Origin of the sequence: Leucobacter sp. USHLN154 (assembly GCF_037145595.1) — a bacterium.
GTDB classification, from domain to species: Bacteria; Actinomycetota; Actinomycetes; order Actinomycetales; family Microbacteriaceae; genus Leucobacter; species Leucobacter alluvii.
In genome coordinates this window covers 338,642-383,790 of sequence record NZ_JBBCXF010000004.1, presented here as the reverse complement: position 1 = coordinate 383,790, position 45,149 = coordinate 338,642, and the positions used below count along the sequence as shown (strand labels likewise).

At 68.5% G+C, this 45,149-nt stretch carries 39 protein-coding genes (1 of these 39 cut by a window edge); 14 read left to right on the top strand and 25 right to left on the bottom strand.

Annotated features, from left to right (window positions below):
- The first annotated feature begins 310 nt into the window (after positions 1 to 310).
- The gene (locus WFH23_RS09735; RefSeq protein WP_090146070.1) at positions 311 to 1,312 is read left to right on the top strand and encodes a LacI family DNA-binding transcriptional regulator; all 1,002 of its coding nucleotides are present in this window, start codon (positions 311 to 313) and stop codon (positions 1,310 to 1,312) included.
- A 78-nt stretch (positions 1,313 to 1,390) separates the two neighbouring features.
- Here WFH23_RS09735 and WFH23_RS09730 read toward each other — a convergent pair whose 3' ends face one another.
- The 12 genes from WFH23_RS09730 to WFH23_RS09675 all read right to left on the bottom strand — a co-directional run bounded on the left by WFH23_RS09730 (position 1,391) and on the right by WFH23_RS09675 (position 15,864).
- Entirely contained in the window at positions 1,391 to 2,377 is a 987-nt protein-coding gene (locus WFH23_RS09730) for a sugar ABC transporter substrate-binding protein (RefSeq protein WP_090146067.1), read from the bottom strand.
- Complete coding sequence (locus tag WFH23_RS09725; RefSeq protein WP_211649805.1) at positions 2,374 to 3,429, bottom strand: ABC transporter permease; 1,056 nt, start codon at positions 3,427 to 3,429, stop codon at positions 2,374 to 2,376. The genes WFH23_RS09730 and WFH23_RS09725 overlap by 4 nt, the downstream gene beginning before the upstream one ends.
- Positions 3,426 to 4,433: an ABC transporter permease gene (locus tag WFH23_RS09720; RefSeq protein ID WP_090146063.1), complete on the bottom strand. Its 1,008-nt coding sequence runs from the start codon at positions 4,431 to 4,433 to the stop codon at positions 3,426 to 3,428. The genes WFH23_RS09725 and WFH23_RS09720 overlap by 4 nt, the downstream gene beginning before the upstream one ends.
- On the bottom strand, positions 4,430 to 5,923 hold the full coding sequence (locus tag WFH23_RS09715) for a sugar ABC transporter ATP-binding protein (protein ID WP_336662367.1): 1,494 nt from the start codon (positions 5,921 to 5,923) through the stop codon (positions 4,430 to 4,432). The genes WFH23_RS09720 and WFH23_RS09715 overlap by 4 nt, the downstream gene beginning before the upstream one ends.
- On the bottom strand, positions 5,920 to 6,930 hold the full coding sequence (locus WFH23_RS09710) for an aldose 1-epimerase family protein (protein WP_336662366.1): 1,011 nt from the start codon (positions 6,928 to 6,930) through the stop codon (positions 5,920 to 5,922). The genes WFH23_RS09715 and WFH23_RS09710 overlap by 4 nt, the downstream gene beginning before the upstream one ends.
- 44 nt (positions 6,931 to 6,974) lie before the next feature.
- Entirely contained in the window at positions 6,975 to 8,228 is a 1,254-nt protein-coding gene (locus WFH23_RS09705) for a hypothetical protein (RefSeq protein WP_090146056.1), read from the bottom strand.
- Between the two features lie 483 nt (positions 8,229 to 8,711).
- Complete coding sequence (locus WFH23_RS09700; RefSeq protein WP_336662365.1) at positions 8,712 to 10,139, bottom strand: xylulokinase; 1,428 nt, start codon at positions 10,137 to 10,139, stop codon at positions 8,712 to 8,714.
- Between the two features lie 68 nt (positions 10,140 to 10,207).
- Positions 10,208 to 11,314: an NAD(P)-dependent oxidoreductase gene (locus WFH23_RS09695; protein WP_336662364.1), complete on the bottom strand. Its 1,107-nt coding sequence runs from the start codon at positions 11,312 to 11,314 to the stop codon at positions 10,208 to 10,210.
- Between the two features lie 98 nt (positions 11,315 to 11,412).
- Complete coding sequence (locus WFH23_RS09690) at positions 11,413 to 12,387, bottom strand: sugar ABC transporter substrate-binding protein (RefSeq protein WP_200330539.1); 975 nt, start codon at positions 12,385 to 12,387, stop codon at positions 11,413 to 11,415.
- 37 nt (positions 12,388 to 12,424) lie between these two features.
- Positions 12,425 to 13,447: an ABC transporter permease gene (locus tag WFH23_RS09685; protein WP_200330541.1), complete on the bottom strand. Its 1,023-nt coding sequence runs from the start codon at positions 13,445 to 13,447 to the stop codon at positions 12,425 to 12,427.
- The gene (locus WFH23_RS09680; RefSeq protein ID WP_336662363.1) at positions 13,444 to 14,970 is read right to left on the bottom strand and encodes a sugar ABC transporter ATP-binding protein; all 1,527 of its coding nucleotides are present in this window, start codon (positions 14,968 to 14,970) and stop codon (positions 13,444 to 13,446) included. The genes WFH23_RS09685 and WFH23_RS09680 overlap by 4 nt, the downstream gene beginning before the upstream one ends.
- 144 nt (positions 14,971 to 15,114) lie before the next feature.
- On the bottom strand, positions 15,115 to 15,864 hold the full coding sequence (locus tag WFH23_RS09675) for a DeoR/GlpR family DNA-binding transcription regulator (RefSeq protein WP_336662362.1): 750 nt from the start codon (positions 15,862 to 15,864) through the stop codon (positions 15,115 to 15,117).
- 43 nt (positions 15,865 to 15,907) lie between these two features.
- Here WFH23_RS09675 and WFH23_RS09670 point away from each other — a divergent pair, with 43 nt between their 5' ends.
- The 5 genes from WFH23_RS09670 to WFH23_RS09650 all read left to right on the top strand — a co-directional run bounded on the left by WFH23_RS09670 (position 15,908) and on the right by WFH23_RS09650 (position 22,796).
- The gene (locus WFH23_RS09670; protein WP_336662361.1) at positions 15,908 to 16,669 is read left to right on the top strand and encodes a DeoR/GlpR family DNA-binding transcription regulator; all 762 of its coding nucleotides are present in this window, start codon (positions 15,908 to 15,910) and stop codon (positions 16,667 to 16,669) included.
- Positions 16,670 to 16,745: 76 nt separating this feature from the next.
- Entirely contained in the window at positions 16,746 to 18,782 is a 2,037-nt protein-coding gene (locus WFH23_RS09665) for a bifunctional aldolase/short-chain dehydrogenase (RefSeq protein ID WP_336662360.1), read from the top strand.
- Positions 18,779 to 20,272 (top strand): rhamnulokinase, encoded by a 1,494-nt coding sequence (locus tag WFH23_RS09660; RefSeq protein WP_336662359.1) that lies wholly within the window; start codon positions 18,779 to 18,781, stop codon positions 20,270 to 20,272. Before WFH23_RS09665 ends, WFH23_RS09660 begins: the two co-directional genes overlap by 4 nt.
- A 9-nt stretch (positions 20,273 to 20,281) precedes the next feature.
- The gene (locus WFH23_RS09655; RefSeq protein ID WP_200330553.1) at positions 20,282 to 21,547 is read left to right on the top strand and encodes an alpha-hydroxy acid oxidase; all 1,266 of its coding nucleotides are present in this window, start codon (positions 20,282 to 20,284) and stop codon (positions 21,545 to 21,547) included.
- Between the two features lie 313 nt (positions 21,548 to 21,860).
- Positions 21,861 to 22,796 (top strand): hypothetical protein, encoded by a 936-nt coding sequence (locus tag WFH23_RS09650; RefSeq protein ID WP_336662358.1) that lies wholly within the window; start codon positions 21,861 to 21,863, stop codon positions 22,794 to 22,796.
- 161 nt (positions 22,797 to 22,957) lie between these two features.
- On the opposite strand, the gene WFH23_RS09645 is transcribed toward WFH23_RS09650, so the two are convergent.
- Entirely contained in the window at positions 22,958 to 25,486 is a 2,529-nt protein-coding gene (locus tag WFH23_RS09645; RefSeq protein WP_336662357.1) for an MMPL family transporter, read from the bottom strand.
- A gap of 107 nt (positions 25,487 to 25,593) precedes the next feature.
- Between WFH23_RS09645 and WFH23_RS09640 the strand changes: the two genes are divergently transcribed.
- Positions 25,594 to 26,184, top strand: a complete 591-nt coding sequence (locus WFH23_RS09640; RefSeq protein WP_090146034.1) for a TetR/AcrR family transcriptional regulator C-terminal ligand-binding domain-containing protein — start codon at positions 25,594 to 25,596, stop codon at positions 26,182 to 26,184.
- 4 nt (positions 26,185 to 26,188) lie between these two features.
- On the opposite strand, the gene WFH23_RS09635 is transcribed toward WFH23_RS09640, so the two are convergent.
- The 9 genes from WFH23_RS09635 to WFH23_RS09595 all read right to left on the bottom strand — a co-directional run bounded on the left by WFH23_RS09635 (position 26,189) and on the right by WFH23_RS09595 (position 36,293).
- Entirely contained in the window at positions 26,189 to 26,788 is a 600-nt protein-coding gene (locus tag WFH23_RS09635; RefSeq protein ID WP_090146032.1) for a GNAT family N-acetyltransferase, read from the bottom strand.
- Positions 26,789 to 26,824: 36 nt separating this feature from the next.
- Positions 26,825 to 28,873 (bottom strand): FAD/NAD(P)-binding protein, encoded by a 2,049-nt coding sequence (locus WFH23_RS09630; RefSeq protein WP_336662356.1) that lies wholly within the window; start codon positions 28,871 to 28,873, stop codon positions 26,825 to 26,827.
- Positions 28,870 to 29,910: a transporter substrate-binding domain-containing protein gene (locus WFH23_RS09625; RefSeq protein WP_336662355.1), complete on the bottom strand. Its 1,041-nt coding sequence runs from the start codon at positions 29,908 to 29,910 to the stop codon at positions 28,870 to 28,872. The genes WFH23_RS09630 and WFH23_RS09625 overlap by 4 nt, the downstream gene beginning before the upstream one ends.
- A gap of 74 nt (positions 29,911 to 29,984) precedes the next feature.
- Positions 29,985 to 31,025 carry an ABC transporter substrate-binding protein gene (locus WFH23_RS09620; protein WP_336662354.1) on the bottom strand — a complete coding sequence of 347 codons (1,041 nt, stop codon included), beginning with the start codon at positions 31,023 to 31,025 and terminating at the stop codon, positions 29,985 to 29,987.
- Between the two features lie 102 nt (positions 31,026 to 31,127).
- On the bottom strand, positions 31,128 to 31,931 hold the full coding sequence (locus WFH23_RS09615; protein ID WP_090146024.1) for an ATP-binding cassette domain-containing protein: 804 nt from the start codon (positions 31,929 to 31,931) through the stop codon (positions 31,128 to 31,130).
- A gap of 9 nt (positions 31,932 to 31,940) precedes the next feature.
- On the bottom strand, positions 31,941 to 32,993 hold the full coding sequence (locus WFH23_RS09610) for an amino acid ABC transporter permease (protein WP_090146021.1): 1,053 nt from the start codon (positions 32,991 to 32,993) through the stop codon (positions 31,941 to 31,943).
- Entirely contained in the window at positions 32,990 to 33,622 is a 633-nt protein-coding gene (locus WFH23_RS09605) for a GNAT family N-acetyltransferase (RefSeq protein WP_090146019.1), read from the bottom strand. The genes WFH23_RS09610 and WFH23_RS09605 overlap by 4 nt, the downstream gene beginning before the upstream one ends.
- Positions 33,619 to 35,010, bottom strand: a complete 1,392-nt coding sequence (locus tag WFH23_RS09600) for an NtaA/DmoA family FMN-dependent monooxygenase (protein WP_200330577.1) — start codon at positions 35,008 to 35,010, stop codon at positions 33,619 to 33,621. Before WFH23_RS09600 ends, WFH23_RS09605 begins: the two co-directional genes overlap by 4 nt.
- Complete coding sequence (locus tag WFH23_RS09595) at positions 35,007 to 36,293, bottom strand: LLM class flavin-dependent oxidoreductase (protein WP_336662353.1); 1,287 nt, start codon at positions 36,291 to 36,293, stop codon at positions 35,007 to 35,009. Before WFH23_RS09595 ends, WFH23_RS09600 begins: the two co-directional genes overlap by 4 nt.
- A 283-nt stretch (positions 36,294 to 36,576) precedes the next feature.
- Between WFH23_RS09595 and WFH23_RS09590 the strand changes: the two genes are divergently transcribed.
- Complete coding sequence (locus WFH23_RS09590) at positions 36,577 to 37,098, top strand: NADPH-dependent FMN reductase (protein ID WP_336662352.1); 522 nt, start codon at positions 36,577 to 36,579, stop codon at positions 37,096 to 37,098.
- The gene (locus WFH23_RS09585; RefSeq protein ID WP_090147312.1) at positions 37,095 to 37,646 is read left to right on the top strand and encodes a flavin reductase family protein; all 552 of its coding nucleotides are present in this window, start codon (positions 37,095 to 37,097) and stop codon (positions 37,644 to 37,646) included. The genes WFH23_RS09590 and WFH23_RS09585 overlap by 4 nt, the downstream gene beginning before the upstream one ends.
- Before the next feature lie 18 nt (positions 37,647 to 37,664).
- Here the strand turns inward: WFH23_RS09585 and WFH23_RS09580 are convergent, their stop codons facing one another.
- Both WFH23_RS09580 and WFH23_RS09575 read right to left on the bottom strand, forming a co-directional pair.
- On the bottom strand, positions 37,665 to 38,102 hold the full coding sequence (locus tag WFH23_RS09580; protein ID WP_336662351.1) for an META domain-containing protein: 438 nt from the start codon (positions 38,100 to 38,102) through the stop codon (positions 37,665 to 37,667).
- Between the two features lie 145 nt (positions 38,103 to 38,247).
- Positions 38,248 to 38,859, bottom strand: coding sequence for a TetR/AcrR family transcriptional regulator C-terminal domain-containing protein (locus WFH23_RS09575; protein WP_090146009.1), 612 nt, complete (start codon positions 38,857 to 38,859; stop codon positions 38,248 to 38,250).
- A gap of 149 nt (positions 38,860 to 39,008) precedes the next feature.
- On the opposite strand from WFH23_RS09575, the gene WFH23_RS09570 reads away from it, so the two are divergent.
- The 5 genes from WFH23_RS09570 (at position 39,009) to WFH23_RS09550 (ending at position 44,538) form a co-directional block, all read left to right on the top strand.
- Positions 39,009 to 40,226, top strand: a complete 1,218-nt coding sequence (locus WFH23_RS09570; protein ID WP_336662350.1) for an MFS transporter — start codon at positions 39,009 to 39,011, stop codon at positions 40,224 to 40,226.
- Between the two features lie 98 nt (positions 40,227 to 40,324).
- Positions 40,325 to 41,965 carry an amidohydrolase gene (locus tag WFH23_RS09565; RefSeq protein WP_336662349.1) on the top strand — a complete coding sequence of 547 codons (1,641 nt, stop codon included), beginning with the start codon at positions 40,325 to 40,327 and terminating at the stop codon, positions 41,963 to 41,965.
- Between the two features lie 50 nt (positions 41,966 to 42,015).
- Positions 42,016 to 42,504, top strand: coding sequence for an Lrp/AsnC family transcriptional regulator (locus WFH23_RS09560; RefSeq protein WP_090146003.1), 489 nt, complete (start codon positions 42,016 to 42,018; stop codon positions 42,502 to 42,504).
- Positions 42,505 to 42,565: 61 nt separating this feature from the next.
- On the top strand, positions 42,566 to 43,432 hold the full coding sequence (locus tag WFH23_RS09555) for an alpha/beta hydrolase (protein ID WP_336662347.1): 867 nt from the start codon (positions 42,566 to 42,568) through the stop codon (positions 43,430 to 43,432).
- Between the two features lie 56 nt (positions 43,433 to 43,488).
- A complete protein-coding gene (locus WFH23_RS09550) occupies positions 43,489 to 44,538 on the top strand; it encodes a lipoate--protein ligase family protein (RefSeq protein ID WP_336662371.1) in 1,050 nt (349 codons plus the stop codon).
- 25 nt (positions 44,539 to 44,563) lie between these two features.
- On the opposite strand, the gene WFH23_RS09545 is transcribed toward WFH23_RS09550, so the two are convergent.
- Positions 44,564 to 45,149, bottom strand: partial view of a sensor histidine kinase gene (locus tag WFH23_RS09545; RefSeq protein ID WP_336662346.1) — the 3' portion only. 1,340 nt of this gene lie beyond the right edge of the window; 586 of the gene's 1,926 nt are visible here — the last part of the coding sequence; its start codon lies off the right edge, out of view; the stop codon is at positions 44,564 to 44,566.

Sequence of the window (45,149 nt, the reverse complement as noted above, 5' to 3'; positions counted from 1 at the left end):
GCTACCAGGCGAAGATCAACGCCGACCGCGTCGGCGGCGCTCAGGCGAGCTGGGGCGCGTAACCGCCTCCCCGCCCCCTCCATCCCCACCCCTCCCCATCTGCGAGCGGGGTCACTTTGGGAGCGTGTTGCTGTGTTTTCGACCGCGACACACTCCCAAAGTGACCCCGCTGCGGGTGTTGGGGTGGGTGATTGGGTGACGCGGGTACCGAGGGTTTTGGCGGCGATGGCGAGCTCTGGGCGAACAGCTGCGCGTCTCGCGATAGGATCGTTCAATGAACCATCCTCTTCACTGCACCGGGCGGTAGCCCGTGGCGACTATTCGAGACGTCGCCCGCCTCGCAGGAGTGTCCTCGGGAACCGTGAGCAACGTGCTCAACCGCCCCTCGTACGTGCGCGCCGACACTCGTGAACGGGTGCAGCGCGCCATCTCCGAGCTCGACTTCATCCCCGATCAGCGATCGCGTCAGTTCCGCCCCGGCCGCACGCGAACCATCGGCATCACCGTCGCCGAACTCGGAAACCCGTTCTTCGTGGATGTCGCACTCGGCGCCGAAGCGGTGTGCCGGGAGCGTGACCTCGGAGTGGTGCTCTGCAACAGCTCGTACGATCCGCAGTTGGAGTCCCAGAATCTCGACCTGCTCGTGCAGCAGCGCGTGCAGGGCATCATCATCTCTCCAGTGGACGAGCGCAGCTCCCGCCTCGACATGCTGAAGGATCGCGGCGTGCCGATGGTCTTCGTGGACCGCGTGGGCGACGACCGCGACGTCTGGTCGGTGGTGATCGATGACCGCGAAGGCGGACGGCTGGGCGCTCGGCACCTGGTCTCGCGTGGGCACCGGCGCATCGCGTTCCTCGGGCACCCGCACCGCTCCCCCAAGGTGAGGTCGCGGTACGAGGGCGCTCGCGAGGTCGTGCATCAATCGGACGGAGACATCACCCTCGAAGTCGTGACCACGGCATCGTGGACCGTGGACGAGGGCCGGCGCCTCGGCGCGGCCCTCGCAGCGCGCCCGCACGACAAACGCCCGAGCGCGGTGCTCTGCGCGAACGACATGCTCGCGCTCGGCCTCATCCAGGAGCTCGTGCGCTGCGGCTTGCGCGTTCCCGACGACATCGCCGTGGTCGGTTACGACGACATCGAGTGGGCATCGATCGGAGCGGTACCGCTCACGACCGTCGCACAGCCCAGAGAGCGGTTGGGCCGCACGGCGGTCGAGATGATGATCCAACTCATCGACCGGCCGGGCCCGCTTCCGCAGGCCAACCACATCGTGCTCGCTCCCGAACTGGTCGTGCGCTCCTCCACCTGATCGGGAGCGGTCTCGCAGCACAGGAACGGGCCCCGCTGCACAACGCGGGGCCCGTTCCGTGCCTCTCGGCGGGTGGACCTAGAACGCGGGTTCGACGTCTTCGACGTTCTCCGCAGTGACGACCGTCAGCGGAATGGGGATGCGATTCTCAACGGTCTCGCCCGCCGCGGCCTGGACGATCGTCTCGAGCGCGAGCTTGCCGTCCTCGACCGGCGACTGCACGATGGTCGCGTAGAATTGACCGTCGCGAATCGACTCGAACGCGTCCTGCTGGCCGTTGATACCGACGATCGGCGGAATCTCCGCAGGATCCTTGCCCGCTTCGGCCCACGCGTCGATGAAGCCGCGCGCCATCGTGTCGTCGTTCGCGTAGACGCCGTCGATATCGTCCCCGAAGCGGGTGATCAGATCTCGGCTCGCGACGAGCGCCTTCTGCTGATCGAAGTCGGCGTTGACGGTCTGCAGCACCTCGATGTCCGAGCCGATCTTCTCGAGCTGCTCCGTGAATCCGTCGGTGCGTCCGATACTCGTGCCGTTGCCGGCCTGGCCGGCGATGATGACGACCCCGCCCTCGCCGCCGAGCGCCTCATCCATGGCGTCCGCCGAGAGCACTCCCTCCTCGTAGACGTCGGGGCCGGTGAAACTCTCCACCAGCTCGAGCGCCTCGTCGTCCATCGGCGAGTTGATCAGCACGACCGGAATGCCCGCCGTCTGCGCCTGGATGAGCCCCGGGATGTACGCCTGCGGATCCAGCGGCCACAGCACGATCCCATCGGGGCTGCGTCCGATGCACGTCGTCAGCTGCTCAGTGCCGGTCTGGACATCGAAATCCTGGCTCAGCATGGTGACTTTCGCCCCCGCCTCGTCCGCTGCAGCTTGAAACGCCTCGTTCGCGGGAGTGGCGTACGCGTGCGACTCGGCGGCGGTGATGTAGCAGATCTCCGCCCCTGCACCGGCTTCGGCGTCGGGTGACTCGGCGGCGGAATCGGCTCCTGAAGTCGAGCAGGAGGCGAGGAGGAGTGCCGCGGCGAACGCGGTCCCTCCGAGGAATACCTTCTTGATCATGCGGGTGTCCTTTCGGTTTCGTGTTGACGGGCGACATCCCTCTTCGGTGAGAGGCGCCGCAGCAGTGCGGTAGGTGATACATCAGTGCCACGCTTCGCGTGGGTCAGACGGTCGAGCAGGATGAGGAGGAGCAGGATGGCACCGGTCACGATGTCCTGCACATACGCGGGGATGCTCTGGTACTCCATGGCGGTCGTCAGAGCGGCGAGGGTGAGCAACCCGCCGAGTGTGCCGAGGGCCGAACCGACGCCTCCCTCGAGCCGGGTTCCTCCGATGACCACCGCGGCGATGGCGGTGAGCACGATCGTGTCGCCGAAGACCGGGGACCCCGTATTGGAGGCGATGCCGAACGTCACCCCTGCGAGACCGGCCATCAGACCGCTGAAGGCGAATGCTCCGAAGAGGTACCAGCGCGACCGGATGCCGCTCGCCGCCGCACTCGTCGCGTTGCTGCCGACCGCGAACAGGTTTCGCCCTGAGACCATCCGCGTCAGCCAGACATGCAGCAGGAGAATGAGCACGACGAAGATGAAGACGCGCGTGGAGAGCGTGCCGAGGACCGGCTGCGTCAGAGGAATCCCGAAGAACGGATCGATGCCGCTGACGGGCCGCGAATCGGTGATGAGGTGGCACACCGCGCGGAATAGCAGCATCGAGGCGAGTGTCGCGACGAGGGAGTTGATCCGGAGCAGCACCACCAGCACCCCGTTGCAGCAGCCGGCGAGCAGTCCGATGCCGAGGCCGGCGATGGCCGCGGGAACCTGACCCATGGATTCTTGGAGACCGACTGCCGCGATACCGGACAGCGCAAGGATCGCGCCCCCGGAGAGGTCCAGTTGGCCGGCGATCAGCACGACCGTCAGTCCGATCGCGATGAGTCCCATGGTCGCCACGCGATCGATGCCGAGGCTGAGCGTTCGAGCTTCGAAGAACCCGGGGACGAATGTGGCGGCGATGACGAGTGTCGCGATCAGGATCACGATGACGCGGTAGCGCACCAATCCGAGCAACGCGAGACTCCATCCGCCACGCAACGGTGATACCGCGCTCATGAGCGGCCTCCCTTCCGACGGAGGTAGATGTCGAGCGAGACGGCGCCGACGATGAGCAAGCCCTTCGCGATCCCCTGGACCGCCGTGGGTACGCCCTGCAGCACCAGTATGTTGTTGAGCAGGGCGACGAACAGGAGTCCGCCGATCGCTCGAGGAATGCTGCCCGACCCGCCGAGCAGACTGATACCGCCGACGACAACGGCCGTGATCGCGTCGAACTCGTAGCCGACCCCGATCGCGGGCCTCGCCGTCTGCAGGGTGATCCCGAGCAGCGCGCCCGCAAGCCCGCTCAGCCCGGCGGTCATGACGAACGCGGACGCCCGGGTTCGTGCAAGCGGCACCGCACTCGCCCGCGTGGCGTCAGGATTGCTTCCCGCCGCATAGACCCAGCGACCGAGCGTCGTTCGCGAGAGCACCAGATGGCCGATGACTGCGACGATCACGAAGATGATGACGATCACCGGGATCCCGAACACCCGACTGTTCACGAAAGCCTGGGCGTCGGCGTCGGAGCCGTACACGATGACCCCGCCGACGCTCCACTGCGCGATGCCGAGCACGATGGTGCTGACGCCGAGTGTCGTGATCACGGGGTTGATGCGCGCATACCCGATCAGGATGCCGCTCACGACCCCGGCGCCGCACGCCGCCAGAATCCCGACGAGCGCTGCCGCGAAGGTGCCGATGGCCGGTTGGAGGCCGAGGGTGAGAATCGCGCCGACGGCCACGGTGGCCGGGACCGAGAGATCGGCCAAGCCGCGCGTGATGAAGACGAACGTCATACCCACCACGATCACGCCGAGTATCGAGATGTTGATCAGCACGTTGACCAGATTGCCCACCGAGAAGAACCGGTCGGAGAGCAGCGTGCCGATCACGAGGAGCAGCACGATGCCGACGGGCATTCCGATCACCGGACCGAGGCGCGCCCCCAGATTGGCGCGGGTGACCCGGCTCGTGCCCGGCACCCCCGTGATCGTCGTATCGAGTTTCGTATCGGTCATGCGTGCGCCGCCTCTCCCGTTGCCGCGAGCATCACGGTGGCCTCGTCGGCTTCGGTTCGATCCAGTTCAGCCGTCACGCGCCCCTCACTGAGCACGTATATCCGGTCGCTCACCGCGAGCACCTCTGGCAGCTCAGACGAGATGAGCAGAATCGCGGTGCCAGCGGCGGCGAGCTCGCCGATGATCGCGTGGATGTCTGCCTTCGCGCCGACGTCCACCCCGCGCGTCGGCTCATCGAGGATGAGCACTCGGGGTCGAGCGGCGAGCCATTTCGCGATCACCACCTTCTGCTGGTTGCCGCCGCTCAGGGTGTCGACGGCGCGTTCGATGACCGGCGGTGAGACCCCGAGCGTCTCGACCTGCTCGCGCACCAGGTCCCGTTCGCGCGAGCGGGAGATCCATCCCGCGGTCGAGAGGCTCCGCAGCACGGGGAGCGAAACATTGTCTTTGATGGATGCGGAGGGCACGATGCCGTCGCGCTTCCGATCCTCTGGCACGTACGCGATGCCCGCAGCGACTCCCTGCGCCGGTGTGCGCGCGACCAGCTCGGCTCCATCGACGCGCACGGCGCCCGCCTGCGCACGATCCAGACCGAACACGGCCCGCGCGACTTCCGTGCGCCCCGCCCCGACGAGGCCCGCCAGACCCACGATCTCTCCTGCGCGAACGTTCAGCGTCACGTCGGAGAATGCTCCGGCTCGCGTGAGCCCGTCGACCTCGAGCACGACGTCCCCGATCGGGACGACGCGTTTCGGGAAGATATCGGTGAGATCCCGACCCACCATCAGGCGGATCATCTCCCCCGCCGTCAATCCGTCCGAAGCCCGGGTGTCGATCTGCTGACCGTCGCGCAGCACCGTGACCTGGTCGGCGAGATCCAACACCTCGCGAAGCCGGTGACTGATGTAGATGATCGCGATTCCATCGGCGCGCATTCGGCGCACGATGTGGAAGAGCGCCTGTGCTTCGTGCTCGCTCAGTGACGATGTGGGTTCGTCGAGCACGATGATGCTCGGGTGCTGCGCGTATGCCTTCGCGATCTCGACGATCTGCTGCTGGCTCACGGTGAGCGACCCGAGAAGCGCCGAGGGATCGATCCGAGCGTTGAAGGCGTCGAGCACGGCAGACGCGGCATCGGAGAGGGCCCGACGACGCACGAAGCCGAACCGGGCAGGGGTCGCGCCGAGCATGATGTTCTCCGCGACCGTCAGATCCGGCACGAGATTCAGCTCCTGGTAGACCATCCCGATACCGCGCTTTCGCGCGTCGATGGGTCCGGCGATCCGGGCTTCTGAGCCTCCGAGGACGATGGAGCCAGCATCCGGCTGATACACACCGGCGAGGATCTTCATCAGCGTCGATTTCCCTGCGCCGTTCTCGCCGACGATCGCGTGCACCTCACCGGCTCTGGCGACCAGATCGACATCCGCGAGTGCCCGGATGCCGGGGAACGATTTCGAGATGCCGCGCATCTCCAGTGCGACGGTCATGCGGATCCTCCTGACTCGGGTGAGCTGCCGACCCGGCTCGCTCCGCAGTGAAATTCGAGACGATAGTCCGCGCTCTCCCCAGCGGCGAGCATCGGCAGGACGCCGGCCTCGCTCGCGGCGGCACGGCCGCGGCTCCAGTCGACGTTCGTCGGTTCGAGCCCGAGTACGTAATGCCCTTCTCCCAGCATCTTCCACTGGTGCAGCGCCGGCAGCGAGGCGGTGTCGAACCGCACGGCGACGCGGACATCGCGCGTGGGGTTGTCGAGCGACACCTCCGCGATCCCCTGCCCGGTGAAATCGTGCTTGAACACCTGTTCGGCGTACCCCGGAACCGGCCCGGTGACCTCGAACCACTGCGAGAGTCCGTGTTCCGCGTCAGCGTCACGAGGGGACACCGAGACCGACGGCACCTCGAGCACCGAGCCGTCGTCGAGCAGAGGCCACCCGAGATTCGCGTGGTAGAGCACCATGTGCCCGGCCGCCGCCGACCCTTCGTTGGTCACGCGATCCTCCACCACGATCGACGCCCCGCCGAGCGGTACGGTGATGCGGCGGGTGAGCAGCAGGTTGTCTCCGAAGACGCTGGCCTGACGCACCTCCGCTTCCACCACGAGTTCGGCGTCGCTCACCTGCGCCCGAGTGACGACCGACGGCGTCGAACCGATTCGGCCGTGCATCGGGTACTCGACTCCCGCTACCGTGCTCGCGGGGCCGTACGAGTCGAGCCCGCAGGTCGCGAGCAGTCCGCCTCCGAACGTGCGGAGCCACTCGGTCCCCGAATCCACGGTGAGGCCGGGATCGGCGAATCCGGTGGGAGAGTGCCAGGCGATCGGGACGCCCCGGTACGCCACCGCGCCGATGTCGAGTGCGCGATCGGGGTGCAGCTCGACCGTCAGCCCGCCACCCGAGGTGAGCACGATGCGACGAGCGCCCCGAGCCGCGCCCTGCGTCTCGTCGAATTGATCGATGCGGGCGATCTGATGGAGCGAGCCGGTGCGACGCCTCACCTCCGCGAGTGTCCGGCCGTACAGCTTCGGTTGAGCGGACATCGTTAGAGTCCCAGCTCGACGCGTTCGCTCGCGAGCTGCTGATTGCCCGGCCCGAAGTGCTTCAGAATGACCAGATCGTCGGTCGTCGACGTGTTGACCACCTGCACCCCGCCCGATGCGGCGCCCGCCGTGATGAAGAACTCATCGCTCGAGAACTGCCCATATCGGATGCTCGAGATCGCCGCGATGTGCTGCCCGCCGATGCTGCCGTGCCCGGCGACCGCGATGAGTCCGTGCGCGTCCCGGTCGCCCACGGTGACGGACCCGCCCGGAGCGACGGTGAGTTCCTTGGCGCTGAACGCAGTCGCGCGGTAGGTGATCCAGCGCTCCGTGTACTCAGGCGACCCGGCGCGGCTTTCGACTGTCTCGACCGGCGGAGTGAAGCGGTGACTCCAGAAGTCGGCGTCGATGTTCAGGTCCCAGTCCGCGAGATCGACGATGAAGTCCAGGTCGCCGACATTGCTCGCGGGCACGTCCTTCCACATCAGTTCGTCCGGAACCTCGCGATTGTTCGACCACGACTCGGTCATCGCGAACACATCGCACGCCGCCTGAGGCTCGTAGGTGCACATGCTGGCCGGTGCGTGCAGGACACCTGCGGGCACGTCCCATCCGGTGCCAGGGGTGATGCGATACGCCTTGGACAGGTCGGTGATCCGGTTGTCGCCGCCGCGGAGGAAGGCCTCGAGTTTGTCGCGGAGCTGCTCTTTCGTGACCTCCGGGTGAAGCCCGAAGAACGTGTACGGGAACTGTCCGCCATGGTTGTTCATCTGCGGCGGGAAGTAATAGGCCTCTGGCTTGCCGGGCTTGCCGACGAGGGCGGCGTGTTCATCGCGGTGATGGATGTGGAACGGCAGCGGGAACTCGTTGTCGAAGAACTTCGAGTACATCGGCCAGAGGCCGTGCGACGCCCACAGCGCACCGATGGCATCGCCCTTCGCGTGCGCGATGAGTTCATCGAGCGGGATCACCCCGCCGTCGGGATCGCGCACGAGGCTGAGACCTTCGAACGGGTCGGTGCGCGGCCCGTTCTCGGCCCGGATCGCACTCGCCAACCAACGCTCATCGATGCCGCCGCGCTCCTTGCCCAGCGGGAAGTAGTCGTCTGGGTGCAGCCGGATACGCCGACCCGGGGTGCAGAACGCGCGCGGCACCCAAGCGGGAGCGAGACGCAGCACGCCGTTCGCATCGTTCATCGCGCGTTCGATCGCGGCTTCAGAACTCGTGACTCCCGCGTATGGACCGGCCTGTGCCATTACTCACTCCTTTGTGGTGATGCTGCGTGCGCTTCTCTGGTTCATTGAACCAAGAAGGTTTCATTGAAACTACCAAATTGTTTCGCGCGGCACAATAGGCGGTGGGGCCGATACGGAATCGTTACCCCGGAGCTCCCTGCAGCGCTGCGCGATCGCTCGACACGGGCGCTCGCGCTCCCGACGCATTCCCGGGCCGTGGATGCCGAAATGGATCAATGAAGCGGTCGACCGGCGCGCACGACGCACCGCTGGCCCGCTCCGATCGACCGCGCGGCGCCGCCGAGCGAGCGGCGCCGCCGCCGCCGCCAAGCGAACCGGGCCGCCAAGCGAACCGGGCCGCCAAGCGAACCGGGTCACTTTGGGAGGGTGTCATGCTGGTATCCGACCGCGACACCCTCCCAAAGTGACCCCGCTGGAAGTTGGCCGGGGTCGGTGGTGGCAGGGTCACCGCGACGGGGCAGAGGGCGCGTCGATTCGCGCGGCTCAGCGGCGGCGGTCGTTCAGGGCGCTGAGCGTCGCGAAGTGAGCAGTCCGTTCCGCATAGGCCGCTGTCAACAGGGGGTCCGGCGTGAAGCTCGCCTCGAGTTCACGACCGTGCGAGCGGATCGCGTCGAGCGAGTCGATCGCGCCCGTCGCGATTCCTGCAAGCATGGCCGCCCCCTGCGCCGCACCGTGCCCGCTCGCGGGATGATCGACGCGCACCCCCAGCACATCGGCCTTGATCTGCGACCAGGCGCGCGATGCCGACCCGCCGCCAGTCGATACGACGCGATCGATCGGGAACCCCGCCTCGCGAACCGTCGCGATGTCGCGAGCCAGGGCGAGGGCGTTGCCCTCCATCGCGGCGAGCATCAGATCAGAGGCGGTCGTCGCGAGCGATATGCCGTCGATCACTCCGCGGGAGTGCGGATTCCACCCCGGCGTGCGCTCGCCGGCGAGGCTCGTCACCATGGTGAGCTCGCCGGGTCTCGGCAGCTGCAGGAGCACGGCGTCTTCGCGCAGGTCCGTTGCGCGTTCGAGGCCGTTCACCCAGTCGATGGTGGCGCCCGCGGTGACCTGCGCCGTGATGAGCAGATCGACGTCCGCCACGCAGTGCCGCGTGTGGATGAAACCGGGAACGCGTGTGCCGCGCGGTACCGCGAGAATCGTAACGCTCGAGAACCCCGTCATATCGACGAGCGGACCGCCGACCTCGACTACGCCGGCTTCGAGTGCTGAACCGATCGAGTCGATGCCTCCGGCGACGACGCTCGCCCCCGCGGTGATGCCGGTCGCCTGGGCTGCCTCGAGTGTGACGGTGCCGACGATCGCTCGTGCGGCCACGATGGGCGGCAGATATGCGAGCGAGTCTTCGGCACTGAGCAGCGCCGCGTCGAAGGCACCGGTTTCGTCGTCGAACCCCTGCATGAGTGCGGCCGTCGTGTCGTCGAGCACGGCGACGCCGCTGAGACGGCGCACGATGAAGCCGTTCGCAGACAGCACATGCTCCGCGGCGGCGAGCGCCTCGGGCCGGTGCGCGGCGAGCCACGGCAGCTTCGCGGTGCCGAAGAAGGGATCCGCGCCGTTGCGCGAATGGGGAACGATCTCCGCGATCCGCTCAGCTTCGGCCGTCGCCCGCCGGTCGAGCCACGTGAGCGCCGCACACGTCGGCGATCCGCTCCGATCCACGGGCACGAGTGTCGGAGCCTGCGCGGTGACGGCGACCGCCAGTACCGTTCTTCCGGCGACGACCTGCCGCGTCAACGCGCAGACCGCCTCCCACCACGCCGTCGCATCCTGCTCGGCGGCCGCGCCCGCGGTCGCGGTCGGGTATCGCTGCGACGCATCGGCGACGAGCGTGCCAGCCCGATCCGTCGCGACCACTTTCACCGAACTCGTACCGACATCGATGCCGAGCAGCAGTTGGGTCATGGGGTGAGTTCCTCTTCGTCGAAGGGTCCGGTGACGGTCGTGCCCTGCCCAGCACGGGCCAGAGTAGGCTACCGCCCCAGCGCGGTCGGGCTCGGCGCGGTTCGGGTGATAGTGGGGGACGGCGCCTCGACGAGCGGGTGCAGCAGCGGTTCGCCCGAAAGATACCGGCGTATCTCCTCCGCCACGCCGTCTGCCGCGCGATCCGCGGTCTCACGGCTCGCTCCGGCGATGTGCGGGGTGAAGACGATGTCGTGCCCTGCGGCCGCCAGGCCGAAGATGCGGTGCGTGAAGTCGACCGGTTCTTCGGGGAAGACGTCGAACGCGGCGCCCGCCAGGTGCCCACGCTCCACGGCATCGGCAACGGCGTCGTAATCGACGAGGCCGCCCCTCGCGGCGTTTACGAGACGCGAACCCGGGCGCATGAGTGCGAGCCGTTCGGCATTGACCATATGGGTCGTCTCGGGAGAGAGTCGCGCGTGCACGGATACGAGATCCGATTGCGCGAAGACGTCCTCGATGCTGGGCGCCGACCGCACGCCGGAGCCCAGTGATCCTGATTGCACGTACGGATCGTAGACAAGCACGTCGGCTCCCATTGCTGCGAAGACACCTGCGACGTGCCCGCCCACGGCGCCTGCGCCGAGGAGCCCGATGGTCGATCCCTTGACCTCGCCGCCGACCTCCTCATGCCGATAGAACTCTCCCCGCCACTCGTGAGACAGCAGCGTGTTGTGCGAGAGCGGGATGCGGCGGAGGAGCGCGAGCGCGAGCCCGATCGTCATCTCTGCGGTGGAGATGCCGTTGCGTCCCGGGACGTTCGCGACGGCGACTCCGCGGGCCCGCGCGGCGTCGAGGTTCACGTTCGTCGGGCCGCCGCGCGAGACCGCGATCAGACGCAGGTCTGGGCAGGCCGCGAGTACGCGTTCCGTGAGCGGCGCGAGCTGCGTGGCGATGGCGGTGACCCCGTCGAGCGCTTCGATGAGTTCCTCCTCCGTCCCGGAGGCCTCGTCGACCTCTCCCACTCGCCCGAACGGCGCGTCGGGCCACGGGAACTCGATCTCCCTCACCTCGATCTCGGATCCCGGGCCCCCAGCCCCGCTCAGGGCGAGTTCGATCGCGCTGCGAAGACGGGTCGACCGGATGAACAAGTCTCCGGCCGCAAGAATGCGTGTCATGTGTCTGTCTCCTCGACGTTCGCCTGCCGTCGCGCGACGGTGCTGGCAGTGACAGGGCGGCGCGACCCGATCCGGTTCGCGCCGCCCCCGATATCTGATTAGCCGCCGAACATCTCGTCGAAGTAGTCCTGCGCGTTGCTCTCGTCGATCACGGTGATCGGCATGAACTGGTCCTTCTCGACCTCTTCGCCGTTCAGCAGGTCGGAGGTGATGTCGATCAGCGTCCGCCCGTGCGCTTTGCCGCCGCCGAGACTGATGGAGCTCTTCTGCGGGTCGCCCTTGATGATGTTCTCGATCTCGATCTGGGTGGCGTCGATCCCGAACAGTCCGAAGGAGTCGAAGTCGGTGATCCCGCTCGCCTTGACTCCCTCGTTGCCGCCCTGCGCGCCGCCGCCGCCGATCGTGGCGATCATCTTCAGATCGGGGTTGGCCTGCAGGAAGTTCTCGGCGTTCGTCACGCCCTCCTCGGCGGTCAGCGCGGAGTTCGTCGCGACGAGTTCGGCGTTCGGCGCGATCTCCTCCACGGCGTCCTTGATGCCGTTCGCGCGATCGATGATCTCGGGGAACGTCGGCAGGTCCATCAGCGCCCACTCGACGACGTCCTCATCGCCGTAGTTCTCGTTGATCCACTCCGCAGCGGCTTCGCCGTTCGCGTACCCGGTCTCGTATGCGTCGACCAGGTACTGGGCGTCGTAGTTGTCGAGCACCTGGGTGTACCCGACGATCTTGATACCCGCGTCCTGCGCCTTCTGCGTCGCCGCCTTGAGCGATTCCGAATCGACGGCGCAGATGATGATCGCGTCCACATCCTGCTGGATGAAGTTCTCGATCTGCGTCACCTGCGTGGCTGCATCGCTCTTGGCGTCGACGTAGTTGACCTCGACGCCTTCCTCGGCGCCGTAGGACTGCGCCTCCTGCACGAGCTCAGCCCAGACGGGATTGGAGAGATCGGAGAATGTGACGCCGACCGAGAATTCGGTGTCGGACGGAGCGGCGCTGCTCCCGCCGGAGCTGCACGCTGCGAGACCGAGCAGCAGTGCTCCTGTCGCCGCAATCGCAGTGATCTTCTTCATGGGGTTCCTTTCGTTGGTTTCCGCGAGAACGGAGGGTTCAGGAGAGGGGGACGGTCGCGGTCTTCGGTTCAGCCGTCGGCCCTCGTGAGATGGACACGCCACCGATCTGCTTGCGCCGCCCGCCGGAGCGCTTCGAGGTGGCGTCGTAGATCACCGCGACCAGCAGGATGAGGCCCTTGATCACGAGCTGCACGTACTCGCTGACGTTGAGCAGCACGAGACCGTTGTCGAGCACGCCGACGATGAGCACGCCGATGAACGCACCGAACAGGCTCCCGCGCCCGCCCATGACGCTCACGCCGCCGAGCACGCACGCGGTCAGCACGCTGAATTCGAACCCGGCTCCGGTGGCCGACTGCGCCGAGTTCAGTCGAGACAGCAGCAGGATCGCGCCGACGGCGGTGAAGAGGCCGCTCACTGCGTAGACGAGCAGCAGGGTGCGTCGCGTATTCACACCGGACAGGCGCGCCGCCTCGACGTTGTTGCCGATCGCGTAGAAGTACCGACCGATGTAGGTCTGATTCGCGATGAAGTACCCGATCGCCCAGACGAGGGCGAGCACGATCACGGAGATCGGGATGCCGATGACGGCACCCTGCCCGAGCACGGAGAAGCCGCTCGGGAAGCCGGAGATCGGCAGGCCCTTGGAGAGCAGGTAGCTGACGCCGTTGAGGATCGTCATCATGGAGAGGGTGACGATCAGCGGGGCCACACCCGTCAGGGTGATGATCAGCCCGTTGATCAGCCCGATCACGACGCCGAGCACGAGCACGAGTACGATTGCGAGCGGCCAGGGAACGTCGAATTGCGCCATCATGATGCCGCACACGACGACGTACAACGAGATCTGGTAGCCGACGGAGAGGTCGATGCCGCCGGTCAGCAGCACGAACGCGAATCCGACGGCCACGATCCCGAGCGTCGTGACCTGGCGAAGAATGTTGAACAGGTTGTTCGCGTCCAAGAAGTTCGGGGAGAGCGCGCTGAAACCGATGATGAGCAGCACCAGCACCAGCACGATCCCGAGCTCGTGCAGTCGCGGTCGGAACTTCGAGATCATGCGAGGTCTCCTTCCGAAGCCAGCGTGAGGATGGCTTCCTGAGTGATGTCTTCCGATTCGAGCAGCCCGCGTTGCAGGCCCTCCTGCAGCACGACGACCCGGTCGGACATGCCGATGAGCTCTTCCATATCGGAGGAGATCATCAGGATCGTCTTCCCCTCCTCCGCGAGCCGGTTCATGATCAGGTAGATCTCATGCCGCGCCCCGATGTCGATGCCCCGGGTGGGTTCATCGAAGATGAGCACTTCCGGGCTCGTGGCCAGCCACTTCGCGAGCACGACCTTCTGCTGATTGCCGCCGCTCAGATTGCCGACGATCTCGGCGCCGCTCGGCGCCTTGATGCGCAGCTCGCGCATGTAGCGGTCGGAGAGTTCGCGCTCGGCCGCGGTCGAGATGACGCCGGCGCGCGACATCGCCGGGAGCCGTGGCAGGGAGATGTTCTGCTCGATCGAGAACTCGAGGATCAGGCCGTGCCGTTTGCGGTCTTCAGGGACCAAGGCGATGCCGTTCCTGATCGCCGCGATGGGGTTGAGCGAGAGCACCGAGTTGCCGTGCAGGTCGACCGTGCCGGATTCCGGCCGTTTCGCCCCGAAGACGAGCTCCATGAGCTCGGTGCGACCGGCGCCGATCAACCCCGCGAACCCGAGGATCTCTCCCTTTCGCGCGACGAAGCTGATGTCGCGCACGCCGTTGCCGGTCAAGCCGGTCACCGTCAGCGATGGTTCGGTCAGCACGTTCGTGCGCGTCGGGTAGTCTTCCCCGAGCTCACGGCCGACCATCATCGAGATGAGTTCGCGCTTCGTGGTGGCGGGGGTGTCGACCGTGCCGACGTACTGACCGTCGCGCAGCACGGTGACCCGATCAGAGAGCCGGAAGACCTCTTCCATGCGGTGCGAGATGTAGACGATGGTCATGCCCTCGCGCTTGAGCACGTCGACGATCGCGAACATGGCGTCGACCTCGGAGGCGGTGAGCGGCGCTGACGGCTCGTCCATGATGAGCAGCTTCGCCTCCTTCGACAGCGCTTTCGCGATCTCGACGATCTGCTGGTAGCCGGTGGTGAGCGTCTCGACGAGGGCGTTCGGCGCGATCGATACTCCGAGTCGCTCGAAGAGCGAACGCGATCTCGCCGCCATGGTCTTGCGGTCGAGCACCGGCCCCTTCATGATGAACTCTCCGAGAAAGACGTTCTCGGATGCGCTGAGGTTCGGGAAGAGCGTGAACTCTTGGTAGATCACCGCGATCCCGAGCTCCCTGGCCAGTTGAGGCGTGAGCCGCTCGTGCGTTTCGCCGTCGACCGTGATCGTGCCGCTGGTCGGAGCGATGGCGCCCGAGAGGGTCTTGATGAGCGTCGACTTGCCCGCACCGTTCTCGCCGATGATCGCGTGCACCTCACCGGGCCGCAGGTCGAGACTGACGCCGTCGAGTGCGCGAACCCCGGGGTATTCCTTCACCAGCCGGTCGACCTGCAATGACAGACCTGCGCCGCGGCCGGTGGCCGTCGATACGTCCTGTAGGGACATTGCTGCACGCTCCTCACGTCATCGTGGCGTCACCTTCAAGACATGAGTGTGTTACAAGATGTGAGGTTTTGTCAACTTTTGTGAAGTAACGATGACGCAACGGCGCGCCCAGGCGCCACGGACCCGGAACACCGCCTCGGCGCGTCAGCGCAAGTCGGAGACGAGGCGGCGGAACGCCGCGAGATCACGAGCATTGGGGGCGAGCTCGGTCGCGAGGGTGTCGATCTCATCGATATCAACGGCGTGCGCGACGGAGACACTTCCGAGCTTCTCGCTGTGCACGCCGATCAGCACGCGCTCCGAAGCACGCGCGATCGCCCGCTTCACCTCGGCCTCCTCGAGCGTGCTCTCATGGCAGCCCCGCTCGTCCAGAGAAGCGGCAGACGCGAAGAACGCCGAGAAGTGGACGCGGGAGACGAAGCCCGTGGTGACGGGCCCCACCAGCGAGTCGCTTCGCCGGTCGGCCGCTCCCCCGGTGAGCACGGCGGTCAAGCCGGGCCGCTCCTGGAGCGCCTGGAAGGTGAGCATCCCGTTCGTGACGACGGTGAGGTCTCCCGACCCGGAGATGCGCTGAGCGAGCTGATGCATCGTGGTCGACGAGTCGAGCGCGATCATTCCGCTGGTCGGCACGAGCGGAAGCAGCTTCTCGGCGATGGCCGCCTTCTCGGCGGCCTGAGACTGCTCGCGGCCGTGAAAGCTCACGGGACCGGTGTACATGGCGCCGCCGCGCACTCGGCGAACGGTGCCGCCCAGCTCCAGGCCGTCGAGGTCCCGGCGAACGGTCATCTCGCTGACGCCCAGCTCCGATGCGGCCTCGGCCAGCGAGACGCGCTGGAGCGCACTGAGCCGCTGCAGCAGCCAGGCGCGTCGTTCTTCGGCGGCGAGGGAGACCATGGTGGTCCTAGCGTAGTAGCGCCGGGTCACTAAGCTCAGAGACATGGCCGTGAACGGAAGCATCGAGGGAGAGCGGCGGCGCAGAGAACTCGTCGAACTCGCGCGCACCGCGGGTGAGATCTCCATCGATCAGGCCGCGACGCAGTTCGACGTCTCGACGATGACCATTCGGCGCGACCTGGAGATGCTCGAGGTCGAGGGATCGGTGCGACGGGTGCGCGGGGGCGCCGTGCCCGCCACCGGCCCGCGCAGCTACGACGAACGGCTTGCGACCCGTGGGAGCGCGAAGCGCGCGATCGCGCGCAAGGCACTCGATCTCGTGCCCCGTCGAGGTGCGATCGCCCTCGATGCATCGACGACGGTCAACGCCCTCGCTGAGATGCTCGGCGATCACGGCGCGCTCACCGCGTGCACCAACTCCGTCCAGACCTTCGAATTGCTCGCGCGTCTCGGCGGCGTGGAGGCCCAGTTGACGGGCGGCGCGCACGAGGCGATCACCGGCAGCCTGGTCGGCCCGATTGCGAACGCCGGAGCGCGCCTCCTGCACACGCGCGTGTTCTTCACCTCCTCCGACGGGATCAGCCCGGAGGGAGGCACCTCAGAAGCGTCGCTCGCGGAAGCCGAGGTGAAGCGCCACCTCGCGCAGTCCGCCGACGCGACCGTGCTCTGCGCCGACTCGTCGAAGCTCGGAAAGCGCTCGACCGGCATGGCGCTCGAACTCTCCGCCGTTTCGACGCTCATCACCGAACTCGACCCCGCAGATCCCAGGCTCGATCCGTATCGGGACCTCGTCGAGATCCGATGATGCACGATCGCTTGTCGGCCATGTTATTTCGTGTTAAATTCACACGAAGCAACAAACGGCAGCTCCGGAGGCACCCATGACCGACCCCACCGCCCAGGCACTCATCGCCCGCTCGAACCGACTCGGCGCAGATAAGAAGAACACGAACTTCGCGGGCGGCAACACGTCGGCGAAGGGGTTCACCACCGATCCCGTGACCGGCGAAGACGTCGAACTCATGTGGGTCAAGGGCTCCGGCGGCGACCTCGGCACGCTCACCGCCGCCGGGCTCTCGGCGCTGCGCATCGACCGCCTGCGCGCACTCGTGAACGTCTACCCCGGCCTCGAGCGCGAAGACGAAATGGTCGCGGCCCTCGACTACTGCCTCCACGGCAAGGGCGGCGCGGCGCCGTCGATCGACACCGCAATGCACGGCCTCGTCGACGCGGCCCACGTCGACCACTTGCACCCCGACTCCGGCATCGCGATCGCGACCGCAGCCGACGGCGAAGCGCTCACCGCGAAGATCTTCGGCGACAAGGTCGTGTGGGTGCCCTGGCGCCGCCCCGGCTTCCAGCTCGGCCTCGACATCGCCGCCATCAAGGCGGAGCATCCCGAGGCGATCGGCTGCATCCTCGGCGGCCACGGCATCACGGCCTGGGGCGACACGAGCGAGGAGAGCGAGCGGAATTCGCTCTGGATCATCGACACCGCTGCCGCCTACATCGCCGAGCACGGCGCACCCGAACCCTTCGGCGGCGTCGTCGCCGGATTCGAGCCTCTTCCCGAGACCGAGCGCCGCGCCCGCGCAGCCCAGCTCGCGCCGGTGGTGCGGGGAATCGCGAGCACCGACAAGCCGATGGTCGGGCACTTCACTGACTCCGACGCCGTGCTCGACTTCCTGTCCCGCGAGAAGCTCGCCCCGCTCGCGGCGCTCGGCACGAGCTGCCCCGACCACTTCCTGCGTACAAAGGTGAAGCCGCTCGTGCTCGACCTGCCCGCGACCGCGACGGCCGAGGAGCAGATCGCCCGCCTGCACGAACTGCACGCGGCATACCGTGAGGACTACCGCGCCTACTACGAGGCGCACGCCGACGAGACGAGCCCCGCCATGCGCGGCGCCGATCCGCTCATCGTGCTCATCCCGGGCGTCGGCATGTTCAGCTACGGCGCGAACAAGCAGACCGCCCGCGTCGCCGGCGAGTTCTACGTCAACGCCATCAACGTCATGCGCGGTGCCGAGTCGCTCTCCACCTACGCCCCCATCAGCGACGCAGAGAAATTCCGCATCGAGTACTGGGCCCTCGAGGAGGCCAAACTCCAGCGCATGCCGAAACCGAAGTCGCACCAGGGCCGCATCGCCTTCGTCACCGGCGCCGCCTCCGGCATCGGGAAGGCGATCGCAACGCGCCTCGCCGCCGAGGGCGCGTGCGTCGTCGTGGCCGATCTCGACCTCGAGAAGGCGCAGGCCGCAGCAGCCGAGCTCGGGAATGCAGACGTCGCCATCGGCGTGGCAGCGAACGTCGCCGACGCGGCAGCCGTACAGGGCGCGATCGACGCCGCGGTGCTCGCATTCGGCGGCATCGACCTCGTCGTCAACAACGCCGGGCTCTCGCTCTCGAAATCCCTGCTCGACACCACCGAAGCCGACTGGAACCTGCAGCACGACGTCATGGCGAAGGGCTCTTTCCTCGTCGCCCAGGCCGCCGCACGCGCCATGATTGCGCAGAAGCTCGGAGGCGACGTCATCTACATCTCCTCCAAGAACAGCGTCTTCGCCGGCCCGAACAACATCGCGTACTCCGCCACCAAGGCCGACCAGGCCCACCAGGTGCGGCTCCTCGCCGTCGAACTCGGCGAGCACGGCATCCGCGTCAACGGCATCAACCCCGACGGCGTCGTGCGCGGATCCGGGATCTTCGCAGCGGGGTGGGGCGCCAACCGCGCCGCGACCTACGGCGTCAAGGAAGAGGATCTCGGCCAGTTCTACGCGAACCGCACCATCCTGAAGCGCGAGGTCGTGCCCGAGAACGTCGCCGACGCGGTCTACGTGCTCACCGGCCCCGAGCTGACGCGCACCACCGGTCTCCACATCCCCGTCGATTCCGGCGTCGCCGCGGCGTTCCTGCGATGAGCGACGCGGCTGCAGGATCGGCGGTCGGCGGCGCCGACGTCGGCGCTCCGGCCGCCGGTCGCGCCGTCGCAGCAGTCGACCTCGGGGCGACGAGCGGGCGCGTCATCGTCGGCCGCATCGCGCACGGCCCAGACGGAGCCGAACTCCGCACCCAGCACGTGGCGCGCTTCGCGAACGACCCCGTGCGCACGAGCGACGGCCTGCACTGGAACTTCCTCGAGCTCTACCACCAGGCACTGCAGGGGCTCGCCGCCGCCGAGCGCAGCGCCCCCGGGGAGATCGCATCGATCGGCATCGACTCGTGGGCGGTCGACTACGGCCTGCTGCGTCACGGCCGCCTGCTCGGCATCCCCTACCACTACCGCGATGCGCGCTGCGAAGCCGGCGTCGCAGCCGTGCACGCGCGCGTACCGGCCGAGCGCCTCTACGCCCGCAACGGCCTGCAGCATCTCACCTTCAACACGATCTTCCAGCTCGCCGCAGAAGACGGCCTGCTCGACGTGGCCGACCGCGCACTGCTCGTGCCGGACCTGTTGAACTACTGGCTCACCGGAGTGGAGGCCGCGGAGCGCAGCAACGCATCGACCACCGGGCTGCTCGATCCGCGAACACGCGAATGGGATCTCGAACTCGCGGAAGAGGCGGGCATTCCCGCGCGCATCCTGCCGCAGCTCATCGAGGCGGGCACCCGCCTCGGGCCCGTCACCGGAGACGCAGCGAAGGTCATCGGTCGGGCGATCGACGTCGTCGCGGTCGCCTCGCACGACACAGCCTCTGCCGTCGCAGCGGTACCGGCCACGCGATCCGACTTCGCCTACATCTCGTGCGGGACCTGGGGCCTCGTCGGCCTCGAACTCGATGCTCCCGTGCTCACCGACGCCGCCCGCCTCGCGAACTTCACCAACGAGGGCGGCATCGAGGGCACCACGCGATTCCTGCACAACGTCATGGGCACATGGCTGTTCTCGGAGTCGCTGCGGCACTGGGAGCCCGGTGCGACCAACGCGCAGCGATCCAGCCTGCTCGGCGAACTGCTCGCCGAGGCAGCATCGGTCACCGGCCCCATCCCCGTCTTCGACGCGAACGACCCCCAGTTCATGCCGCCCGGCGACCTGCCCGACCGCATCGTGCGCTGGTTCGAAGCACGCGGCGAACGCGCACCCGAGGGGCGGGCCGAGATCGTCCGCTCGATCACGGAGAGCCTCGCCGTGGCATTCGCCGACGCCGTGGAGACGGCGAGCCGACTGGCGGATCGCGAGGTCTCGACCATCCACGTCGTCGGCGGCGGCTCGCAGAACACGCTGCTCTGCCAGCGCCTCGCCGACCGATCCGGCCTCGAAGTGCTCGCCGGCCCCGTCGAAGCGACCGCGATGGGCAACCTGCTCATCCAGGCGCAGACGCTCGGCCTCATCGGCCCGGGCCTCGCCGAGCTGCGCGCCGTCGTGGCCCGATCCACCGCCCCCATCCGTTACACCCCCGCTTCGCGTTAGGTTTCAGTCATGGTTACCCGTCAACTCCCCAACCCCTCCGAACTTCTCGACCTCATGCAGTTCAAGCGCCCCGAGTTCGACGGCAAGAAGCGCCGCCTCGACTCCGCGCTCACCATCAACGACCTGCGCACCATCGCGAAGCGCCGCACTCCCAAAGCGGCGTTCGACTACACCGATGGCGCCGCAGAGGGCGAGCTCTCCCTCGCCCGCGCGCGTCAGGCGTTCGAGGACGTCGAGTTCCACCCCGGCATCCTGAAGCCCGCCGCGAACGTCGACACCTCGGTGCAGGTCCTCGGCGGATCCTCAGCCCTGCCCTTCGGCATCGCCCCGACCGGGTTCACCCGCCTCATGCAGACCGAAGGCGAGACCGCGGGAGCCGGCGCCGCCGGAGCCGCGGGCATCCCGTTCACGCTCTCCACCCTCGGCACCACGTCGATCGAAGACGTGAAAGCAGCCAACCCCCACGGCCGCAACTGGTTCCAGCTGTATGTGATGAAGGATCGCGAGATCTCCTACGGCCTCGTGCGCCGCGCCGCGGAGGCCGGATTCGACACCCTGCAGTTCACCGTCGACACGCCCGTCGCCGGAGCTCGGCTGCGCGACAAGCGCAACGGATTCTCCATCCCGCCGCAGCTCACCCTCGGCACCATCGTGAACGCGATCCCCCGGCCGTGGTGGTGGGTCGACTTCCTCACCACCCCCAAGCTCGAATTCGCGTCACTCTCCACGACCGGCGGCACCGTCGGCGAGCTGCTCGACGCCGCGATGGATCCCACCATCAGCTACGAAGACCTCAAGGTGATCCGCGAGATGTGGCCCGGCAAGCTCGTCGTGAAGGGCGTGCAGACCGTCGAGGACGCGGCGAAGCTCATCGACCTCGGCGTCGACGGCATCATCCTGTCGAACCACGGCGGCCGCCAGCTCGACCGAGCGCCGATCCCGTTCCACCTCCTGCCGCAGGTCGTGCGCGAGGTCGGTCGCGACGCGACGGTGATGGTCGACACCGGCATCATGAACGGCGCCGACATCGTCGCATCGATCGCACTCGGGGCGAAGTTCACCCTCATCGGACGCGCCTACCTCTACGGGCTCATGGCCGGCGGGCGAGCCGGGGTCGATCGCACGATCGCGATCCTGCGCGACGAGATCGAGCGCACCATGAAGCTGCTCGGCGTCGCCTCGATCGCGGAGCTCGAGCCCGCCCACGTCACCCAACTGCAGCGCCTCGCACCGCTCGAGCACGGCGCCGCGGCCCGCGCCCGCGCTGGCGCGTAGCGCTGCGCTTGGGGCGGCGGCGGTCGCGGCCGCGGCTGCGCCCCGCTGCGCTGCGGCCGCGGCGCGCCGCACTTCAACGAGCCGGGTCACTTTGGGAGCGTGTCGCATTTCTGGAGCGTGTCGACACGCTCCGAAAGTGACCCGGCTCGAACAACGGAAGCGATGGGGGCGGGGGAAAGGGGCGTGCTTAGCACCCTCCCCCGGGTGCAGCGGTTCTCCCCCCACATCCTGCCGGAGCGCTGAATCCGCGCCACATATCCACCAAGACTGATATTCGACTCAGGCATATTCCGCGCAGAGTGATGCTTGCACTATGTCACGGCGGCACACCATCAATGTTCCTCCCGGCGCCTACCGCTCCGCGGAGCTGATTCAGGCCGGAGTGCATTCGAAACGTCTCGGTGCAAAAGATGTGCGCCGGATCGGGCGCGGGATCGTGCTGCACCCGAATTTCGAGTACGACGATTTCAGCTACCGCGACCGTTGCATCGCGGTGGGAATGACGCTCAGGCAGGAGTTCTTCCTGTCGCGTCGATCTGCCGCAGCACTGCTAGAGATTCCGCATCCACCGCACCCTCAGGGGCTCGTCGATGTCGCTTCCTTTTGGCCGCAACGCGCACCCCGGCACCGTCTCATCGACGGTCACCGAGTGAAGAGCGGGATACTCCAGTGGACCGAAAACCACGGCCTCACCCTTCCGTCCGCCAGTGATATCTGGTGCCAGCTCGGCCCGGTGACTACACTCGCCGGCCTCGTCGCCGCGGGAGATTTTCTGATCTCCGGCGCGCGAATCCGAGGCGCACCGGGCGGGCGGGCCGCACCACTCAGCTCGCTCGAGGAGCTCCGACATGCTCATCAGCGCCATCGGACCACGGTGGGCGGACCACTCCGCACGCGCGCACTCGCGCTACTCCGCGCGCCGGTCGATTCTCCTCCGGAAAGCTTTCTGCGAATTGCTATCATTCTTGCCGGCTTCGAGGAGCCGAAAGTGAATTGTCCTGTGCCGACGCGAGCACGGACGTTCCATGCCGATCTCGGCTACCCCGAACTGCGTATCGCGATTGAGTACGAAGGTCGATACCACTTCTCGAGCCCCGATCAAGCGCGGTTCGACTTGCAACGGCGCCGCAGCATGGTCGAAGCAGGTTGGACTGTTCTGCAAGTTCTCGACTCCGACGTCGACGACCCGCACAGCTTCTTCGTCGGCCTCGGCATGGCGATAGAAGCTGCGCGGGCACACCTCGGATAGGGAGACCAGCGTCGCCTGAGCGACCACCCATTTCTCCTCGGCGGGTCACTTTGGGAGCGTGTCATAGATCATTCCTGAGCGACACACTCCCAAAGTGACCCCGCTCGCAGATTGAGGAGGCAGCGGCAGCGCGGCAGCGCGGCCGCGGCAGCGCCGCGCCGCTAGTGGTGCACGGGGTGGCGGCGCTCCAGCGCCGACCCCTCGACGTCGACGTTCGGGATGATGCGGTCGAGCCACTTCGGCAGCCACCAGGCGCCGCGCCCGACGAGATGCATCAGCGCGGGCACGAGCAGCATGCGCACGACGATCGCGTCGAGCAGCACGCCGAGCGCCAGGCCGAAGCCCATCGACTTGATCATCACCGAATCCGATGCGATGAACCCGCCGAATACGGCCACCATGATGATGGCCGCCGCGATGACGACGGTCCGCCCGGCCCGGAATCCCTGCGCGACAGCGAGCTTCGCGGGCGCCCCGTGGGCGTAGGCCTCGCGCATGCCGGTCGCGAGGAAGAGCTGGTAGTCCATCGCGAGCCCGAACAGGATGCCGACGAGAATCACGGGCAGGAAGCTGAGGATCGGGCCGGGGTTGTGCACCCCGAGCCACTCGCCGAGCCAGCCCCACTGGAACACCGCGGTGACGGCCCCGTAGGTCGCGAAGAGCGACAGCACGAAGCCGCCGGTCGCGATGAGAGGCACGACGAGGGAGCGGAACACCATCACCATGATGAGGAAGGAGAGGCCGACGACGACGACGAGGTACAGCGGCAGCACCTCCTGCAGCCCTTCCGAGATGTCGATGTTGATGGCGGCCTGGCCGGCCACCCCGAGCGCGATCTCGCCGTCGACGGGCGGGAGTTCGCGGAGGTCGCGCACGAGGGTCTCGGTTGACAGACTGTTCGGCCCCTCGGCCGGCACGACCTGGAAGGCGGTGAGACGGTGGTCGTCCGAGACGGCAACCGGAGCGATCGCATCGATGTCGTCCATCGAGGCGAGCTCGCGTGCGACGGCGAGCTGCGCGTCGAGCACTCCGTCGTCGTCGAGCCCCTCGGGCAGGTCTGCGGTGATGAGCAGCGGCCCGTTCACGCCCTCGCCGAACGCCTCGTCGGTCAGCGTGTACGCCTCGTAGGCGGTCGAGCCTTCGGCCTCCGACCCGCCGTCGGGCAGACCGAGACGCATCGACATCGACGGGATCGCGATGACGAGCAGCACGACCGTGGCGACGACCGCCGTGACGACGGCGCGCAGGTTCGTCATGGGCTTCACGCCGCGATTCACATCGGGGGCGGTGCCCGGTTCGCCGGCCGCTGCGATCGAAGCCCGCGCACGGGCCTTCTTGCTCAGCAGGCGCGTGCCGGCGAGACCGAGCAGCGCCGGGGTGAGGGAGATCGCGATGAGCACTGCGACGGCGACGCTGACGGCGCCTGCCGTGCCCATGAGGCCGAGGAATGGGATTCCCGTGATGTTCAGCGCGAGCAGGGCGACGATCACGGTGGTGCCTGCGAACACGACCGCGTTGCCCGCGGTGCCGTTGGCGAGCCCGATCGATTCGACGACGCCGGCGCCCTGCAGCATCTGCTTGCGGTGCCGGTACAGGATGAAGAGGGAGTAGTCGATGCCGACGGCGAGGCCGAGCATCACTCCGAGGATCGGGGTGACCGAGGCCATCTGCGTCACGCCGGAGAACGCGAGCGTCGCCATGGCTCCGATGCCGACGCCGACGAGTGCGGTGACGATGGGGAAGGCGGCGGCGAGGATCGAGCCGAGCACGACGATGAGCACGATGGCCGCGATGACGACGCCGACCGCCTCGCCGACGCCGAGGATCTCGGGCACGCCCTGCGAGATGTCGGTGGAGATCGCGACCTGCACCCCGTCGACGGGCGTGCCTTCGAAGTGCTCGACCACCGCGTCCTTCGTCTCCTGCGAGAGGTCGAGCCGGGGCTCCGTGAAGGAGACGTTCACGAGCGCGGTCGCCTCATCGGCCGATACGACGCCGATCTTCTCGGCGTAGGAGGCGAGCTCCGCGCCCTGTTCGAGCTTCGCCTGGTTCTCGTCGAGTTCGGCGATGCCGGCGTCGAGCTGCTCCTGCTGCGCGTCGAGCTCGGCGTTCCCGGCGTCGAGCTGCTGCTGCTGCGCTTCGAGCTGTGCGAGCTGGGGCGCTCGCGCTTCTTCTGGCATCTCGATCGCTGCCAGCTGGGCGCCGGCCGCGTCGAGTTGCGCCTGCCCCTCGGCGATCTGCGCGCGGGCGGCGTCGAGCTGCTGCTGACCGGCTTCGGCTTGCGCTCGCCCGTCTGCGATCTGCTGGCGTCCGTCGACGATCTGCTGCTGCTGGTCTTCGAGTTGCTGCTGGGCTTCGAACGGGTCGATGACGTCTGCCACGTCGGGCAGGTCTTTCGCTGCCTCGGCCAGCTCCGAGATGTCGGATCGCTGAGCGTCGGTGAGCGGCGCCCCGTCCTCGGAGTGGAACACGACCGTTCCCGAGGCGCCGCTGAAGTCGGGGAGTGATGCTTCGAGCTCCTCGAGCACCTCGCCGGAGGCGGTTCCGGGAACGTCGAAGCTGGAGCTCAGGCCCTTGAACCCGATGAGGAACCCGCCGACGGCGATGCCGAGGATGACGATCCACGCGAGAATCACCGTCCACGCGCGTTTCGCGGCGAAGGTTCCCAGTCGGTGCAGCAACTCGGCCATGCAATCTCCCCAGTTCGCGGCGGCCGCATCAGGCGGGCCGCCATCGTCGTCGACCAGCAGGGGCTAAGATAACACGGACCGTCTCGTCTTTACTGAATGGAGGTCACGTGGCAGCGTCATCCCGCAGCGGCCCGGTGCGCAGCGAGGCCGCGCGCCAGGCGATTCTGCAGGCAGCCGTCGAGATGCTCGCGGAACGCGGCTACGACCACCTCGCCATCGAGGGCATCGCTTCCCGCGCGGGCGTCGGCAAGCAGACGATCTACCGGTGGTGGAAGTCGAAGAGCGCGATCATCGCCGAGGCCCTGCTCGAGGGCATGATCCTCGCAGAACGGCTCGAGGTTCCCGACACAGGCGATGTGCGCCGGGATCTGACGGCGTGGCTGCGCGCCGTCGGCGATGTCCTGCTCAGCCCGCAGGGTGAGAGCCTGGCGCGCTCACTGATCGCCGCGGCGACCGACAACGCCGATGTCGGTCAGCGTCTGCGCGACGTGATCGCCGGATCGGGGTCGGGCGCCGTCTCGACGCGGCTCACGGCGGCGCTCGGAAGCGAACCGCACCTGCCGCCTGGCGCTCCGGTCGACGACATCTCCGAGGCGCTCGTCGGGGCTCTCCTGCTCCGCGCGCTGAGCCGCACCCCGCTCGACGATGACGCGATCGCGGCTCTCGTCACCGTCGCCGTGGGCCCGCCGAGCCCCTGAACCGCTACGCCGCCAGGCGCTTCGCGAGACGATGCTCGAGCCCGAGCCGCACGCCCGCCCACTCTGGCTCGGTGATCGAGAACACGACCGTGTCGCGCTGATACCCGGCGGCCGGCCGGAGGTGGGCGCGCAGGATGCCGTCCTGCTTCGCGCCGAGCCGGGCGATCGCTGCGCGCGATTGATGATTGTTGTGGTCGGTGCGGAACTCGACGGCGCTGCACCCCCACACCTCGAATGCGTGCTGCAGCATCAGCAGCTTCGATTCGGGATTGGTGCCGGTTCCCTGCGCACTTGCGGCGTTCCAGGTCGACCCGATCTCGACGCGCGGCGTGAGCGCATCGATGTTCATGAAGGTCGTCATACCGATGATCGCGCCCGTGTCCGTGCGACGTGCGGTGAACGGGAGCATCGAACCCGCGTCCTGCAGCCTCAGGCGGCGCCGGATCTCGGTCTCCATCTCGTCGGGTGCCGGGATCGTGGTGTACCAGAGCTTCCACAGCTCACCGTCGGAGCTCGCCGCGGCGAGACCCTCCAGGTGGTCGAGCGAGAGAGGGTCGAGCGTGACGAGAGAGCCGCTGAGCGTACCCGGGTGATCGAGTGCCATATGCGTCATTCTGCACCGGCTGGTGCCTCGCGGCAATCAGCGGTGCGTCGCTGCGAACCGGCCCTCGTGCGACACGGCGCGCTGCTCCGCGGCTTCGGCGGCTTCGGCGGCTTCGGCGGCTTCGGCGAGGATCGCGCGCGCCACCCGGTCGTGGATGCGGAACGGCAGCGAGTCGAGCCCGGGCCGGGTGAACGCTCCCCCGGTCGGTCCGGCGACGAACGGACCCAGCCCGAACTGTCTGGTTCGGCCGGGGATGCGTCCGCCTGGTCCGGTCTCGATCTGCCCCGTGGTCGATGCGCCGGCGTCGCCCACGGTGAGCTCGGAGACGCGCCCAGACGCCACCAGCTGTCGCAGCAGGGGGTTGTCGCTGCGCGACGCTCGAGCCTCGGGCAGCCAGGCGTCGATCAGGGTGCTCGCGGTGATGCTCGCACTCGCGACCGCGGTCTCGCTCACTACGGCGGTGCCGGTCGCCGTGAAGGCCCCGCCGTCTTCATCGGCGCTCACCTGCAGCTCGCCCCCGAGAAAGCGCACGACCCCGGCGTCGGCGAGGGCGAGGAGCTCTGCGAGCCGGTGGCCCGGAGGCCCGCTGGCGAGATAGCTGAATGTGGCATGCCAGCGGCGCGGGAGCAGCTGTGTGCGACTTCGAGCGTTCCACCGCTCGGGGGGAATCTCGGCGAGCGAGATGTAGACGTGCAGGCCGGTCATGAAGAGGGCCTGGGTGGCGCTGTGCCGCTGAGCGGTGCGGTGTCGCAGATCGGTGCTGACGTGCTCGACGACGCGGTGGTGCACGTCGCCGCTCGGCGTGCACTCATCGGGACGACCGGGCGGCTGCGGCTCGCGGCCCGCTGGCGCGAAGGCGAGCGGACGCTCGAAGGCTTCGAGATCGAAGCGATCATCGCAATCGGGCACATGCGTCGCGATGAGTTCGGCGAGTTCTGCTGAGGCGTAGCCGCCGTCGCGGGTGAGTGCCGCGCGCAGGAGCGGCCAGAACGCCGCCCAGTCGCCGACGACGCGCTCGGCGTGACCGGTGAACAGCTCTCGGTAGTACCCGGTGATCAACTCGTTGGCGACGAGCGGCCAGACGTCGCGCTCGAAGTCGAGCGGCTCGTCACGGTGCTCGACGGCAGCGCGAAACTCGGCCCCGACGTATTCGAGCACGGTGGCATCGCCGACCATGCGGCTCGTGATCTTCGACCGGTAGGGCACACCGCGGCGCGAGCCGAGATGCAGCACCGGCTCGCGGCCGCTCGGGGCGTACTGCAATGCGCCGCGAGCGTTCTCGAAGAAGCGGCCGCCACGTCCGCTCGTGAGCATGACGATCAGGTCGATGGCGGCGAGCCCCATGCCCCGAACGATCACATCGGTGCCCGCTCGGAGGTGGTCGAGGGAGAGGTCGGCGGTGAACGCGGGCGCCACGTACTCGAGCCCGTTCCGCCGGGCGAAACCGGCGAGGCGCTTCGACTCCGAGGAGGGCTCGGTGCCGTTGTGCCCGAGTGCGTAGACCAGGATGTCGGCGTCGAGTGCTGCGCCGGATGCGAGGTGCACGGATGACCGGTCCGACTCGGAGTCCTGGTGATCCTCGACCGCGACAGCGATGTCTCGATGCCATTCGACCGTGAAGCGGTCGGACGCGCGACGCAGCGTCTCCTCGTACACCCATCCGAGGTAGGCGCTGTTCAGCCGTCGAGTGGGGAAGTCGCGCGCCTCGATCTCACGGATCTCCCGTTCGACGGCCTCGTCGGCCCATTCGGGCATCGGGATCCCGCCTGCGCGCACGCTCCGCACCCATTCGGCGAGCGAGAGCCCGGGGGCGACCGGCCCGTCGAGGGTGCAGGAGGGGTCGGTGAAGCAGGCGACGTCTTCGAGCATGGAGTTGAGTTTGAGCAGCGGCGACTGATCGCGCCGCCAGATGCGGCCGCCGCCCGGGTGGTGCGGATCGACGAGGTGCAGCTCGATCGGCAGCCCGGGGCGATCCCGCTCGTGGTTCGCGATGAGGCGCTCGAGCAGCATGATCGCCGCGGGGCCGGCCCCCACGCATACGACGACGACCGGATCCGCTCCGCCGGCCTCCCACCCGTCGCTCACGGCTTCGGCAGCCCGGGCGGATTGATGAGCGACTCGGCGATCGCCTCGTCCTCCTGCCCCCAGCGCTCGAGCACCGCGTCGTACTGCCCGTTCTCGATGAGGGACGCGAAGACGAGCTGCACCGGTTCGACGAGCCCGCTGCCCTTCGCGGTCACGGCGCCGATCTGCCCGTCGACGGGATAGGCACTGTTGAATGCGCCGACGATGCGCGTGTCTCCGAGCGTCTGCTCCCGGAAGGCGGCCAGCGCGTAGGGCTCGATGCTCGCGTCGGCGCGGCCCGAGGTGAGCGCGAGCAGCCCCGCTGCCGAATCGTCGTAGTAGACGGCTTCGCCGGGGTCGATACCCGCCTCCTCGTTCTGGGCGAACCAGTCGAGCAGGTACTGCTCCTGGTTCGTCCCGCTGCCCACGATCACCTTGATCCCGGAGACGTCGGCCGGCTCCGCGATCTCGGTCACCTCGGAGTCCTCCGCCACGGTGAACGCCATGACGGCGTCGCGATAGGTGGCGAAGTCGAAGAGCTCCTTCCGCTCCTCGGTCACGCCGATGTTGATGAGGGCGACGTCGTACTTGCCCGATTCAACGCCGAGCGGCCAATCGGCCCACGCGACGTTCTCGGGCGCGTATGCGAGATCGAGCCCCTCGGCGAGCAGGGATCCGAAATCGGGATCGCTGCCGATGATGGTCTGTGCGTCGTCCTCTGCGAAGAAGGAGGTGGGCGGGGATCCCGCGCCGAGAATGGCGACGGTGAGCTTCCCCGCCTGCGCCGGCTCGAAGCCGCTGGCGGCGAGGGCCTCGACGGCCTGCGGAACAGGGTCCGTGTGCGGGCGGGTGTCGAGGTTCGAGGTGGCGAGGTCGAAGGCGGCTTCGGAAGCAGGTGCGGTCGATTCGGTGCTCGCGCCCCGGCGCTGCTCATCGTCGGTCACGAGCGCCGAGCAGGCGGTGAGGGCGCAGGCGGTCGCTGCGAGCGCGGCGAGCAGGGCCGCACCGCGCCGGAGGGAACGGTGGTGCTGCGGGGAACGGTGGCGACTGGCGGTCATGTGATCTCCATCGGATGCGGCGCGGCGGGATCGCGGCACCGAGTGCTGGGTGCGGAAACGGGAGCGGCGCTCGGTCACGGGCGCGGCAGGCCGGGAGGGTTGACGAGAGACTCGGCGACGGCCTCGTCCGAGAGGTCCCAGCGTTCGAGGGCTTTCGCGTACGTGCCGTCCTCGATGATCGCGTTCAGCACGATCGAGACGGGTTCGATGAGCCCGTTGTCGCGAGCCGTGGTCACGCCGATCTGGGCGTTCTCGGGAAACCCTCCGTTGAGCGTGCCGACGACCTTCGATTCACCGCTCACCGCGGCGACGTAGGACGCGGTCGGATTCGGCCCGAAAATGGCGTCGACCCGACCGGATACGAGCGCCAGCTGGCCTGCGGCGTTGTCGTCGTAGTACACGGCTTCGCCCGGTTCGAGTCCGTTCCGCTCGTTCTCCGCGAACCAGTCGAGCAGAATCTTCTCCTGGTTCGTCCCGCTGCCGACGACGACGGTGAGTCCGGCGACATCCTTCGCCTCGGCGATCTCCTCGATCTCGCTGTCGGCGGCGACGGAGAACGCGAGCACGTCGTTGCGGTGCGTCGCGAAGTCGAACAGGTCTTTCCGCTCTTCGGTGACGGTCACGTTCGAGACGACGACGTCGTACTTGCCCGACTCGACGCCGAGCGGCCAGTCCGCCCACGCGACGTTCTCAGGCGCGTACTCGAGGCCGAGCCCGTCGGCGACGAGGTTCGCGATGTCGGGCTCGATGCCGAGGAGGGTCGCGTTGTCGTCCTCGGCCAGGAATCCGAGTGGTGCCTCGTACGCGGAATGAGCGACGGTCAGCTTGCCCTCCTGGATCGGATCGAACCCGCTCGCCTCCAGTGCGGCAACCGCCTCTGGCACGGGATCGATGCGCAGGCGCTCGTCGACGCTCGCGCTGGTCAGGTCGAACGGGGAGTCGCCGGCGGGCGCTGCATCTGCCGCGCTGCCGGGAGCGGCGTTCGCCTGCTCCTCCTCCGTCACGACCGCACCGCAGGAGGTGAGGCCGGCGAGCGCGAGCACGGCGAGCGAGACGAGCGCGACGCGGGAGCGGAGGCGCGGCGCGGGAGCGGAGGGTGTGGGGATCGTGGGCATGGGTGACGTCCTTCGTGATGGTGATGCGGTGGATGCAGAGCGGATGGGCGGATGGAGCGGCGACGGCGTCGCGGCGGCCGACTCGTCGTGAGCGGGCTCGAGTCAGATGACCCAGTCGAGGAACTCCTGCGTGCGCGCCTGCTCGGGTGCTCGCAGCACCTGCTGCGGAGTGCCCGCCTCGATGACGCGACCCGCGTCGAGGAATACGACATGGTCGGAGACCTCTGCGGCGAATCCGATCTCGTGGGTGACGATGATGAGTGTGGTGCCGCTATGGGCGAGGTCCCGGATCACACGGAGCACCTCGGCCACCAGTTCCGGGTCGAGCGCGCTGGTGGGCTCGTCGAACAGCAGCACGTCGGGCTCGAGCGCCAGCGCACGGGCGATCGCCACGCGCTGCTGCTGGCCGCCCGAGAGCTGGCGAGGATAGTGGTCGGCGCGATCCGCGAGCCCCACGCGCTGGAGCAGCACCTCGGCCTGCGCGATCGCCTCACGCCGCCCGGCCCGCTTCAGGCCGATGGGGGCTTCGATGATGTTCTCGAGCGCGGTGAGGTGCGGAAAGAGGTTGAAGTTCTGGAACACCATGCCGACGCGGGTGCGGCGCTCGAGCACGTATTTCTCGTGGAGCTCGTGCAGCTTGCCGCCGCGCCGCTCGTACCCGATGTACTCGCCGTCGATGGTGATGGCGCCCCCGTCGATCGTCTCGAGGTGGTTGATCGCGCGCAGCAGCGTCGATTTGCCCGAGCCGGAGGGGCCGAGCAGGCTCACCACCTGCCCGGGTTCGACGCGGAGGGAGATGTCGTGCAGCACCTCATTGGCTCCATACGACTTGTGGACGCCGCTGATCTCGACGAGGCCGCTCCGTTCGGAAGGGGCCGCCGACGAGGCTTCGGTGGTGAGAGTCATGCGATGCTCCTACTGGGCGTGCGCGGTGATCGCCGCGACGGAGTGGGTGGACACGGGGCCGGTCGTCGCGATGGTCCGACCGTTTCGAGCGGCGCGCTCGCGAGGGCCGTGGGATCGGCCGCCCGAGAGCGCCGTGATCTTGCGGCGCAGGCGCTGCAGCGGGGTCGGGGGCAGTTCTCGGGCGGTGCCTCGGGAGAACCGGCGCTCGATGTAGTACTGCACAATGCTGAGCACCGTGGTGAAGATCGTGTACCAGACCGCGGCGACGAGCAGCAGCGGCACCACCTGCTGGTTGCGGTTGTAGATGACTTGGACCGTGTAGAAGAGTTCCGGCAGGGCGACGACGAAGACGACCGATGTTCCCTTGAGCAGGCCGATCACCTCGTTGAAGGCGTTCGGGAGGATCGCTCGCGCCGCCTGGGGCAGCACGATGCGGAAGAAACGACGAGCACGCGGGATGCCGAGCGCGCGTGCCGCTTCGAGCTGGCCCTGATCGACGGAGAGGAGCCCGCCGCGGATGATCTCCGCCGAGTAGGCCGCCTGGTGCAGCGAGAGACCGAGGATCGCCGCGACTGATCCCGACAGCAGCCGCACGGTGTCGAACTCGACGACGAAGAAGTCGTATGTGAACGGCCAGCCGATGCCGAGCGTCGGGAACAGGTACCCGAGGTTGTACCAGATGACCAGTTGCACGACCAGCGGAACCGAGCGGAAGAACCAGATGAACCCCCAGGCGAACGAGCTCAGCAGCGCAGATCCCGAGAGCCTGCCGAGGGCGAGGATCCCGCCGAGCGCGAAGCCGACGACGGCGGAGACGGCGGTGAGCCAGAGGGTGAGCCAGAGGCCGCGCAGCACGGCGTCGTTGAAGAAGTACTCGGCGAAGACGCTCCACCGCCATTGGGGGTTGGAGAAGAACGTCCAGATGAGCTGCGCGAGCAGGAACACGGCGACAGCGCTGAACGCCCAGCGCCACCAGTGGCGCAGCGGTACGACGTCGAGCTGGTGCGGCTGCGCAGCGCGGTCCGCCGCCTCGGTCGTCGGGGTCTCGAGTGTTGCGGTCATGATGGGTCCTTCTGCGCGGTGGGAGTGAGTGGTGCCGGTGCGATCCCGGTGATGCCCTGCGCCACGGGCGCCGCCCGGCCGACGATCGGCGGAAGCGTCTTCGCGAATGCGTGGATGCCGATGGTCGCTGCGTCGAGCGCCTGGTCGAAGAGCGGTGTGTACCCGGCCCTGAGGTAGAGCGCGACCGCCTCGGGCTGGCGCGGCCCCGTCGTGAGCGTGACCCGCTGATAGCCGAGGCGACCCGCCTCCTGCTCGAGCGCGCTCAGCACGCGCCGCGCGAGCCCGCGCCCGCGGAGGTCCGTACGGGTCCACACGCGCTTGAACTCCGCCGTGCGCTCGTCGTATCGCATGCACGCACCGCCGGAGACGGGCTCGCCATCGAGCAGCAGCACGATGAACGCGCCGTTCGGGGCCGCGAAGGCGTCGAGCGGGTACCGATTCATCTCGACCGCCGCAGGCTCGCCGAACACTTCGACGCCGTACCGCGCGTCGTACTCGCGCTCCAGGTCGGCGAGCAGCGGCTGGGCGAGCGGATCCGACGGGTGCACGATGCGCACTTCGAATGCCTCGCGATCCGCCGTCGCGCCCCCAGCCGCCGAGGTCGCGAGCGACGGAGGAGCCGCGGTCATGCCGCGACCTCGTCCCGGCGCACCGGTGCCGCCGCCGCGGGAGGCTGCGGCAACCCGAGCGTGCGCCGCAGGGTGACGGGCGCACCGGTCTCGGCGTCGGTCTCGTACCGGTCGCGGAACACGCCGCGCTCCTGCAGCACGGGCACGACTCGGTCGACGAACGGGTCGAGGCCGCCCGGAGTCAGGTGCGGCACGAGCACGAACCCGTCGGATGCGCGCCCCTGCACGTAGCGGTCGATCTCCGCCGCGATCGTCTCGGGCGAACCGACGAAGGTATGAGACGCTGTCTCGGCGGCGACCAGCTGTCGGAGCGTCAGCCCCTCGGTCGCCGCCCGATCCCGCAGGGCCGCGGCGCGGGCGACGCGATCCTCGACTCTCGTGGAGACCTGACCGAGGCGCTGATCGCCCTCCGCGGGTTCGACCGACGGAAGCGGTCCGTCCGGGTCGAGCCCGGGGAGCTCTCGACCCCAGATCGCCTCGATCCAGGCGACCGCGGTCTGCGGAGACGTCTGCGCGAAGCCGATCTCCCGAGAGATCTCCCGAGCGTCGGCATCGCTGTCGCCGATCGCGAACGTCGCCGCGGGCAGAATCAGCAGCGAGTCCTCCGTGCGCCCCGACGCCGGCAGTCGACCCTTCACATCGCGGTAGAACGCCTGACCCTCGTCGAACCCGGTGTGCCGGGAGAAGATGATCTCGGCGTTGGCCGCCGCGAAGTCACGGCCGGCCGGGGAGTCTCCGGCCTGCACGATCACGGGGAAGCCCTGCGGGCTCCGCGGCACGGTGCTCGTCGCGGAGACGTCGAACTGCTGGCCGCGGTGGGCGACCTCGTGCACGCGGTGCGGGTCGACGAAGCGCCCCGCCGCTCGGTCGGCGAGCACGGCGCCCGGCTCCCACGACTCCCACAGGCGCTTGGCGAGTGCGACGAACTCCTCAGCTCGGGTGTAGCGCTCGTCGTACGGGAGATACCCGCCGCGGCGGAAGTTCGCCCCGTGGAAGGCGTCGGACGAGGTGACGACGTTCCATCCGACCCTGCCGCCGGAGAGATGGTCGATGGTGGCGAGCTGCCGCGCGAGCTCGTAGGGCTCGTTGAACGTGCTGGAGAGGGTGCCGACGACCCCGATGCTCCGCGTCACCGATGCCATCGCGGCCAGGATCGCGAGGGTCGCGGGTCTGCCGGCGACATCGAGATCGTGGATCTCGCCGCCGTGCTCGCGCAGGCGGAGCCCTTCGGCCAGGAAGACGTAGTCGAACAGCCCGCGCTCCGCCGTCTGCGCGAAATGCTGGAACGAGGCGAAGTCGATCTGGCTGCCGGAGGCGGGGTCGCTCCACACCGTCGTGCTGTTGACGCCGGGAAAATGGGCGACGAGTCGTGCCTGTCGTGCGCTCATGCTGCGACCTCCCGTGCGGTGCGCTCTCGTTCGTATCGGTTCGGGGCGGGGGCGAGCCCGAATCGCTCGCGGAGGGAGACCGTCTCCTGCGTCTCCGGGCTCGCGAGTCCCCGCGCCCGCAGGAGCGGCAGCAGTTCTGCGGCGATGAGCTGCAGGTCGAGCGGCAGTGCTGCGGGTCGGAGGCGCACTCCGTCGATGCCTGCGGCGCGCCATCGGGCGATGGTCTCGGCGATGTGCGTCGGGGGGCCGCTCTCGATGCGCGCGTCGCTTTTGAACGGGGCTCCGGCGAGATCGTCGAGACGTGCGATGCGATGCGCGCCCGGTTCAGCAGGGGTGTCGAGCGCCACGACGAGGTCTGCGACGACGCGCAACGGCGGCAACCCGAGCGTCGCACGATCGACCGCCGCTTCGGCCGCGCGCACCTCGGCGACGATCTCGGCGACGTCTGTGCCGGACGATGCGCCCGCCGGGCGTGCGTCGTGCTCGGGTGTGACGAATACGACATCGGCCGCCCGCGCTGCGAGCTCGTACACCGGCGTGGCGTGCGCCAGCAGCGTGACCACGATCTGACCCTGCGGCGAGCGCGGCACGATCGAAGGGCCGACGACCGAGAACTCCTCGCCGACGAAGTTGATGCGGTGCACGCGGTCGCGGTCCAGGTACCGGCCCGTCGATGCGTCGCGGATGACCGCGTCGGCCTCCCAGCTGTCCCAGAGCCGCCGCGCGACCTCCGCGGCATCGGCCGCACCGGACACGAGCTCTGCCAGCCCGGCGTCCCGCTCTCCGGCGAGGACCGCTGCGGTGTCGACGCGGGGCGCTGGCCTGCGTCCGAAGGCTGCAGCCGATTCCGGGTCGGCTGAGATGCGCAGTTGCCACCCGGCGCGGCCCGCCGAGATGTGGTCGAGCGTTTGCAGCGCAGTCGCAACGTGGAACGGTTCGGTGTGCGTCGTGGTCACCGTCGGGATGAGCCCGATCCGGTGCGTGCGCGCTGCGATCCAGCTCGCCGTGAGCAGCGCGTCGAGACGCCCCTGGACGACGGTGGGATCGACGTGCGCCGGGGATCCGGTCGCCGGCTGCACCCGCAGCTCGTCTGCGAACGTGACGTAGTCGGCTCCGGCGGCTTCGGCGATGCCGACCAGCTGCTCCCAGTAGGCGGCGGAGAAGAGCTCGTCGGGTCGCGCGCTGCCGTCGCGCCAGGCGGCGGGGTGCCAACCGGCGCCGTCGAGCGCGATGCCGACGGTGAAGGGTGCCCCAGTTTGATTGGGTTCGGTTATGGAAGACATGCGGTGAGCTTATGGCGCGAAATCGCGATCGGGGAAGGAACATGACGAACGATGACCATTACGCACTGTTGCGCTGCACTCGCCGAGCGACGTGAAGACCGACCTACACTGAGCAGCAGCTCCCGGGATGAGATCCCGAGGCGACTCCGCGACATCTCACCGTGGATCACGACCGCCCGCCCATAGCAGCGGTGGTGCCGCGCGGCCCCCGCCCGCCCCCGCCGCGCAGCCGCGCCCTCGGCACAGGCCGTTCGCGTGCCGCTGCCCTCCCGAAGGGAACGATGTGTCCACCCTCTCCGTCATCGTCGGCAACCCGAAGCCGCACTCGCGCACCCGGCAACTCGCCGAAGCCCTCGCATCACGCATCGCCGCCCGCACCGGCGCCGACACCCTGCCCACCGTCGATCTGATCGATCACGCGACCGACCTCTTCGCCTGGCCCGCAGCGCGCGTCGACGCCATCAGCGCCCAGCTGCGCGCCTCCGACTACGCGATCATCGCCACACCGACCTACAAGGCCAGCTACACGGGGCTCCTGAAGGCATTCCTCGACCGCTACCCGGCGAACGCGCTCCGGGGCGTCACGGCCGTCCCGGTCTTCACCACCGCCTCCGATGAGCACGCGCTCGCCGTCGAATTCACGCTCCGCCCCCTGCTGGTGGAGCTCGGAGCGAGCGTGCCGACGCGCGGGCTCGCGTTCCCGACGCCGCACTTCGATCGCCGCGACGTGATTCTCGACGCCTGGCTGGAGTCGGAGGGCCGGTGGCTGCCTTCCGCACCGGCACGATCGGAGGTCGACGCATGAGCTCTGCGACCACTTCCGCGCTCATCCCCGCCGCGCCCGCCTCCGCCTCACCTCCCCCCGCCGCACCATTCGGCCAGCGTGAGTTCCGCGATGCCATGGGCGCCTTCGCCTCCGGCATCACCGTCATCACGACCCAGAGCGCCGAGGGCCCGGTCGGCTTCACGTGCCAATCATTCACCAGCGTGTCCATCGACCCGCCGCTCATCTCCTTCTCCATCGCGCGAACCTCGAGGAGCCTCACTGCTGTGCGCGCGCACGGCAGTCTCGTCGTGAACGTCCTGGGCGCGCAGCAACGGGACTTGAGCGGGCAGTTCGCGCGCTCGGGGACCGACAAATGGGCGGGCGTCGAGTGGGCCCCGTCTGAGATCAATGGCGCGCCGGTGCTCGCGGGCGCACTCGGCTGGGTCGCGGGAGCGGTCGAGCAGGAGATCGAAGCCGGTGATCACCTGATCTTCCTCGTCGCCGTCTCCGGGATCTCGACCGGGGTCGAGAGCGACCCTCTGCTCTTCTACCGGGGCGCCTACCACGAGCTCGCCCGACAGGCCTGAGGCGGCGGGGTTAGCGCCTCAGCTTCTGGTCAGGGTGCCGATCTCAGCGCCCGGATCGTCGAACACCGTCAGCGTGTTCCCGCTCACCGAAGCCGTGTCGAGACGGTCGAGCCACGACGTGAAATTGCCGCATGCCATCTGGGTGATCGCGACGTCGTCGAACTCGATCTCCGCATCGTCGGCCTCCCACCGGCCGGCGAGACGATTGCAGCCGTCGGTGCCCGAGAAGGTGCCGTCGTCGACGAACGTCAGCTCCGGAGCGGCATCTCCCTCGGCCTGCCCCGCCCACGTTCCGAGCACTTCGGAGGCGAGGGCGGAATCAGCTGCATCGTCGCGGGCATCGGGAGCGTCGGGAGCATCGGGGGTGTTCAGGCTCGGCACGCATCCGGTGAGGAGGACCAGCAGCACCCCTGCCACCGCGGTTCCGCCTGCGCACCGGGCGGCACGTCTTCGCATCGACACGGCGACTCCCCTCACTCGGCATCCCGGCACTCCACTGCGAGCGCCTCCGTGGGCTCCAGCGTACGTCGCGGTCCCGACTCGCTCAAGGCCGGCGAACGGGGCCTCGCGGCTCGCCGCGGCGCCTCGGGCAGCGCACCGGTCAGCGCGACGCCCCGACGCGCGCGGCGATTCCCGCGAGCAGCAGATCGAGCCCGCGGTCGAACAGTCGTCGATTGCGTTCGGCACCCGCTGGGTGATTCGCGAGCAACCCGCTGAGCACCTCACCGGCGCTCGCGGCATCGAGGATCGAGTCGGGTGAGAGCGTGTCGAGCGCCGCTCCGAAGGTGAAGGCGTCGATCACCTCGATCGTGGTGAGCAGCTCGCCCGCCGGGAGGCCCGCTTCGGCGAGCGCGTCGGCGAGCGCGTTGTAGAAGCGCATCACGTCCGGCTCGTCGATGACCGAGGTGACCATGTACTGGAGCACCCGCGGATGATCGGCGTACATGCGCCAGGTGCGCTCCACCTCGAGGCGAATGCGCTGCTCCCAACCAGACCCCGCAGGCACGTCCACGAGGTACCGGGGCACGAGCACTTCGCGCATCGCCCTGATCACGCCGTCGCGTCCGTCGACGTGGTGATACAGCGACGACACGCTCACCCCGAGCCTCTTCGCGAGCGGCACCAGCTGGAGTTCGCGACCGGATTCGGCGAGCTCGATCGCTGCGCGCCCGATGATCTCCCGGCTGAGTCGTGCGGTCTTCGGTCGCGCCACGTCTCCCTCTCCCGTCGCCGCGCAATGCCGGTGCACTGCAGGTCCGTATTGACAGATCCTCCCACACGGGGAGAACATGGTTGCGGTTAAACCGAAACCAATTCGGTTAACGCATCCACCCGGCGACGCAGCCGGAGAAACGAGTTCCCGTGTCACGCACGCAGATCGACGCCGATCCCCGGCTCCCGCTGACCCTCCGCAACGGCAGCGCGACCTTCCTCATCGCACTCGCCAGCCTGATGATGGCGAACCTCGCACCGTTCATCATCACCGCGCTCGGCAGCCTCGGCTTCGACCCCGTCGCCTCCGGCAACATCCTCACCTGGGCGCTGCTCGCCTCCGCCGTCGTCGGCCTCGGCACCGGCCGCATCGCCTCCGGCCGACTCCGCCGCCCGCTCGCCATCACCGGGCTCATCGTCGCCGTGGTCGCCTTCGGCGTCGCCGCGCTCGTGCCGTCATCGACGGTCATCGTCACCGGCCTCATCGTCGGCGGCGCAGGCGTCGGCGCGGCGATCTCGACATCGGGCGCCGCCATCGCGGCGCTGCGCAACCCGAATCGCATCTCCGCGACGAGCGGTCTCGTCAACCGAGCACTCATCACCGTGATCCTCGCGGTGATCCCCCTGATCGGCATCACCCAGGGCAGCGTGTTCGGCACGCTCGCACTGATCTCCCTCGTCGGGCTCGCACTCGCGGTGTGGCTGCCGAACGCGCCCGAGCACGCGGCGCCCGTCGACGTGACGCAGAGCCTGCAGATCGCCGAGCCCCGACGCATCACGCTCGCGGGCGTCGCGATCCTCTTCCTCTTCCCGGTCTGGGGCACGAGCGAAGACGCGATCTGGACGATGGCCCCGGTACTCGGCGACGCGCTCGCCATCGGCGAGCAGTCGCTCGGTTTCACGCTGAGCCTCTCCGCCGCAGGCGGGATCCTCGGCATGCTGATCGCCGCGGTGATCGGCAACCGCTTCGGACGCGCCTGGCCCCTGACCATCGCGCTCGCGATCGGCGGGGTGCTCAAGATCTGGACCGGTCTCACGGCCGACCCCACCACCTTCGCCGTGCTGATCATCGCGGTGAGCTCGATCTACGCCTTCGCCTTCGCCCTGTTCATCGCCACGGCAGCCGGCCTCGATGCCCGCGGCCGCTGGTCGGGGCCACTGCTCGGGGCCTACCTCGTCGGCTCCAGCTTCGCACCGCTCATCGGCGGCGTGCTCATCGAAGGTCTCGGCATCGGCCCGTTCACGCTCATCACCGGTATCGTCAGCTTCGTGGTGATCCTTCCGATGGTGTTCGTCGCTCGCGTATCGACCGGAGCCGAGCGCGCGCTCGCCCGCTCGGCGGCGCGGGCCGCCGAGCCCGTCCACTGAACACCCAGCCCCAGCCGCCGAGCACCCAGGACGCGGAACTCAGCACCAGCACCAGCAACAGCACCAGCACCAGCACCAGCACCGAAAGCGAGCCCCTCATGTCGGCCCCCACCACCGTCTACCGCAACGCCGTCGTCTTCACCGGACCGGCAGACCGCGCCCCGCTGGAGAGCTTCGCGGTCGCCGGCAACCGCTTCCTCGCCGTCGGCGACCTCGATACGGTGCGCGCCGCAGCCGGCCCCGACGCCCGTGAGATCGACCTCGCGGGATCCTTCGTCACCCCCGGGATCACCGAGGGCCACGCGCACATGCTCATGCTGGGTGAAGCGCTCGGCAAGGTCCAATTGCGCGACGCCGATTCCGTGGCCGAAGTGCAGCGCCGCTTGGCCGCCGCTCGCGAGGCGGACCCCGAAGCGGTCAAGCTCACCGGAGTGAGCTGGCGCTTCGACATCTTCGCCGAGGGCGAGCGCCCCACCGCGGCGATGCTCGACGCCGTCGTAGCCGACGTGCCCGTCGTGCTCGACGCGAACGATTTACATTCCGTCTGGGTGAACACGGCGGCACTCGACGCGATGGGCATCACCCGCGAGACGCCCGACCCGGTCGGCGGCGAGATCGTGCGCGATGCGGACGGCAACGCGACCGGCTTCCTGCTCGAGACCGCAGCGGTCAAGTACGCCTGGAGCTACCTGGAGACGATGTCGACCGATGCTGACCGCGACCGCTTCCTCGACAACGCGTTCACCGCATATCTCGAGACCGGCGTCACCGGGGCGACGGAGATGTCGTTCGGCCACGCCGAACTCGCGACCTACGGCCGCCTCCTCGACCGCGACGGGCGGTTGCCCTTCCCCGTGAACGCGCACTGGCTGCTCACCGCATCGGGCGATCTCGACACCGACCTCGCCGAGATCGCAGAGGTCGCGCGGATCCGCGACGAGGTCGCCGAGAAGTACGGCGACCAGTGGCTGCGGATCGCGGGCGTGAAGTTCATTCTCGACGGCGTCATCGATGCCTGCACCGCCGCGATGCGGGCACCGTACGCGAACGGTGCGCTCCCCGGTCCGATCTGGGAGCGCGAATTCGCGCTGCCCGTCGCCGTCGCGGCAGACGCGGCCGGCCTGCAGTTCGCCCTCCACGCCATCGGCGACGAGGCGAGCACCATCGCGCTCGACATGGTCGCCGAAGCCGAACGCGTCAACGGCCCTCGCGCAGACCGCCGCGCGCGGGTGGAGCATCTCGAATACGTCGCCGACGACACCATTGCACGCATGGCCGAACTGGGAGTCACCGCCTCGATGCAGCCCGTGCACTGCGATCCCGCCGTGCTCGACAACTGGCAGGCGGTGCTCGGAGACGAGCGCGCCGTCACCGGGTTCCCCTGGCACAAGTTCCGCGAAGCCGGCGTGCGACTCGCCCTCGGCACCGACGCGCCGACCGCTCCGCACGAGGCGGCCGACAATCTGTTCATCGCGCTCACCGCACAGTCGGTGCTCGAGCGCGATCGCGCGCCCTACCAGCCCGAGCGCGTCTTCACCCCGCCGCAGGCCCTCGAGGCCTTCACCGTCGGAACCGCGTACGCGACCGGACGCGACGACGAGCTCGGCAGCATCGTCCCGGGCTACCGCGCCAACTTCGTCGTCTGGGCGGCCAATCCCCTGGTCGAGGCCCCCGAACTGCTGCTCGGAGCATCGGCGGTGCTCACCGTCGTCGACGGCGAGGTGGCGACGGCCGACTGATCCTCGCATCAATAGACTGGTTCCGTCGTCGATCAGCCGAGGAGGCCCCAATGACGGAGCGCGAACACGCCGCAGCCCACCTCGATCTCGACGAGCTGGATCGCAAGCTCATCGCCGCGCTCCAGGTCGACGGCCGTACGCCCTTCAGCAGCCTCGCCCAGGATCTCGGCGTCTCCGCGTCGTCCGTGCGCTACCGGGTGCAGCGCCTGCAGGACAGCGGGCTCTTCCAGATCGTCGGCATCGCCAATCCGCTGAACATCGGTTTCGACCGCCTCGCACTCATCGGCATCAAGTGCGAGGCGGGCACCGCGCCCGGGGTGTGCGAGGCGCTCGCAGCGCTCCCCGAGACCAGCTACGTCGTGCTCACCAGCGGCGGTTTCGACGTGATGGTCGAGGTCGTGTGCCGCGACATCGAGCACTACACCGACCTCATGTTCAGCACCCTGCAGCAGGTGCCCGGCGTCGTCTCGACCGAGTCCTTCTTCGTACTGAAGGCGCACAAGCTCGCGTACGGCTGGGGCGTCGGCGACGGCTCGTAACTCCGACGCGCGTTCAGCGCGCTCCCTGGCGCGGGCACCGACGAGACAGCAGAATGGGCAGATGAGCATCACGGGAGAGCGCGTCGAGTTCGACTTCGTCGACGCACACGGTGTCGAGATCCGCTACTACGAGTGGCGCGCGGCCGAACCGGTCGGCGTCGTGCAGATCTCTCACGGCATCGGGGAGCACGCGCTGCGCTATGAGGCGTTCGCGCGCTTCCTCGCCGACATCGGGTTCACCGTCGTCGCCGACGACCACCGCGGGCACGGCGAGACGGGACGCCGTCAGCACGAGGGCGATCTCTCCCGACTGGGCCGGCTCGGGGTCGGCGGGCTCCTCGCCGCAGAAGCAGCGGTGCGCCGACTGGCCGAGATCGCCCGCGAGCGCCACCCCGGCCTGCCCCTCGTCGCCTTCGCGCACTCCTGGGGTTCGCTCATGGCCCAGCGCATCATGAACGAGCACCCGCGCACGTGGGACGCGGTGGTGCTCTCGGGCTCGGCGTTCCGCACCTTCCGCCACATGGAGAGCGGCAATCTCAACGCGAAGTGGGCCTCTCCCGAGGCCAACGGGTTCGAGTGGCTCAGCCGTGACGCCGCGGTCTCCGAGGCGTTCGCGAACGATCCCCTGTGCTTCGAAGCCGACATCCTGCGACTCTTCGGCGTCGCCGACGGCCTTCGCCTGTTCGGGAAGCCGGCATCCGGCCTCGCGCCTGACGTGCCGATCCTCATCGTCTCCGGATCGCACGATCCGTTGAGTCGCGGTGACGGCATCCGCCTGCTCGCCGATGCCTATCGGGCGAAGGGCGTGCGCGACGTGACCGTCAAGGTCTACGCCGACGCCCGGCACGAAATCTTGAACGAGACGAACCGCGACGAGGTGTTCGCCGACATCGCGACCTGGATCCAGGAGCGCGTCGCGAGCGACTGATCGCCGAAGCCGCAGTGTCGCTGTGCTCCGCGCGGGCGTACTCTGAAGTCATGAGCATGCACGGCGAGTACAAGGTTCCTGGCGGCAAGCTGGTCGTCGTCGATTTCGAGGTCGTCGACGATCGCATCACCGACTTCCGCCTTTCCGGCGACTTCTTCCTGGAACCCGATGATGCGCTCGGCTGCATCAACGAGGCGATCGAGGGGCACCACCCGAACGGCACGATCGAGGAGTTCTCGACCGCCATCCATCAGGCGCTCCCGAGCGAGGTGCACCTGCTCGGGTTCACGCCCGACTCGGTCGGGGTGGCGATCCGCCGCGCCGTCACCGGCGCCGCGCACTGGCGCGACTACGACTGGCAGATCGTGCACGAACCGCCCATCGCCCCCGTGCTGAACGCCGCGCTCGACGAGGTGCTCACCGCAGCCGTCGGCGAGGGGCTTCGCGGGCCGACTCTGCGCATCTGGGAGTGGAACGCCCCCGCCGTGTTCATCGGCAGCTTCCAGTCGGTGAAGAACGAGGTCGACGAGGAGCAGGCCGCGGCGCGCCACGCGCAGATCGTGCGCCGCATCTCGGGTGGGGGCGCCATGTACATGGAGCCGGAGGCCTGCATCACGTACGCGCTCTACGTCCCGGGAGAGCTCGTGCGGGGCATGAGCTTCGCCGACTCGTACGCGTACCTCGACGAATGGGTGCTCGAGGCGCTGAAGTCGCTCGGCATCGACGCGGTGTACAAGCCGCTCAACGACATCACGAGCCCCCACGGCAAGATCGGCGGCGCGGCGCAGAAGCGCCTCGGGTCGGGCGCCGTGCTGCACCACGTGACCATGGCGTACGACATGGATGCCGAAGCCATGACGCAGGTGCTGCGCATCGGTCGCGAGAAGCTCTCCGACAAGGGAACCGCGAGCGCTGAGAAGCGCGTCGATCCGCTGCGAAGCCAGACCGGTCTGCCGCGCGAAGAGATCATCGAGCGCATGATCGAGGTCTTCAAGCGCCGGCATGGAGGCACCGATGGCGAGGTCACCGAGGGCGAGTGGGATGCCGCTGAGCGGCTGGTCGAGAAGAAGTTCTTGACGGAGGAGTGGATCCGCCGCGTGCCGTAGGGCGCCGCCCGTGCCGGGCAGTGCGTCACCCCAGTGGGAGACGGGCGCGCACCGCGAATCCGCCGGCGCCGGTGGCGCCAGCGGTGACGGCGCCTCCGAGGGCTTCGACGCGTTCGCGCACCCCGGCGAGACCGAGCCCTGAGCCGGGGGCTGGGTGCTGCGCACGCGTCGCGTCCGCAGGCCCGTTCACCACCGCGACATCGAGCGCTTCGGCGTCGGATCGCACCGAGACGGTGATCTCAGACCCTGGCGCGTGTCGCATCGCGTTGCTGAGCGTCTCCTGCACCATCCGATACGCGGTCAGCCCGAGCGCCGGCGCGAGCGACGGCGAGGCGCTGCCCGACTCCTCAGGTCCCTCGACGACGAGGTCGACGCGCACCCCCGAGTGGCGGGTCGACTCGATGAGCGACGGGATATCCGCGATCGACGGCTGCGGGGCGAGCAGCGCATCGCGATCCTCATCGCCGGATCGCAACAGCGTGAGCAACCCGCGCATCTCGGCGAGTGCCTGCCGTGACGACCCGGCGATCGACGCGAATTCCCGTTCTGCGTCATCTCCGAGCGCCGGAAACCGGTACTTCGCCGTCGTCGCCTGCACGCTGATAACCGAC

Excerpts from the sequence above, each read along its gene's own strand:
- WFH23_RS09730 (WP_090146067.1), bottom strand. The coding sequence starts at position 2,377 with ATGATCAAGAAGGTATTCCTCGGAGGGACCGCGTTCGCCGCGGCACTC.
- WFH23_RS09725 (WP_211649805.1), bottom strand. The coding sequence starts at position 3,429 with ATGAGCGCGGTATCACCGTTGCGTGGCGGATGGAGTCTCGCGTTGCTC.
- WFH23_RS09720 (WP_090146063.1), bottom strand. The coding sequence starts at position 4,433 with ATGACCGATACGAAACTCGATACGACGATCACGGGGGTGCCGGGCACG.
- WFH23_RS09715 (WP_336662367.1), bottom strand. The coding sequence starts at position 5,923 with ATGACCGTCGCACTGGAGATGCGCGGCATCTCGAAATCGTTCCCCGGC.
- WFH23_RS09705 (WP_090146056.1), bottom strand. The coding sequence starts at position 8,228 with ATGGCACAGGCCGGTCCATACGCGGGAGTCACGAGTTCTGAAGCCGCG.
- WFH23_RS09700 (WP_336662365.1), bottom strand. The coding sequence starts at position 10,139 with ATGACCCAACTGCTGCTCGGCATCGATGTCGGTACGAGTTCGGTGAAA.
- WFH23_RS09695 (WP_336662364.1), bottom strand. The coding sequence starts at position 11,314 with ATGACACGCATTCTTGCGGCCGGAGACTTGTTCATCCGGTCGACCCGT.
- WFH23_RS09690 (WP_200330539.1), bottom strand. The coding sequence starts at position 12,387 with ATGAAGAAGATCACTGCGATTGCGGCGACAGGAGCACTGCTGCTCGGT.
- WFH23_RS09685 (WP_200330541.1), bottom strand. The coding sequence starts at position 13,447 with ATGATCTCGAAGTTCCGACCGCGACTGCACGAGCTCGGGATCGTGCTG.
- WFH23_RS09680 (WP_336662363.1), bottom strand. The coding sequence starts at position 14,970 with ATGTCCCTACAGGACGTATCGACGGCCACCGGCCGCGGCGCAGGTCTG.
- WFH23_RS09675 (WP_336662362.1), bottom strand. The coding sequence starts at position 15,864 with ATGGTCTCCCTCGCCGCCGAAGAACGACGCGCCTGGCTGCTGCAGCGG.
- WFH23_RS09670 (WP_336662361.1), top strand. The coding sequence starts at position 15,908 with ATGGCCGTGAACGGAAGCATCGAGGGAGAGCGGCGGCGCAGAGAACTC.
- WFH23_RS09665 (WP_336662360.1), top strand. The coding sequence starts at position 16,746 with ATGACCGACCCCACCGCCCAGGCACTCATCGCCCGCTCGAACCGACTC.
- WFH23_RS09660 (WP_336662359.1), top strand. The coding sequence starts at position 18,779 with ATGAGCGACGCGGCTGCAGGATCGGCGGTCGGCGGCGCCGACGTCGGC.
- WFH23_RS09655 (WP_200330553.1), top strand. The coding sequence starts at position 20,282 with ATGGTTACCCGTCAACTCCCCAACCCCTCCGAACTTCTCGACCTCATG.
- WFH23_RS09650 (WP_336662358.1), top strand. The coding sequence starts at position 21,861 with ATGTCACGGCGGCACACCATCAATGTTCCTCCCGGCGCCTACCGCTCC.
- WFH23_RS09645 (WP_336662357.1), bottom strand. The coding sequence starts at position 25,486 with ATGGCCGAGTTGCTGCACCGACTGGGAACCTTCGCCGCGAAACGCGCG.
- WFH23_RS09635 (WP_090146032.1), bottom strand. The coding sequence starts at position 26,788 with ATGGCACTCGATCACCCGGGTACGCTCAGCGGCTCTCTCGTCACGCTC.
- WFH23_RS09625 (WP_336662355.1), bottom strand. The coding sequence starts at position 29,910 with ATGACCGCCAGTCGCCACCGTTCCCCGCAGCACCACCGTTCCCTCCGG.
- WFH23_RS09620 (WP_336662354.1), bottom strand. The coding sequence starts at position 31,025 with ATGCCCACGATCCCCACACCCTCCGCTCCCGCGCCGCGCCTCCGCTCC.
- WFH23_RS09615 (WP_090146024.1), bottom strand. The coding sequence starts at position 31,931 with ATGACTCTCACCACCGAAGCCTCGTCGGCGGCCCCTTCCGAACGGAGC.
- WFH23_RS09610 (WP_090146021.1), bottom strand. The coding sequence starts at position 32,993 with ATGACCGCAACACTCGAGACCCCGACGACCGAGGCGGCGGACCGCGCT.
- WFH23_RS09605 (WP_090146019.1), bottom strand. The coding sequence starts at position 33,622 with ATGACCGCGGCTCCTCCGTCGCTCGCGACCTCGGCGGCTGGGGGCGCG.
- WFH23_RS09600 (WP_200330577.1), bottom strand. The coding sequence starts at position 35,010 with ATGAGCGCACGACAGGCACGACTCGTCGCCCATTTTCCCGGCGTCAAC.
- WFH23_RS09595 (WP_336662353.1), bottom strand. The coding sequence starts at position 36,293 with ATGTCTTCCATAACCGAACCCAATCAAACTGGGGCACCCTTCACCGTC.
- WFH23_RS09585 (WP_090147312.1), top strand. The coding sequence starts at position 37,095 with ATGAGCTCTGCGACCACTTCCGCGCTCATCCCCGCCGCGCCCGCCTCC.
- WFH23_RS09580 (WP_336662351.1), bottom strand. The coding sequence starts at position 38,102 with ATGCGAAGACGTGCCGCCCGGTGCGCAGGCGGAACCGCGGTGGCAGGG.
- WFH23_RS09565 (WP_336662349.1), top strand. The coding sequence starts at position 40,325 with ATGTCGGCCCCCACCACCGTCTACCGCAACGCCGTCGTCTTCACCGGA.
- WFH23_RS09560 (WP_090146003.1), top strand. The coding sequence starts at position 42,016 with ATGACGGAGCGCGAACACGCCGCAGCCCACCTCGATCTCGACGAGCTG.
- WFH23_RS09555 (WP_336662347.1), top strand. The coding sequence starts at position 42,566 with ATGAGCATCACGGGAGAGCGCGTCGAGTTCGACTTCGTCGACGCACAC.
- WFH23_RS09550 (WP_336662371.1), top strand. The coding sequence starts at position 43,489 with ATGCACGGCGAGTACAAGGTTCCTGGCGGCAAGCTGGTCGTCGTCGAT.